The sequence below is a fragment of the Robertmurraya massiliosenegalensis JC6 genome (assembly GCF_000311725.1).
In the GTDB taxonomy this organism is placed as follows: Bacteria; Bacillota; Bacilli; order Bacillales; family Cytobacillaceae; genus Robertmurraya; species Robertmurraya massiliosenegalensis.
The window spans coordinates 490478-548148 of the sequence record NZ_HE978514.1 but is presented as its reverse complement, the minus strand read 5'-3'; the positions used below and the strand labels follow the sequence as shown (position 1 = coordinate 548148).

The 57671-nt window shown below is 37.8% G+C and carries 55 protein-coding genes and 1 pseudogene (1 of these 56 cut by a window edge); 49 read left to right on the top strand and 7 right to left on the bottom strand.

Translation table 11 applies throughout. The annotated features are described in order from the left end of the window. From BMSHG_RS16210 to pruA, 7 genes and pseudogenes are all read left to right on the top strand, one after another. A protein-coding gene (locus BMSHG_RS16210; RefSeq protein WP_019155508.1) for a CamS family sex pheromone protein crosses the window boundary here: on the top strand, nt 1-536 show its 3' portion. The gene continues 634 nt to the left of window position 1, outside the view; 536 of the gene's 1170 nt are visible here — the last part of the coding sequence; its start codon lies beyond the left edge, outside the window; its stop codon occupies nt 534-536. A gap of 119 nt (nt 537-655) precedes the next feature. Further along, a complete protein-coding gene (locus BMSHG_RS16205) occupies nt 656-868 on the top strand; it encodes a hypothetical protein (RefSeq protein ID WP_019155507.1) in 213 nt (70 codons plus the stop codon). Nucleotides 869-942: 74 nt separating this feature from the next. Next, complete coding sequence (locus BMSHG_RS16200) at nt 943-1410, top strand: 8-oxo-dGTP diphosphatase (RefSeq protein ID WP_019155506.1); 468 nt, start codon at nt 943-945, stop codon at nt 1408-1410. A 165-nt stretch (nt 1411-1575) separates the two neighbouring features. Then, a pseudogene (locus BMSHG_RS29135) lies at nt 1576-2109 on the top strand (GNAT family N-acetyltransferase); the annotation flags it as partial. Nucleotides 2110-2429: 320 nt separating this feature from the next. Continuing rightward, nucleotides 2430-2726, top strand: a complete 297-nt coding sequence (locus tag BMSHG_RS16190; protein WP_019155504.1) for a hypothetical protein — start codon at nt 2430-2432, stop codon at nt 2724-2726. Nucleotides 2727-2809: 83 nt separating this feature from the next. Next, a complete protein-coding gene (gene katX / locus BMSHG_RS16185) occupies nt 2810-4447 on the top strand; it encodes a catalase KatX (RefSeq protein WP_019155503.1) in 1638 nt (545 codons plus the stop codon). 218 nt (nt 4448-4665) lie between these two features. Beyond that, nucleotides 4666-6213 carry an L-glutamate gamma-semialdehyde dehydrogenase gene (pruA, locus tag BMSHG_RS16180; RefSeq protein WP_019155502.1) on the top strand — a complete coding sequence of 516 codons (1548 nt, stop codon included), beginning with the start codon at nt 4666-4668 and terminating at the stop codon, nt 6211-6213. A gap of 324 nt (nt 6214-6537) precedes the next feature. On the opposite strand, the gene putP is transcribed toward pruA, so the two are convergent. Next, complete coding sequence (putP, locus tag BMSHG_RS16170) at nt 6538-8007, bottom strand: sodium/proline symporter PutP (protein ID WP_019155500.1); 1470 nt, start codon at nt 8005-8007, stop codon at nt 6538-6540. Between the two features lie 404 nt (nt 8008-8411). After that, nucleotides 8412-9371 (bottom strand): calcium/sodium antiporter, encoded by a 960-nt coding sequence (locus BMSHG_RS16160; protein WP_019155498.1) that lies wholly within the window; start codon nt 9369-9371, stop codon nt 8412-8414. Nucleotides 9372-10021: 650 nt separating this feature from the next. On the opposite strand from BMSHG_RS16160, the gene aceA reads away from it, so the two are divergent. Further along, a complete protein-coding gene (aceA, locus tag BMSHG_RS16150) occupies nt 10022-11308 on the top strand; it encodes an isocitrate lyase (protein ID WP_019155496.1) in 1287 nt (428 codons plus the stop codon). Nucleotides 11309-12256: 948 nt separating this feature from the next. After that, on the top strand, nt 12257-12691 hold the full coding sequence (locus BMSHG_RS16140; protein WP_019155494.1) for a YueI family protein: 435 nt from the start codon (nt 12257-12259) through the stop codon (nt 12689-12691). Nucleotides 12692-12708: 17 nt separating this feature from the next. Here BMSHG_RS16140 and BMSHG_RS16135 read toward each other — a convergent pair whose 3' ends face one another. Further along, nucleotides 12709-13122 carry a MerR family transcriptional regulator gene (locus BMSHG_RS16135; protein WP_019155493.1) on the bottom strand — a complete coding sequence of 138 codons (414 nt, stop codon included), beginning with the start codon at nt 13120-13122 and terminating at the stop codon, nt 12709-12711. Nucleotides 13123-13312: 190 nt separating this feature from the next. Here BMSHG_RS16135 and BMSHG_RS16130 point away from each other — a divergent pair, with 190 nt between their 5' ends. The 10 genes from BMSHG_RS16130 (at nt 13313) to BMSHG_RS16085 (ending at nt 21471) form a co-directional block, all read left to right on the top strand. Continuing rightward, nucleotides 13313-14353 (top strand): NAD(P)-dependent alcohol dehydrogenase, encoded by a 1041-nt coding sequence (locus BMSHG_RS16130; RefSeq protein ID WP_019155492.1) that lies wholly within the window; start codon nt 13313-13315, stop codon nt 14351-14353. A gap of 198 nt (nt 14354-14551) precedes the next feature. Further along, nucleotides 14552-14842, top strand: a complete 291-nt coding sequence (gatC, locus tag BMSHG_RS16125) for an Asp-tRNA(Asn)/Glu-tRNA(Gln) amidotransferase subunit GatC (RefSeq protein WP_019155491.1) — start codon at nt 14552-14554, stop codon at nt 14840-14842. Between the two features lie 13 nt (nt 14843-14855). Continuing rightward, on the top strand, nt 14856-16313 hold the full coding sequence (gene gatA / locus BMSHG_RS16120) for an Asp-tRNA(Asn)/Glu-tRNA(Gln) amidotransferase subunit GatA (RefSeq protein ID WP_019155490.1): 1458 nt from the start codon (nt 14856-14858) through the stop codon (nt 16311-16313). Nucleotides 16314-16325: 12 nt separating this feature from the next. After that, the gene (gatB, locus tag BMSHG_RS16115; protein ID WP_019155489.1) at nt 16326-17753 is read left to right on the top strand and encodes an Asp-tRNA(Asn)/Glu-tRNA(Gln) amidotransferase subunit GatB; all 1428 of its coding nucleotides are present in this window, start codon (nt 16326-16328) and stop codon (nt 17751-17753) included. A 67-nt stretch (nt 17754-17820) separates the two neighbouring features. Continuing rightward, nucleotides 17821-18381 carry a thioredoxin family protein gene (locus BMSHG_RS16110; protein WP_019155488.1) on the top strand — a complete coding sequence of 187 codons (561 nt, stop codon included), beginning with the start codon at nt 17821-17823 and terminating at the stop codon, nt 18379-18381. A gap of 244 nt (nt 18382-18625) precedes the next feature. Next, on the top strand, nt 18626-18946 hold the full coding sequence (locus BMSHG_RS16105) for a PadR family transcriptional regulator (RefSeq protein ID WP_019155487.1): 321 nt from the start codon (nt 18626-18628) through the stop codon (nt 18944-18946). A 38-nt stretch (nt 18947-18984) separates the two neighbouring features. Further along, nucleotides 18985-19332 carry a DUF1048 domain-containing protein gene (locus BMSHG_RS16100; RefSeq protein WP_019155486.1) on the top strand — a complete coding sequence of 116 codons (348 nt, stop codon included), beginning with the start codon at nt 18985-18987 and terminating at the stop codon, nt 19330-19332. Between the two features lie 11 nt (nt 19333-19343). After that, nucleotides 19344-19694, top strand: a complete 351-nt coding sequence (locus tag BMSHG_RS16095; protein ID WP_019155485.1) for a DUF1048 domain-containing protein — start codon at nt 19344-19346, stop codon at nt 19692-19694. A gap of 265 nt (nt 19695-19959) precedes the next feature. Then, nucleotides 19960-20721, top strand: coding sequence for an ABC transporter ATP-binding protein (locus BMSHG_RS16090; RefSeq protein WP_019155484.1), 762 nt, complete (start codon nt 19960-19962; stop codon nt 20719-20721). After that, entirely contained in the window at nt 20722-21471 is a 750-nt protein-coding gene (locus BMSHG_RS16085) for an ABC transporter permease (protein ID WP_019155483.1), read from the top strand. It abuts the gene before it with no gap. A 91-nt stretch (nt 21472-21562) separates the two neighbouring features. On the opposite strand, the gene plsY is transcribed toward BMSHG_RS16085, so the two are convergent. Continuing rightward, complete coding sequence (gene plsY / locus BMSHG_RS16080; RefSeq protein WP_019155482.1) at nt 21563-22168, bottom strand: glycerol-3-phosphate 1-O-acyltransferase PlsY; 606 nt, start codon at nt 22166-22168, stop codon at nt 21563-21565. A 298-nt stretch (nt 22169-22466) separates the two neighbouring features. Here plsY and BMSHG_RS16075 point away from each other — a divergent pair, with 298 nt between their 5' ends. From BMSHG_RS16075 to BMSHG_RS26390, 20 genes are all read left to right on the top strand, one after another. Then, nucleotides 22467-23057, top strand: coding sequence for an RNA polymerase sigma factor (locus tag BMSHG_RS16075; protein WP_019155481.1), 591 nt, complete (start codon nt 22467-22469; stop codon nt 23055-23057). Further along, nucleotides 23054-23503, top strand: coding sequence for a hypothetical protein (locus BMSHG_RS16070; RefSeq protein ID WP_019155480.1), 450 nt, complete (start codon nt 23054-23056; stop codon nt 23501-23503). Before BMSHG_RS16075 ends, BMSHG_RS16070 begins: the two co-directional genes overlap by 4 nt. Next, entirely contained in the window at nt 23503-24582 is a 1080-nt protein-coding gene (locus BMSHG_RS16065; RefSeq protein WP_019155479.1) for a hypothetical protein, read from the top strand. Before BMSHG_RS16070 ends, BMSHG_RS16065 begins: the two co-directional genes overlap by 1 nt. Then, nucleotides 24579-25508 (top strand): LiaF transmembrane domain-containing protein, encoded by a 930-nt coding sequence (locus BMSHG_RS16060; RefSeq protein WP_019155478.1) that lies wholly within the window; start codon nt 24579-24581, stop codon nt 25506-25508. Before BMSHG_RS16065 ends, BMSHG_RS16060 begins: the two co-directional genes overlap by 4 nt. Nucleotides 25509-25646: 138 nt before the next feature. Then, the gene (locus tag BMSHG_RS16055) at nt 25647-26573 is read left to right on the top strand and encodes a diacylglycerol kinase (protein WP_019155477.1); all 927 of its coding nucleotides are present in this window, start codon (nt 25647-25649) and stop codon (nt 26571-26573) included. A gap of 84 nt (nt 26574-26657) precedes the next feature. Then, entirely contained in the window at nt 26658-28028 is a 1371-nt protein-coding gene (rlmD, locus tag BMSHG_RS16050; RefSeq protein WP_019155476.1) for a 23S rRNA (uracil(1939)-C(5))-methyltransferase RlmD, read from the top strand. Between the two features lie 311 nt (nt 28029-28339). Then, the gene (locus BMSHG_RS16045) at nt 28340-28546 is read left to right on the top strand and encodes a helix-turn-helix domain-containing protein (protein WP_019155475.1); all 207 of its coding nucleotides are present in this window, start codon (nt 28340-28342) and stop codon (nt 28544-28546) included. A 65-nt stretch (nt 28547-28611) separates the two neighbouring features. Further along, nucleotides 28612-31032, top strand: coding sequence for an N-6 DNA methylase (locus BMSHG_RS27160; RefSeq protein WP_019155474.1), 2421 nt, complete (start codon nt 28612-28614; stop codon nt 31030-31032). Then, complete coding sequence (locus tag BMSHG_RS16035) at nt 31025-32524, top strand: type I restriction-modification system subunit M (RefSeq protein WP_019155473.1); 1500 nt, start codon at nt 31025-31027, stop codon at nt 32522-32524. Before BMSHG_RS27160 ends, BMSHG_RS16035 begins: the two co-directional genes overlap by 8 nt. Continuing rightward, nucleotides 32521-33657: a restriction endonuclease subunit S gene (locus tag BMSHG_RS26395; RefSeq protein ID WP_019155472.1), complete on the top strand. Its 1137-nt coding sequence runs from the start codon at nt 32521-32523 to the stop codon at nt 33655-33657. The genes BMSHG_RS16035 and BMSHG_RS26395 overlap by 4 nt, the downstream gene beginning before the upstream one ends. A 49-nt stretch (nt 33658-33706) precedes the next feature. Continuing rightward, a complete protein-coding gene (locus BMSHG_RS16025) occupies nt 33707-36613 on the top strand; it encodes a type I restriction endonuclease subunit R (protein ID WP_019155471.1) in 2907 nt (968 codons plus the stop codon). 221 nt (nt 36614-36834) lie between these two features. After that, entirely contained in the window at nt 36835-38250 is a 1416-nt protein-coding gene (locus BMSHG_RS16020) for a Wadjet anti-phage system protein JetA family protein (protein WP_019155470.1), read from the top strand. A gap of 5 nt (nt 38251-38255) precedes the next feature. Beyond that, on the top strand, nt 38256-38879 hold the full coding sequence (locus BMSHG_RS16015) for a DUF4194 domain-containing protein (RefSeq protein WP_019155469.1): 624 nt from the start codon (nt 38256-38258) through the stop codon (nt 38877-38879). Then, a complete protein-coding gene (locus BMSHG_RS16010; RefSeq protein WP_019155468.1) occupies nt 38851-42057 on the top strand; it encodes an ATP-binding protein in 3207 nt (1068 codons plus the stop codon). The genes BMSHG_RS16015 and BMSHG_RS16010 overlap by 29 nt, the downstream gene beginning before the upstream one ends. Then, nucleotides 42054-43229, top strand: coding sequence for a Wadjet anti-phage system protein JetD domain-containing protein (locus BMSHG_RS16005; RefSeq protein ID WP_019155467.1), 1176 nt, complete (start codon nt 42054-42056; stop codon nt 43227-43229). Before BMSHG_RS16010 ends, BMSHG_RS16005 begins: the two co-directional genes overlap by 4 nt. A gap of 284 nt (nt 43230-43513) precedes the next feature. Next, complete coding sequence (locus BMSHG_RS16000) at nt 43514-44161, top strand: AlbA family DNA-binding domain-containing protein (RefSeq protein WP_019155466.1); 648 nt, start codon at nt 43514-43516, stop codon at nt 44159-44161. A 54-nt stretch (nt 44162-44215) separates the two neighbouring features. Next, entirely contained in the window at nt 44216-44548 is a 333-nt protein-coding gene (gene tnpA / locus BMSHG_RS28475) for an IS66 family insertion sequence element accessory protein TnpA (protein WP_019155465.1), read from the top strand. After that, nucleotides 44538-44894 carry an IS66 family insertion sequence element accessory protein TnpB gene (tnpB, locus tag BMSHG_RS15990; RefSeq protein WP_019155464.1) on the top strand — a complete coding sequence of 119 codons (357 nt, stop codon included), beginning with the start codon at nt 44538-44540 and terminating at the stop codon, nt 44892-44894. The genes tnpA and tnpB overlap by 11 nt, the downstream gene beginning before the upstream one ends. Nucleotides 44895-44931: 37 nt before the next feature. After that, nucleotides 44932-46524, top strand: coding sequence for an IS66 family transposase (gene tnpC / locus BMSHG_RS15985; protein ID WP_034658980.1), 1593 nt, complete (start codon nt 44932-44934; stop codon nt 46522-46524). 41 nt (nt 46525-46565) lie between these two features. Next, nucleotides 46566-47609, top strand: coding sequence for an ATP-binding protein (locus BMSHG_RS26390; protein WP_019155462.1), 1044 nt, complete (start codon nt 46566-46568; stop codon nt 47607-47609). Between the two features lie 311 nt (nt 47610-47920). On the opposite strand, the gene BMSHG_RS27155 is transcribed toward BMSHG_RS26390, so the two are convergent. Then, a complete protein-coding gene (locus BMSHG_RS27155) occupies nt 47921-48349 on the bottom strand; it encodes a helix-turn-helix domain-containing protein (RefSeq protein ID WP_019155461.1) in 429 nt (142 codons plus the stop codon). Nucleotides 48350-48512: 163 nt separating this feature from the next. Between BMSHG_RS27155 and BMSHG_RS26380 the strand changes: the two genes are divergently transcribed. The 8 genes from BMSHG_RS26380 to BMSHG_RS15940 all read left to right on the top strand — a co-directional run bounded on the left by BMSHG_RS26380 (nt 48513) and on the right by BMSHG_RS15940 (nt 54828). After that, on the top strand, nt 48513-48767 hold the full coding sequence (locus tag BMSHG_RS26380) for a helix-turn-helix domain-containing protein (RefSeq protein WP_019155460.1): 255 nt from the start codon (nt 48513-48515) through the stop codon (nt 48765-48767). Nucleotides 48768-48838: 71 nt separating this feature from the next. Further along, nucleotides 48839-49093, top strand: coding sequence for a hypothetical protein (locus tag BMSHG_RS15965; RefSeq protein WP_019155459.1), 255 nt, complete (start codon nt 48839-48841; stop codon nt 49091-49093). Between the two features lie 89 nt (nt 49094-49182). Beyond that, nucleotides 49183-49830 (top strand): hypothetical protein, encoded by a 648-nt coding sequence (locus BMSHG_RS29130; RefSeq protein WP_235776387.1) that lies wholly within the window; start codon nt 49183-49185, stop codon nt 49828-49830. Nucleotides 49831-49862: 32 nt separating this feature from the next. After that, nucleotides 49863-51566: a virulence-associated E family protein gene (locus BMSHG_RS26375; RefSeq protein WP_235776386.1), complete on the top strand. Its 1704-nt coding sequence runs from the start codon at nt 49863-49865 to the stop codon at nt 51564-51566. A gap of 302 nt (nt 51567-51868) precedes the next feature. Then, complete coding sequence (locus BMSHG_RS15955) at nt 51869-52222, top strand: hypothetical protein (protein WP_019155458.1); 354 nt, start codon at nt 51869-51871, stop codon at nt 52220-52222. 46 nt (nt 52223-52268) lie between these two features. Then, entirely contained in the window at nt 52269-52697 is a 429-nt protein-coding gene (locus BMSHG_RS15950) for a DUF1492 domain-containing protein (protein WP_019155457.1), read from the top strand. A 224-nt stretch (nt 52698-52921) separates the two neighbouring features. Continuing rightward, the gene (locus BMSHG_RS15945; protein WP_019155456.1) at nt 52922-53275 is read left to right on the top strand and encodes an HNH endonuclease; all 354 of its coding nucleotides are present in this window, start codon (nt 52922-52924) and stop codon (nt 53273-53275) included. Between the two features lie 281 nt (nt 53276-53556). Beyond that, the gene (locus BMSHG_RS15940; protein WP_019155455.1) at nt 53557-54828 is read left to right on the top strand and encodes an IS4 family transposase; all 1272 of its coding nucleotides are present in this window, start codon (nt 53557-53559) and stop codon (nt 54826-54828) included. 251 nt (nt 54829-55079) lie between these two features. Here the strand turns inward: BMSHG_RS15940 and BMSHG_RS15935 are convergent, their stop codons facing one another. Together BMSHG_RS15935 and BMSHG_RS15925 are read right to left on the bottom strand one after the other, a co-directional pair. Further along, nucleotides 55080-55511: a cell wall hydrolase gene (locus BMSHG_RS15935; protein ID WP_019155454.1), complete on the bottom strand. Its 432-nt coding sequence runs from the start codon at nt 55509-55511 to the stop codon at nt 55080-55082. Between the two features lie 251 nt (nt 55512-55762). Beyond that, nucleotides 55763-56203, bottom strand: a complete 441-nt coding sequence (locus BMSHG_RS15925) for an Hsp20/alpha crystallin family protein (RefSeq protein WP_019155452.1) — start codon at nt 56201-56203, stop codon at nt 55763-55765. A 137-nt stretch (nt 56204-56340) separates the two neighbouring features. Between BMSHG_RS15925 and BMSHG_RS27150 the strand changes: the two genes are divergently transcribed. Continuing rightward, nucleotides 56341-56589, top strand: a complete 249-nt coding sequence (locus tag BMSHG_RS27150) for a spore germination protein (RefSeq protein WP_019155451.1) — start codon at nt 56341-56343, stop codon at nt 56587-56589. Nucleotides 56590-56610: 21 nt separating this feature from the next. Continuing rightward, on the top strand, nt 56611-57576 hold the full coding sequence (locus tag BMSHG_RS26370) for a spore germination protein (protein WP_083879370.1): 966 nt from the start codon (nt 56611-56613) through the stop codon (nt 57574-57576). Nucleotides 57577-57671: the final 95 nt, after the last annotated feature.

Here is a 57671-nt window from a genome sequence, read left to right as displayed (position 1 = left end):
GGAAGCGAATTGCCCAAGAGGTTGTGGGACGACTAAGACAGATAAAAGGGCTTGAAAAGGTACCGATTACGATTGCATTATTTGAGCAAGAAAGTAATTCCTCTGTTGTACCTGGTAATTTCTTTGCCTATGCTAATGTGTCAGAGGGCAGTTCCAAGCTTGGTAGTTGGGAAGCTGTTAAAGAAGACTATGTTCTGTTCCCTTCAACTGATGCGCAAAATAATTATCGTGATGATTTAACGACCTTTTTGAATTTCAAGCAGGATGTGGAAGAATATTTCCCAAATTTTAACGGTGTAATCGGAAAAGCATTTTATATTGATAATGAACTTCAAGATTTAAGTATCAATATACCGATTCAGTTTTACGGAAAGTCAGAAGCCGTAGGATTTACCCAATATGTAACAGGATTAATTATGGAGCATTTTCCAAACTATATTGCCGTTGAAGTGAATATTTCGTCTGTTAATGGACCGGAAGCGTTAATCGTACGAAAAGTGAATCAAGATGAACCGTTTGTGCATATTTATAATTAATCAAAAACCTGAATCGTGAAATCGATTCAGGTTTTTTGCATTGCTAACTGGGATTTTATGTTAGAATTGAAATATAGGAATAGTTTAATAATTACGTCATCGATACTTGGAGGACGGTTATGAAAAAAAGTAAATTTATCATATATATGGGGTCAGGGATATTATTCGGATTATTTATCCTTCCAACTATTCTACCATTTAACTTCGCTGATGTTTTTGTGCTCGTCTTTGGTGAACCGAATGTGGTTAATAGGATAATTGTATCTGTCATTAGTCTCGTCTTAATCATAAGTTTGTTTCGAGGACTATATAAAGGATTTGTTCAAAAGTAGAGATATGAGTAACAGACCAGTCGATTCGGTTTTGGTCTGTTTTTCATTACAAGACAAAAAGGAGAAATGCAGGAATGATCAAAGTCGATATGTACACAATGTGTCTAGTTCAGGATGGAGATAGGGTGTTATTAATTAATAGACCAAGTGAGCGTGGTTTTCCAGGGTATATTGCGGCTGGGGGAAAAGTTGATTTTCCAGAAAGTTTAACTGATGGAGCGATCCGTGAAGTATGGGAAGAAACAGGGTTAAAAGTAAAAGAGCTCGCATATAAAGGGTTAGCCGAATTCGTTGATCCAGAAGAAAATTATCGATATATGGTCTTTAATTATTTGGCCCAGTCATTTGAGGGGGAACTATTGGAAAATCCACCAGAAGGAGAACTACGTTGGGTCCCAATAAAAGAGGCCCTTGATTTACCAATGCAACCATGGTTTCGGAGAAGATTTCCTTTATTCTTTGAAAAAGGGACTTTCGAAATCTACGAAATTCGCAATCAAGCAGCAAAAGAACAGATTAAAGAGACCGTGAAAATGACGTAATGAAGTTCTATTTTATGAAAAAACCACCATCATTACGAAACCAGCGATTAATAAAGAAAATGTTCGTCAAGATTTAATCAAACGTTTGATTGAATGAAAAAACGACAGACAGGATTCTTAAATGGGCTAGTCGTTATGTTCAATTGAAATGAGGGGAAGCGAATCGTGTTTACATATGAAATCGATGAAGGGCTCACTTTGCGACAAATCGACTTAGCGGATGCTGAGCGAGTATTTGAATTAACGAATCGCTCAAGGGAATATTTGCAAGAATGGCTCCCGTGGTTAGATGGAACGACGAAATTAGAGGATACAATTGGATTTATTGATAGCTGTATGCAAGGTGCGGCTAATAAAACGAGTCTTACTACAGTCATTCTATACAGGGAAGAAATTGTTGGAGTTGCTGGTTACAACAATATTAGTATGGCGAATAAAACTGCTTATATTGGATATTGGCTTGATCAGGAGTATCAAGGAAAAGGAATGATGACTAGGGTGGCGCAAGCCTTAACAGACCATGCGTTTCAACAATTAGGTTTGAATAAAGTGGAAATTCGAGCAGCGGTTGAAAATGAAAAAAGTCGTTCCATACCAGAGAGATTAGGTTTTGTAAATGAAGGCATTATTCGTCAAGCAGAATGGTTATATGATCATTATGTCGATCATGTTGTGTATGGGATATTGGCTGAAGAATGGGGTAAAAGAAGTGAACTTGATTTCCAACGAATACCTGTCGACAAGCTTAGTAAAGTTGCCCAAAAGGAAGCCGGAAAAGTTAAAAACAAGAAATTGCGAATCCTCTGGATTGTTCCGAACGTACTCATATGGTGTATGTTTATTGGTTTGTCCATTTGGGTGGGTACGAAAGTGGAGGAATTACAGGAAATAGAGATGTTATCGTTTTGGATCATTCAGTTACTAGTAGTACTTTTATTGGCAATTATTGGAAGTTATCAAATCTGGAGCTGGATCAAACAAGGGAAGTTGTAGGCTGAAACAAATAGGAGGGGCTACTAATGAAGGCAAATTCAACAGAAACCTCTACATGGAATAAGAGAGGGAAAGTCTTTTTCATGGTTTCGATTATCCTTTTTATTATGATCGGGTACGTTACGCTCGAAAATGAGAACTCTTTTGATAGAGGAGGAATAATTTGGCTTCTTCTCATCATGATTTTTTCTAATATTGTCCTTGTCATACAAAACTATCGGAAGAGAGAATTATATTATACTTTAGGTTCCATCCTTATTTGTGTAGCAGGTATTCTCTTTTTGTTCATACCGGAAATCATGTGGTTAGTAAAGGTTCTCTGAAAAAATTTTCCTTTCTTTCATAAAATCACCTTTCATTGCGCATATTGATATTGTTAACTATCAATGAAAAGAGGGGTTAGGCCATGGATAAGAAGGATAATGAGTACTATGGAACAAATGTTGAAGGCTCTGAGGATTTATTGACGAACAAAACTGGGGAAAATGAGACTGAGGACACATTAACGAATCGTCAAGGTCATCCTGTTACCGACAATCAAAATGTCAGAACGGTCGGGAATCGTGGACCGACAACACTTGAGAACTACGATTTTCTAGAGAAAATTAGTCATTTTGATAGAGAGCGTATTCCGGAAAGGGTCGTTCACGCTCGTGGTGCAGGTGCCCATGGCTATTTTGAAGCGTACGGAACTGTTGGAGATGAACCGATATCGAAATATACAAGAGCGAAACTTTTTCAGGAAAAAGGGAAAAAGACGCCTGTGTTTATTCGCTTTTCAACAGTCAATCATGGCAAGCATTCCCCAGAGACATTAAGAGATCCACGTGGATTTGCTGTTAAGTTTTATACAGAGGACGGAAACTGGGATTTAGTCGGGAATAATTTAAAAATCTTCTTTATTCGCGATCCGTTAAAGTTCCCAGATTTGGTTCATGCATTTCAACCGGATCCTGTGACAAATATACAAGACGGGGAAAGAATCTTTGATTTTATCTCTCAATCGCCCGAAGCAATGCATATGATCACGTTTTTATTTTCTCCTTGGGGAATTCCGGCGAATTATCGGCAAATGCAAGGGTCAGGAGTTCACGCCTATCGCTGGGTCAATGATGAAGGAAAAGCCGTTCTTGTAAAATATCATTTTGAACCATTGCAAGGAATTAAAAATCTTACTCAAGCTGAAGCAGAAGAGATTCAAGGTAAAAACTTTAATCATGCCACCCAGGATCTGTATGAAGCAATTGAAAAGGGAGAGTATCCTGAGTGGGAGATGTATGTGCAAATCATTTCCGATGACGAGCATCCAGACTGGGATTTTGACCCATTAGATCCAACAAAGCTTTGGTATAAGGATGAGGTACCTTGGAAAAAGGTTGGGAAATTAGTCTTAAATAAAAACCCAGAGAACTTTCATGCAGAAGTGGAACAAGCTGCGTTTGGGACAGGGGTTTTAGTCGATGGGCTTGATTTCTCAGATGACAAGCTTCTCCAAGGGAGAACCTTTGCATACTCGGATACGCAACGCTATCGTGTAGGAGCGAACTACTTACAACTTCCAATTAATGCTCCGAAAAAGCATGTGGCGACGAATCAAAGAGGTGGTCAGATGGAATACCGCGTCGATCAGGGTGTCCATCAAAATCCGCATGTTAATTATGAGCCCTCAATAATCGGTGGTTTAAAAGAAGCAAAGCAAGTTGGCAAAGAACATACTCCCCATGTGGATGGGGACGTGAAAAGAGAAGCAATTGAGCGTCAAAATAATTATGGGCAAGCTGGAGAAACGTACCGTCGTTTTAATGAGTGGGAACGTACAGAATTGATTAATAATCTCGTTAATACGCTGCACACTTGTCGAACGGAAATTCAAGAGGCGATGGTCGAGAATTTAACGAAATGTGATCCGGACTATGGCAAACGTGTTGCAGAAGGCTTAAAAATGATGCATATGGATGCAGGACATGGTCCAATTGGTTCAACGAAGACAGAGGAAGCGGTGCAGCAGGCAGAACAAATGGGGCACCCTTCTGATCCTTATTAACGCATAGGGTCTCAAACGAGGCCCTTTTTTTGATCAGAAAGTTATCTTAAAATAAAGATTATTCTAAGATCATTGAACCACTTCCATAAAACTGATAGAATGTGAGTGAATACTAGGAAAATTCTATAAAGACTTATTTTTAAAAAACGAACGATTGTGTTTCTTTCATCAAAGTTCGGTTTTTTTAAGTCGTAATCAGTTCTAAGGAGGCGGTTTGATTGGTACAGGCATACAAGCATGAGCCATTTACAGATTTTTCAGTAGAAAAGGAACGTGAAGGCTATTTACAAGCTTTAAAGACAGTTGAAGGATATTTAGGGAAAGATTATGACCTTGTCATTGGTGGAGAACGCATTTCTACTGAAGAGAAGATCGTGTCTATTAATCCAGCGAAAAAGACTGAAGTAATCGGACGTGTTTCAAAGGCAAACAAGGAGCTTGCTGAACAAGCCATGCAGGCTGCAGTGAAGGCTTTTAAAACGTGGAAAAAAGCAAAGCCTGAACTACGTGCAGATGTGCTATTTAAAGCAGCTGCCATCATTCGTCGTCGCAAGCATGAGTTTTCGGCTCTTTTAACAAAAGAAGCTGGAAAGCCATGGAGAGAAGCTGATGCAGATACAGCAGAAGCGATTGATTTCTTAGAATTCTATGCTCGTCAAATGCTAAAGCTAAAAGACGGTGTACCTGTACAAAGCCGTCCGAATGAATATAACCGTTATGATTACATTCCACTTGGAGTGGGTGTCATTATTTCACCTTGGAATTTCCCATTGGCGATTATGGCTGGTACAACAGTAGCTGCGATTGTTTCTGGAAATACCGTTCTTCTAAAGCCAGCTTCGACCACGCCAATTGTAGCTGCAAAGTTTGTTGAAGTGATGGAAGAAGCAGGGTTACCTGCAGGTGTTCTAAACTTTGTTCCTGGAAGTGGCGCAGAGGTTGGAGATTATTTAGTAGACCATAAGGATACTCGTTTTATTAGTTTCACAGGTTCTCGTGATGTCGGCCTAAGAATCTATGAAAGAGCATCTAAGTTAAATGAAGGTCAAATTTGGCTGAAGCGTGTGATTGCAGAAATGGGTGGAAAAGATACGATTGTTGTGGATAAGGAAGCTGACTTAGAGCTTGCAGCACAATCGATTGTGGCTTCTGCATTCGGTTTCTCTGGACAAAAATGTTCTGCTTGTTCCCGTGCAGTAGTAGTTGAGGACGTGTACGATCAAGTATTGGACCGTGTCGTAGAATTAACGAATCAACTAACGCAAGGAAACCCAGTTGATCAAAACAACTATATGGGACCTGTGATCGATCAAGCAGCTTTTGATAAAATTATGAGCTATGTGGAAATCGGGAAGCAAGAGGGACGTCTTGTAGCAGGAGGAGAAGGAGACCACTCAACCGGTTTCTTCGTTAAGCCAACAGTGATTGCAGATCTTGCTCCAACTGCAAGGTTAATGCAGGAAGAAATCTTTGGACCAGTCGTTGGTTTCACAAAGGCAAAAGACTTTGCTGAAGCGTTAGAAATTGCCAATAACACTGAGTATGGTTTAACAGGTGCTGTGATCACAACAAACCGTGCCCATATGGAACAAGCGCGTGAAGACTTCCATGTTGGAAATCTTTACTTCAACCGTGGTTGTACAGGTGCGATTGTAGGATACCAACCGTTCGGTGGTTTCAATATGTCTGGTACAGACTCAAAAGCAGGTGGCCCAGACTACTTATTGCTTCATCTGCAAGCTAAGACTACATCTGAAATGTATTAATTCAGTTTGTTGAACCGCATTCCTTTTTTGGAATGCGGTTTTTTGGTGTTGGTGGAAGGCGGTAGATACACGATAGGAAAAGCTGTGCCATCATAGGCGCGAGCTCAGTTTGAATCTGGCGAGTACATGGCCATGATCCGCAATCATCCTTAAATCCCCCGCAATTATTACCGATTTACCCGCAATAAACCCAGAAAGACCCGCAATCATCGCCAAAACCCCCGCAATAAACTCGAAAACCCCCGCAATCCCACGATGCGAAGACTACGAAAGTTATCCATAATTTAGAAAACCCGCCAACTCACAAGAGTGGCAGGTTTCCTATTAATCTTCTAATTTCGTTTTATACACTTCGAACTGTTCTTGTACTTTCGCAACAGGTGCATTACCAAGCAGACTGACTACAACAATGGCAATCCAAGCAAATAAGAACCCTGGAGCTAGTTCGTATAAGTCGAAGATCCCACCGGAAATGCTTGCCCAGATTATGACGGTTAATGCGCCAACAATAATCCCTGCGAGAGCACCATTTCGTGTCATTCGCTTCCAATACAAGCTCAGTATAATGACGGGACCAAAGGCAGCACCAAAACCAGCCCAAGCATAACTGACTAATTCTAATACTTTACTATCGGGATCATACCCGAGGAGAATCGCCACGACGGCAATTCCTAAAACAGCAATTCTGCCAACAATCATTTCTTCCTTTTTGGAAGCATCTCTTCGGAAAATAGATTTATAGAAATCTTGTGCTAATGCACTTGAAGAAACGAGTAACTGGGAATCGACCGTACTCATGATTGCTGAGAGAATGGCTGCCAGCAAGAATCCTGATACAACAGGGTTAAATAAAACCTGTGAAAACATAATAAAGACCGTTTCAGAGTTTTCTAAAGGTGAGTCTGCAAAATAAGCAATCCCCGCAAGACCGACGAATAAGGCACCAAAGAGGGAAAGAATCATCCATACCATTCCGATTAAACGCGCTTTCGGAATTTCCTTTGTTGACTTAATTCCCATAAAGCGGACGATAATATGTGGCTGCCCAAAATACCCTAATCCCCATGCTAATAAGGAAATGACACCAATCGTCGAAGCCCCTGTATACACATTTAAATAAGAAGGGTCGATACTACTAATCTGTTCGACTGTTGCATTCCAACCACCAAGCTCATAAATCGCGGCTCCGGGAATGATAATAAGAGCTAAAAACATTAAGATCCCTTGAATGAAGTCCGTCCAGCTAGCTGCTAAAAATCCACCGAAAAACGTGTAAGATACAATGACGGCTGCCCCGACCCATAGTGCGACAATATAGTTCATACCAAATGAATTTTCTAAAAGAATCGCACCACCGACGAGACTGGAGGATGTGTAAAATGTGAAAAATACTAAAATGACAATTGCGGAAACCACGCGAAGTATTTTGGATGAATCATGGAAACGATTTTCAAAGTAATCAGGAACAGTAATCGAGTCATTCGCTACTTCCGTGTAAACTCTGAATCGTTTGGCGATGAACTGCCAATTTAAATAAGCTCCAATTGCTAGACCAATAGGTAACCAGATTTCACCAAGGCCACCAAGATACACAGCACCAGGTAAACCAAGCATGAGCCAACTACTCATATCAGAAGCTCCTGCGCTTAATGCAGCCACACCTGCTCCAAGCCTTCGTCCACCAAGAACATAATCGGTTAAATTACTTGTTTTGCGTGCAGCAATAAAACCAATTAACAGCATTCCTACTAAATAAATAATAATCGAGACTAACGTGGGTAAGTTAATATCCATATTGTTTTATCCTTCTCCTTTTTCTGTAAAAAATGTGATTGTTGATAGGACGATTAACAGTGGCATCGGAATGAGCATCCACAATGCAGTCGCTGTTGAAAGACCGAATATCACTTTGCTCCACCTCCCTTTCTATACAAGTGCATACAGTTTGTTTGTATGCTGAAATCTAAGGTGTTTCAGGTATGCGTTTTGAAACGCCTTATAGATCATAACATAGATATATTATCTAAGTATAAAAAATATTCGGATTAATATTCGTCGGTGAATAAAAATACATAAAAAGTGATGGAAAATTCACTATATCGCAATATAGATAATATCTATTCATGAAAATTCATAAAATTAATTTTGCTCAATTATTCACAAATAAAACCAAATGAGGAACCGAAATTCCTCAAAAATTAGTTCCTCATAATGATGAAAATCATGTAAACGACATAGGCTAGCGCCATAATTAGCCCCTCTATTTTACCAATTCGATAATTTGAGCGAGAAAAGATAAAGAGAACAATCGTTAAACCGATCATTAAGATTGTATCTGTAAACAGTTTGCCATCAACAGGAAGTGGAGATATAGCTGAGGATGACCCGAGTACGAATAGAATGTTAAAAATATTGCTCCCGACAATATTGCCTAGAGCGATCTCACTGAGCTTTTTATAGGCAGCTGTAACGGATGTAATAAGTTCAGGCAAAGACGTACCAACTGCCACAATTGTTAACCCAACTAACGTTTCGCTCATGCCAAGAGAGTAGGCGATGGTTGTGGCATTATCTACAACTAGATCACCGCCCCAAATAATTCCCGCAAGCCCCCCGATGGTAAACAGAATATTTTTACCCCAAGAGCCTTTCTTTTTACCAGGTTCCTCGACGACTAACTCTTTATCTCTGCTATTTAATGCTAGTTCAAAAATGTAATACATGAAAATTGCAAAAAACAATAAAAGAATAAATCCATCTCCGCGGGTCACAGAATTTGCCCCAACAAACTGGAGAGAGATGTCACTTATTAAAATGAGCAATGCGACACTCGCTAATAGGGTGAATGGAATTTCCTTTCTGATTGTAGCATTTTCCACCTTTAATGGATTAAGAAAGGCTGTTACACCAATCACAAAAGTAATATTGAAAATGTTGCTCCCAATCACGTTCCCAAGGGTTACTCCTGCATTTCCGTTCATTGCTGCTGTAATACTGACAGCCGCTTCCGGAGAGCTTGTTCCAAAGGATACAATTGTTAAACCGATAATAATGGGTGGGATTTTAAGGAGGGCGGCAATATTAGAAGAACCTTCAACGAAAAAATCCGCTCCTTTTATTAACAGGGCAAATCCGATAATAAGCAAAATATAAGCCATGTACATCATCCTTCTATTTGGTTATGTTGTTTATTTTTTCCTATCTTACAAATTATACTCGGTCAGCAGGAACATATAAATCCTATTCTACTATCTTGTCATCTTAGAACTCGAAGTGAATCCTTTTTTTGTTATCTAACTAGACGAACTTCGTAAGCAAAGCATGTGGTTGCTCTCCTAAAATGCCGGGAAATGCTCATATCACGTTAGGCGACGAACCGTCGAAAGCTCATGGGTGGTCTATGAATGAACGTATGTGTCATACGGCTCAAGAGCTTCGCTTTAGAAAGATAACAGGAAAAATTCCGCTTAATGAGCAAGCATCATGAAAAAGAGCCGAAATAACAGGAAATATTCCTGCTATTCCCTCAAAAAATGTCAAAATAAACGATTTTGCCCTTCATAAGCGGAAAATTTTCCGTTATATGCTCTAACAGGGACTCCATTGCGGAGATAACAGGAAAAATTCCGCTTATGGGTGGGGGCTAGTGGGTCGAATTAGGCAAACCCGGAAGCTACTACATTTTGCAGGTTCTTTTTTAAAAATTTTCAAAAAATAGGTTCCGTTTTCAAATAGTGTGTTATATAATACGAAATATAAAACTTAATACTGTATTATAACAATAGATAATTTGAGAGGAGAATGGGAAATGACAAACGAAAGAGCGAAAAAATTACAAGAGAAATGGGATCAAGATGAACGATGGTTAGGGATTGAGAGGCCGTATTCAGCCGAAGATGTGATCAAGCTAAGAGGATCTATCGATATTGAACATACTCTTGCGCGCCGTGGAGCAGAGAAACTGTGGAAGCTTGTAAATACAGAGGATTTTGTTAATGCACTTGGAGCGTTAACAGGAAATCAAGCGGTCCAGCAGGTAAAGGCAGGACTAAAGGCGATCTATTTAAGCGGATGGCAAGTGGCTGCTGATGCGAATCTATCCGGTCACATGTATCCTGATCAAAGCTTGTATCCGGCAAACAGTGTACCAAGTGTGGTAAAACGCATTAACCAAGCGTTGCAGCGTGCTGACCAAATTCATCATTTAGAAGGAGACGACTCAATCGATTGGTTTGCTCCGATTGTCGCTGATGCAGAAGCTGGATTTGGTGGGCAGTTAAATGTGTTTGAACTGATGAAAGGAATGATTGAAGCGGGAGCAGCGGGAGTGCACTTTGAGGACCAACTTTCTTCTGAAAAAAAGTGCGGTCATTTAGGCGGGAAAGTTTTGCTGCCAACACAAACTGCGGTCCGCAATCTTATTTCTGCACGGCTAGCTGCAGATGTCATGGGTGTTCCAACTGTGCTTGTCGCTCGAACGGATGCAAATGCTGCCGATTTAATTACAAGTGATATTGATTCCTATGATGCACCATTTATTACGGGAGAGCGTACGGCTGAAGGTTTCTTCCGCACAAAAGCTGGAATTGATCAAGCGATCGCTCGCGGTCTGGCTTATGCTCCATATGCTGATTTAATTTGGTGTGAAACATCTGAACCAAATATTGAAGAGGCTAGGAAGTTTGCGGACGCAATTCATCAGGAATATCCAGGCAAATTACTCGCTTACAACTGCTCACCTTCATTTAACTGGAAGGCAAAGCTAAGCGATGAAGAAATTGCTCAATTCCAAATTGAATTAGGGAAGATGGGATATAAATTTCAATTCGTTACGCTCGCTGGTTTCCATGCCTTAAATCATAGCATGTTCAAACTTGCTTTAGGCTATAAGGATCGTGGCATGGCAGCCTATTCGGAACTGCAGCAAGCGGAGTTTGCAAGTGAAAAGGATGGCTATACCGCGACTCGCCACCAACGAGAAGTGGGGACAGGATACTTTGATCAAGTATCAATGGTTGTGACAGGCGGGACTTCATCTACGACGGCATTAAAGGGATCTACAGAGGAAGAACAATTTACAGCAAGTACAAAATAAAAGCATATTTTTTAAAGGCTGCTCTGAAAAAGTTCTTATATGAACTTTTTGGTGCAGCTTTTTTGGTGGGGTACAACCATTGGAATCTTTCCTCATGAACTTATTATGGTTAGCCTAAAATTATGCTGTGTAATATCCGAATTACACATTCTTTGTCATCGATTTTGTACATAATTAAAATAGCATTTTTAGATTCGGACAGAAGAGGTAGTAGAGAGGGTGAAGGAGTCCGAATAAGAGGTGTATTCGGACAGAAGAGCAGACGGAAGAGGAACGGGAGTCCGAATAAGAGGTGCATTCGGACAGAAAAGGTAGTAGAGAGGGTGAAGGAGTCCGAATAAGAGGTGCATTCGGACAGAGAAGCAGTCGTGAGGGGAACGGGAGTCCGAATAAGAGGTGTATTCGGACAGAAAAGCAGTCGGGAGGAGAACAGGAGTCCGAATAAGAGGTGCATTCGGACAGAAGAGGTAGTAGAGTGGGTGAAGGAGTCCGAATAAGAGGTGCATTCGGACAGAGAAGCAGTCGTGAGGGAAACAGGAGTCCGAATAAGAGGTGCATTCGGACAGAAGAGCAGACGGAAGGGGAACAGAAGTCCGAATAAGCGGTGTATTCGGACAGAGAAGGTAGTAGAGTGGGTGAAGGAGTCCGAATAAGAGGTGCATTCGGACAGAAAAGGTAGTAGAGTGGGTGAAGGAGTCCGAATAAGAGGTGTATTCGGACAGAAAAGGTAGTAGAGTGGGTGAAGGAGTCCGAATAAGAGGTGCATTCGGACAGAAGCTCCCAAGTAACATATTTTTTTGATATCATAAAAGCTGGGTACACTATATAGGATTCAATTAAACGTTTGATCAAATAGAACGAACAACATTCAAACAATCGATTGATCAAATGAACATTACGCCTTATTTATACATAGATCATAGTAGCTTTAAAGTTAGGAGGATTTACATGTCAGGTCCTAATTTGGATGATTATCTACAGCAGGGAATTCATGGTCAAAAGGAAATAAATCCAGATGAAAGAAGAAAATTTTTAGGGACACTTAGAGAAAGAATTGTTCTCGCTCTTACGCAAGCCCAAGTGCGAGAAGACATCATTTTTCCAGAAGTTGAACAGGCATTAGAGGAAAATCAAAAGGCAACCTTACTGTTAAATGGAAACATCGATTACAGCCACTTATCCAAATACATGAAGCTTTGCAACGACCAAAACATAAAATACTCGATTGTAACCAACAAAGAACATAACTCGGAGATCGGATTAGTCCTTGCCCATGATTATGCCGTCGACAAAGAGGACATTTATGTAACCAAACCACAAGTCTCATATGAAGAAACGAGCACTGAAAAAAAGGGGTTCTTTTCTAAGTTGTTTAAAAGGTGATACATTCAATCACCTTTTTATTTTGTAATCGAAGCAGCAATATTATGTTTATGGATATCTTCCGTTCCGGCTTCTAATGCTTGTTTATAGTATGAACATTTATGCTCGATCACTGCCATCGTTTTTTGGAGTTCTTTCATCTGTGCTTCGACACAGGCTTGTCTTTCCAGAAACATGTCATAACGTTTTTGCAGTGTAGAATCGCCCTCTCCACACCAATCAATAAAATGTTTAATTTCTTTAATGGGCATCCCCGTTGATTTCAAACACTCAACGATTTTTAAAGCATCGATGTCAGATTCCTTAAATAATCGTGTCCCGTTCGCTGTCCGTCCAACAAAAGGGAGAAGACCTTCTTTGTCATAGTAACGCAACGTATACGCAGTTAGATTCAATTCCTTTGCCGCCTCGCTAATCGAATAAGTTTTCAATCGGAATCCCTCTCTTTATCTAAATTAACTTTGAGTTAACTCTAACTCGCTACAAGCATTTGCTCAAATCATTTGCTCGAAAAAAATTCACAACTCTTCGCTTGACCTAGAGTTAACTATAAGGATTAACATGATGGGTGAAGAGTACCTGAATGTGCCAACTCTAGTACATGATTAGGAGGGTTTATTAATGGTAACTGCAAAAGCAAGGGCTGTCGACGGGCCAGACAAACCGTTTCGAGTAGCTGAGATTAAACGACGTGATTTGGATTTACATGATGTTCTAATTGAAATTAAATATGCAGGAATATGTCATTCTGATATCCATACTGCACATGGGGAATGGGGTCCAGTAAATTACCCACTCGTACCAGGACATGAAATTGCAGGTATTGTTACAGATGTAGGAACAGAAGTGAGCAAATACAAGGTCGGTGACCGTGTTGGGGTCGGATGTATGGTTGATTCCTGCGGCGAATGTGAAAACTGTCGCAAAGGGGAAGAGCAGTATTGCCTCAAAGGGAATATCCAAACTTACGGCGGTGTTGACAAATATGGTGAACCTACACAAGGGGGCTATTCTACTCATATTGTTGTGCAGGAAAATTTTGTCCTCAAAATTCCTGATAACATTGAGCTTGATAAGGCAGCACCATTACTTTGTGCCGGGATCACAACATACTCTCCATTAAACCATTGGGGAGCAGCATCCGGAAAAAAGGTGGCTGTGGTAGGAATGGGTGGCCTTGGTCATATGGCAGTACAAATTGCTCATGCGATGGGGGCTGAAGTGACCGTTTTATCCCAAACTTTAAAGAAAAAGGAAGACGGACTGCAATTGGGTGCAGACCACTACTACGCAACAAGTGAACCGCAAACATTTGAGAAACTAGCTGGATGTTTTGACTTAATCATTAACACAGTAAGTGCGAAAATTAATTTAAATGCTTATTTAGGGTTGCTAAATCTTGACGGTACTTTGGTCAACGTCGGTGCACCAGCAGAACCGTTGTCTCTAAACGTTTTTAATTTAATTGGCCATCGTCGCTCGTTTGCTGGATCGATGATTGGTGGCATTCGTGAGACACAGGAAATGTTAAACTTCTGCGCTCAACATGGAATTGTTCCAAAAATTGAAGTGATTTCAGCGGAACAAATTGACGAAGCGTACGAACGAGTACTAGCATCAGATGTTAAGTATCGATTTGTGATTGATACTAACACGATATAAATTTTTTTAAGGATGTCCTCACTACAGGGGACATCCTTTTACTTATATGGTTGTAAAATCCTGCTCTCTGTTGCTTTATAGCGGTAAATTTTGTTATTATCAAGTTATTGTTGACTTACGAAAAATGAATAAAATATCGACTGTTTTCATAATGAAAATAGGAGTTTCGCTCTAAAAAAAATTCTGGAGGTGACGTCAATGTCAAGGATATCAGAGGAAGAAGTTCGCCACGTCGCTCATTTAGCGAGATTGGCTGTAACAGAGGATGAAGTAAAACAATTTCAAAAAAGTCTTGATGAGATCATTACATATGCAGAACTTTTAAATGAAGTTGATACGGAAAATGTGGAACCAACTTCACACGTATTAGATATGAAGAATGTGATGCGAGAGGACATTCCATCTAAAGGACTTCCGCAAGAAGAGGTACTGAAAAATGCACCTGAACATGAGAATGGACAAATAAAAGTGCCATCGATTATTGAGTAAGGAGGGGAAAAGATTGAGTTTATTTGATCAGAAGTTAAGTGTGCTCCATGAGCAATTACATAAAAAAGAAATATCTGTTACGGACCTAGTGGATGAGTCTTACCAAAGAATCCAACAGGTTGATGATAAGGTAGAAGCATTTTTGACATTAGATGAAGAGCGGGCTCGCTCAAAAGCAAAAGAGTTTGATCAAAAGCTCGGAACAGACGAAGCAAAAGGTCTTCTCTTTGGAATGCCCATTGGGATTAAGGATAATATTGTGACACGCGATTTGCGGACAACCAGTGCCAGTAAAATCCTCGACAATTTTAATCCGATCTATGATGCAACAGTGATTCAAAAACTTCAAGCGGCAGACTCCATTACAATTGGAAAATTAAATATGGATGAGTTCGCAATGGGTTCCTCAACAGAGAATTCAGGCTACCAAAAAACGAAAAATCCATGGGATCTTGAAACGGTCCCAGGTGGTTCTTCAGGTGGTTCAGCAGCAGCTGTAGCAGCAGGGGAAGTACCATTTTCACTAGGATCTGATACAGGAGGGTCGATTCGTCAGCCAGCATCTTTTTGTGGTGTCGTGGGCCTGAAACCGACATATGGGAGAGTGTCCCGATTTGGCCTAGTTGCGTTCGCTTCATCGCTCGATCAAATTGGACCTTTAACAAGAACGGTAGAGGATAACGCTTATTTACTGCAAGCAATCTCAGGACTTGATCCGATGGATTCCACTTCAGCTAATGTTGATGTGCCTAATTTTGTGCAATCCTTAACAGGTGATGTAAAGGGGCTCAAAATCGCTGTGCCAAAGGAATACATTGGCGAAGGAGTAAAGGAAGAGGTTAAACAATCGGTTCTTGATGCGCTGAAAATCCTTGAAAAATTAGGAGCAACATGGGAAGAAGTATCGCTTCCACACTCGAAATATGCTTTAGCTACCTATTATCTATTATCTTCATCTGAAGCATCAGCGAATCTTGCACGCTTTGATGGTGTGAGATACGGATATCGCACGCCAAATGCTGAGACATTGATGAATTTATATAAAAATACAAGAGCGGAAGGCTTTGGTGATGAGGTTAAGAGACGGATTATGCTTGGAACCTTTGCGCTAAGCTCTGGCTATTATGATGCTTATTATAAAAAAGCACAAAAAGTTCGTACACTTATTAAGCAAGACTTTGAAAATATTTTTGAAAAATATGATGTGATTATCGGACCAACAACACCAACTCCAGCCTTTAAAGTGGGTGAAAATACATCTGATCCCATGACGATGTATCGAAATGATATTTTAACGATCCCTGTAAACCTTGCAGGAGTACCTGGAATCTCGGTTCCATGTGGTTTTAGCAACGGATTACCACTGGGCTTACAAATTATCGGAAAGCATTTTGATGAGAGTACGGTATACCGCGTGGCTCATGCATTTGAACAAGCAACCAATTTCCACAAACAAAAACCACAATTGTAAGGGGTGAGATAAGTGAAATTTGAAACGGTGATCGGACTTGAAGTCCATGTTGAATTAAAGACAGACTCAAAAATATTTTCCTCTAGCCCCAATCATTTTGGAGCAGAACCAAACACGAATACAACGGTGATCGATTTAGGTTATCCTGGCGTACTGCCTGTTTTAAATAAAAAGGTCGTTGATTATGGGATGAAAGCAGCGATGGCACTCAACTGTGAAGTGGCGACCGAAACAAAATTCGATCGAAAAAACTATTTTTACCCAGATAATCCGAAAGCATACCAAATCTCGCAATTTGATAAGCCGATTGGTGAGCATGGCTGGATTGAAATTGAAGTGGACGGCTACAAAAAGAAAATCGGAATTACCCGAATTCATTTGGAAGAGGATGCAGGGAAGCTAAATCATGAGCAAGGCTATTCTCTTTGTGATTACAACCGTCAAGGGACACCATTAATCGAAATCGTATCTGAGCCAGATATCCGAACACCAAATGAAGCATACGCATACTTGGAAAAATTGAAATCGATTATTCAATATACAGGTGTGTCTGATTGTAAAATGGAAGAGGGTTCCTTACGTTGTGACGCGAATATTTCCATTCGTCCTGTTGGACAAGAAGAGTTCGGGACAAAAACCGAGTTGAAAAACCTAAACTCTTTTAACTTTGTTCGTAAAGGCTTGGAATACGAAGAAAAGCGTCAAGAGGAAGTTATTTTGGCTGGTGGAAAAATCGAGCAAGAAACACGCCGCTTTGACGAATCAACAGGAAAAACGTTGCTTATGCGTGTCAAAGAAGGCTCTGATGATTATCGCTACTTCCCAGAACCAGATTTATTAGATCTGTATATTGATGAAGAATGGAAGGAAAGAGTTCGTGCTGAAATTCCGGAGCTTCCAGATGCACGGAAAAAACGCTATGTCGAAGAATTAGGATTACCGCCATATGATGCAGGAGTTCTCACGATGACGAAGGAAATGGCGGATTTGTTTGAGGCAACAGTTGGAGCTGGTGCCGATGCAAAGCAAGCTTCAAACTGGCTGATGGGTGAACTTTCCGCTTACTTAAACGCCGAGCAAAAAGAATTAGCGGATGTGGCCTTAACACCAGAAGGTTTGGCTGGCATGATCAAGCTAATTGAGGACGGCACGATCTCCTCAAAAATTGCTAAAACCGTCTTTAAAGAATTAGTCGAAAATGGGGGCGACCCTGATCAAATCGTCAAGGAAAAAGGACTTGTCCAAATCTCTGACGAAGGCGAGTTGCTTAAAGTTGTAGCCGAAGTGTTGGATAATAACCCACAATCGATTGAGGACTTTAAGAATGGAAAGAACAAAGCAATTGGATTTCTTGTCGGTCAACTGATGAAGGCGACAAAAGGACAAGCCAATCCACAAATCGTCAATAAACTTTTACAACAAGAGATTCAGAAGCGTTAAATTTTCCGAAAAAAGTGCTGGTAGGCTATAATAGGCTTACCAGCTTTTTTAATAGGGAGGAAATCTGATGAATTTACTAGATTGGTTTGCTAAAGGGTTAACGTATGACCAATACAAAGGGCAAATGAAGGTTAATTTGGATGAAATGAGTACAGTTTACGAGCAATTTGAGTTACAGGCAGAGGCAAAAACGGAACTGCAATCGTTAAAAGGAGTCGCTTCTAAAGTCATTGTCCTAACGGAGGATTGGTGCGGAGATGCTCTTATGAACAATCCAATTTTGATGAAAATGGCAGAAGAATTAGGCTTAGATGTACGCTTTGTGTTAAGAGATAGCAATCTCGAACTCATGGATCAATATTTAACAAATGGAACAGCACGCTCGATTCCAATTTTTATTTTTATCGACGATGAGGGCAATGAAAAAGCAGTTTGGGGTCCAAGAGCACCAGAAGCACAAAGTATGGTAGATGGCTTCCGTGCTGAGCTTCCAGCCAAGGACGCTGAAGATTTTGAGGGAAAACAAAAAGCGATGTATAAGAAAATCAAGCAAACATACGTAGAAAACAGAGCATTGTGGGACGCAGTTGCGAGCAGCATACTCAACAAATTGGATAAAGTGAAGTAGGAGCACCCTTAAAATTAAGCAAGAGGAGAAAGACGGACTGTTTTTCTCCTCTTACATCTATTGGGCATTAGCGGATTTTCAAAAAAAGCAGAAGAACCAGTTGACGAATCCTCTACTTAGCGTTACGATATACCTGTAGTAAGCAATACTGAATAGCCCTGTGTTTTACGCTGTTCAGTATATAATTTTCCTTCGGTACTAAGTGACACTAAATATAAGTCAGACAAAATAGAGGAGGCAATATATGGAGAACTTAACAGAAATGCTGAAGGGTTCGCTCGAAGGCTGTGTATTAGAAATCATCAGCCGTCATGAAACCTATGGTTATGAGATTACCCGCCGGCTGAACGATCTTGGATTCACCGAGGTTGTGGAAGGGACTGTCTACACAATTCTTGTACGATTAGAAAAGAAGAAACTAGTAAACATTGAAAAGAAACCATCAGATATGGGACCACCCAGAAAATTCTATACACTTAATGAGGCTGGGCGCCAAGAGCTCAAACTATTCTGGGAAAAATGGGATTTTGTATCATCGAAAATTAATACTTTGAAATCAATTTAGATTCATATAACAGTCATATAAAAGAGGGAGGAAAAATAATGAATTTTTGGGAAAAAGTAACGGGTAGTGACATGACAAAAGAAATGAAAAATTTTGAGTCACGTGTAAAAAAACTGCCATCTGATTATCAAGCTGCATGGGAAAAAATTCAATCCAATCTTTGGTCATATTCAGATTTTACAGGTCGCAACCTCATGCCAATTCTTGACGGTGTGCTTGGCCTGCTTGAAGAAACGGCATCCGAAGGGCAGAGTGTCCAAGAGGCTTTGGGCGATGATATTAAAGGTTTTTGTTCGGCAATAGTTGGAGCAGAAGGGGCAAAATCTTATCGGGACAAATGGCGTGAGCAACTCAACCGTAATATTGCAAAAAAATTAGGCGAATAAGGAGGATAAAAATGAGCATAAAGGATATCATCGAAGGCAAAAAAGAGTGGCGAGCTCATATGGCACGTGTCAAAGCACTACCACAAGATTATTGTATTGTTTACAAAGAAATTCAAACATATCTCTTTAAGGTTGGCCCTGTTGAGCTAACCGAGGGGACTGGTTTGCTTTCGGGGATTATAGATCTTTTTGAAGAAGGCGCAGGCATGGGGAAAGGCGTGCTCGAAGTGACAGGAAGTGACGTAGCGGCATTCTGTGACGATTTAATTAAAGATTCAAAAACATACGCTGATATCTATCAAGAATCCGTAGAGCAAGAAGTTCATAAGGCCATGAAAAAGGTTACGGATAAAAAGAAGTAAAGGTAAGGGTTTAAAAAGCATCGTCAACATCATAGAAGTCTTGGAACCATTCTTTTTGTGATGCAGTGAAACGAGTATTGTAATCAAAGACTTAGGAAGCAAGTATGCAAGAAGCAGACTAACCAAACTAGACTGAATAGTTGGTAACAAATTTGAATTGCCACCTTAACTATTCAGTTATTTTTAGGTTTGGTACTAAGTAATACAGATTATAAGTAAGACGTAATAGTGGAGTGAAGAAAGTTTTTATAAGGAGGAAAAAAGGATGAGTAATGTAGCCATATCTGTAAAGGGGTTAAAAAAGTCATTTAAAGACAAAGAAGTCTTAAAAGGAGTGGATTTTGAAGTGAGGCGTGGCGAAATTTTTGCACTTCTAGGTTCAAATGGAGCAGGCAAGACGACGACTGTTAACATACTTTCGACACTTATGAAGCCTGATGGTGGGGAAGCAAGTATTTGCGGACATGGCGTCCTTCTTCAGCCTGAACATGTCCGTCAGAGCATCAGTCTAACCGGGCAGTTCTCTAGCATAGACGGGATGCACACAGGAAGAGAAAACTTACTCATGATTTCAAAGTTGAGGGGAGTTTCCGATCCTGCTCAAGTCGCCGACAATCTCCTTGCAAAATTTAGCCTAATTGATGCAGCCAACCGCCGGGCGGAACAGTATTCTGGAGGGATGAAGCGAAGGCTTGATATCGCGATGAGCCTGATCGGGAATCCTGAGGTGATTTTTCTCGACGAACCAACGACAGGACTTGACCCTGAGGCGCGGATTGAAGTCTGGAATACCGTCAAGGAGCTTGCAGGAAGCGGTACAACGATCTTGCTTACGACTCAGTACCTAGAGGAAGCGGAACAACTGGCAGATCGTATCGCCATCCTACATGGCGGAAAAATCATTACAACAGGTACCCTTGAAGAGCTAAAAGTGATGTTCCCTCCGGCGAAAGTGGAGTATATAGAGAAGCAGCCGACATTGGAAGAAATCTTCCTCGCGATCATTGGCAAAAAGGAGGAGATGTAAATGAAAAGCAAAACAGGTGTATTGTTAGGACGTTTAATGCGCAACATCATGCGCAGCCCGGATACGATTATTACGGTGGCGATTACGCCGATTGCCATGATGCTGCTATTTGTCTATGTATTTGGTGGTGCCATAGAGACAGGAACGGATAACTATGTTAATTATTTATTGCCGGGAATCTTGCTGATGGCGATCGCATCTGGGGTTTCTTACACTGCCTTCCGGCTGTTTGGGGATATAAAGAGCGGGTTGATGGCGCGATTCATTACGATGCCAATTAAGCGCTCGTCCATATTGTGGGCTCATGTCTTGACATCGCTTGTGTCTAATGCGATTTCAGTCCTAGTGGTGATATTCGTTGCGTTCATAATGGGTTTCCTCTCAAGTGCTGGTATCTTCGAATGGCTTGCAACAGCAGGGATACTTGGCTTGTTTACACTAGCGCTGACATGGTTAGCCATTATTCCCGGATTGACCGCAAAGTCTATGGAAGGAGCGACTGCCTTTTCGTACCCTTTGATATTCTTGCCGTTTATTAGTTCGGCTTTTGTCCCGACTGAAACGATGCCAAAAATAGTCCGGGTGTTTGCTGAGAACCAGCCGGTGACTTCTATTGTGAACGCCATTCGTGCCCTCTTGTATGAAGGGGTTGTTGGCAACGATATTTGGACTGCACTTGCTTGGTGCTTCGGCATCATGGCCATTACGTACTTCATGGCTATGAACGTATTTAAAAAACAGTTAGGGTAAGCATACTATTATAAGGTGATAAAGAGAAAAACCAACGAAAGACGATTATTGTCTTTCTGTTGGTTTTTTTCGTTAAGGCTTTAAAAAGGAATTATTTTTTGAGTCGATCATTCTTAACGGTTTGATCATTTACTTTAGGTTCTTTATGAGCTAAGAAGTTACGGATATTCGAGCGGTGCAGGAAAAGCAAAAATAAGATAAATAGGAAAAAGATGAGTTCGTATCCTGTACCCGGTAAGAAAAAAGAATAAATTAGTAGGGAAACTCCTACAGAGATGGAACCAAGAAAAACATATTTCGTGATAAAAATAACCGCAAAAAACGTAACGTAGGCAATCAATAGCATCCATGGATTGGCAACAAGTAGAGCACCGGCAGTCGTGGCAATTGCCTTTCCACCTCGAAAATGAGCGAAAATCGGAAAGCAGTGTCCGACTACGGCAATTAATCCAAGAGTGAGAGGTAACATGTCTAGTTGGAATAGAATTGGTAGTGACGCAGCAAGGGCTCCTTTTCCCACATCGACAATGAGGACGATTAAGCCAGCACGTTTTCCTAATACTCGAATCGTATTCGTCGCTCCAGGATTATTACTTCCGTGCTCACGGATATCTATTCTGAAAAACAGCTTTCCAACGATTAATGCAGTTGGAATCGAGCCGATCAAATAGGCTGCGATCAAAAAGATAATGTTCATAACACACCCCCTTAATAGATCCTACTATGATAAATATTCCTCATGTAAATAAATCTTACCATAATTTGAGAGTCTTTTATGCGATAATTATTTCATGCTATAGTAATCAATATTGTTGGGGAGAACGATTTTTGACTCATTTCGTGTGAAACTAAGGTTTCACACGCCTTTCAGCTATGCTGAAAGGTACTCTGATTTAATGAAACGGTAGGAGCAAACGAGTTTTCTCCTACCGTTTCATTAAATTAGAGATAAAATGAGTCAAAAATCAATTTCTGCTGTAGGGGTTCACCAAAAGATGTCGTCTATTAGTTTAGAAGCTGCTCGAAAGGGGGAGAGAGAGATTGAAGATCAGGTTCTGATTAAGAAAATATTAAGTGGCAATGATCATGCATTCCGACTGCTGGTTGAAAAGTATCGGACGGAGCTGTTCAAAACGGTTTATGCGGTGCTTCGAAATCAAAAGGATGCTGAAGATGCTACACAAGAAGTGTTTATAAAGATCTATCATTCTCTCCCCCAATATGAGAATCAAGGCTTTAAAACATGGATGAAACGAATTGCGGTCAATCATTCGATTGATCTAAAACGAAAAAAAGCGAGAAAGCCAGAAGAAATGGTCGAAGCGCTTGTCTATGACTCTCTCGTTACGACTCGGGATCGAGTGGAGGAAGAGATTATAAACAAAGAAAGACGAAAGTTAGTGAGAGAGAGGCTAGAGGAACTTCCAGAAAATTATCGGGGAGTTATCTACGATTTCTATATCGCTGAAAAAAGCTATCAGCAAATGGCAGAGGAACAGCAGGTTCAGGTAAAAACGATTGAAACAAAGCTATATCGAGCCCGTCTCTGGATGAAAAAGCATTGGAAGGAGGACGATTTTTCATGACCCATATTTCATATGACGAGTGGAAACGATACGTGAAAAATGAATTAAATGAAACAGACCTAGAAAGGTATGATGATCATTTATATACTTGCGACCAATGTTTGGAGCTTTATCTTGAGGCAGTGAATGAGGTCGAAACGGAGCTCCCTGTTTTATCGAATGAAGATGAGTTCACCAATTTGATCATGGCACAAGTATCTGAATCAAAGGGGAAAATTCCTGTAACAAAGATTCCTTTTTATCAAAAAACACTTTTCCATTATGCGATCGCAGTTGCCATGACGCTGCTTTTCACGATGTCAGGAGTATTTCAATCGATCACTACTTATGTCGATGCTGTAGAAGGTCCAGAGCTAAAGGAAAGTACGCCTTCTGTCACAGAAGAGCTTGTTAATAAAACATTTGCATGGATGGATCATATGAAAAATAAGGGGGCGGGCAATTAATGAAAAACCCAATTGTAGCGTTTTTACTATCTTTTTTCCCGGGGGGAGGCTTGCTCTACTTAAAGCAAACTCTTCGTGGATTAGCTTATCTATTTGGCGAATTTGCTTTAATTATTTTGTTCTTTATCTTGATGTCAGCTTGGCAAGAAGAAATGGCTATCGTCATTTTTGTTTTGGGGGTTATCCTTTATATTGTCAATATTATAGACACAACGATAACGGCACCAAAAGCAGTTTATAAAACAGGTCTTGTGCAATCGGAAGGCCAAGCAACGAAGGTGCAAACGAATGAACAGGAGCGATTCTTTACGATTGTCCTTTCTTTCATCCCTGGAGTAGGGCACTTTCAATTAGGGTTAATGAATCGTGGAATGACCCTTTTAACCGGATTTCTAGGAACAATCATTATGGTGTTTTTTGTAACCGTATTGACTTCAAGAAGTGAATTCCTCATTTTCTTAGCGATTCTTCCAGTTGTTTGGGTATACGGATTCTTTGATACGATGCAACTTTTAAGCAAAAAGCAACGAGGAGAAGAGCTTGTTGATCGCTCAATATTAGAAGATTTAGAAATGAAACGAGAAGATGGGAAAAAGAGCAAGTCCATCGCTACATTTCTATCGATTTTTCCAGGGGCAGGTCATCTTTACCTTGGCTTGCAAAAACGCGGGATTCAACTTATGGCTGCGTTCCTCTTCTCTATCTATATTTTAGATATTTTACGATTAGGGATCTTTCTATTTCTGATTCCAATTATCTGGTTTTATAGCTTTTTTGATGGTTTGCAAAAAGCTTCGAGATATGGCAAGGAAGAGATGGAAGATGTGCCGATTATCTCCTACTTTATTAATCATCAAAAATGGGTTGGAATCGGGCTTATTTTACTTGGATTATACTATTTGACAAGCAATATCGTCTTGCCAGCCTTTTCACCAATGCTCGCACAATTGATTGATATCGATATCCGTTACTGGTTTGATCGTTATTTCCAAACAGCCATTGTTTGTATTCTAATGATTGGTGGCGGTATTAAGCTGCTAATGGGAAGTAAAAGGAAGAAAGCGGGTGTGGTCAAATGACGGCGGTGAAAACGGTGCGAACGTGGCGTGTTGGGACGATTTCGATGGGAGCTTCTCTTCTTTTTTTAGGAGTCTTTCTGCTTCTATCGCAATTTCTCGATTTGAGTCTCATGAGTATATTGATTTCATGGTGGCCGGTGATTCTGATTGTGCTAGGGATTGAAATCCTGCTCTATCTTTTTGTCTCAAGAAACGAAAAGCCGTTTCTAAAATATGATTTCTTAAGCATTTTCTTTGTTGGAATCATTGGAACAGTGGGAATCATTTTTGCCGTTGTGAGTTCACTAGGACTAACAGATATTGCGAAAGATGTGATTTCCAGTGAGGAACAGACAGTGGAGCTTCCGCCATTAAATCAAACGATTGATCAAAATATAAAAAGAATTGTATTGAAGACGGATCATGAGAATTTAGTTGTCGAAGGAACAAAAAGTCAAGAAGTATCGATGTTTGGTACCTATAGGGCAACTCTTCCAAATGGACAAGATAAACGAATCTCGAATGTGGAAGATTATATGTCTGTTCAAATAAAGGGAGATACGATGTACCTTCAAGTAAAAAGTTTACCTAGAGGGAATGGACCAATTTTTCAATACTACAGTCAAATGGAGGCTACATTGTTGATTCCTGATCATGTGAAATTTGAATTAATTGGACAAGGTAATGATCTTACGTTAAAGCCGCGAGAACTTAACAGCAATTGGGTCGTTGAAAGTGTAGGATCCGTATCTCTCCAAGTTCAAGAAAATAGCGATATTGAAATTTCTGCTTCACAAGTAGAAAGCTTGCAAAGTGAAGATGTAGAGTGGACACAAGAAGATAAATCCAATGAAAATAAAAATGGTCGGATGAAAATTGGCGAAGGTACGCATAGTATAGATATTATGAATGCGCATTATGTTAATGTATCACTGGTGACCCCTTAAGGAAGAAATTCTCGGCCTAGGCTGGGAATCTCTTTTTTATGTACAATTGTAAAAGTGGCAGTCAGACTTCTTTTGCGTTATGATAAGGATGGAATTATTTACTAATGTAAAAAAGATTATTTTTTAGGATGGATAGATATGAAAAGAGCACGCATTATTTATAATCCAACTTCAGGACGTGAATTATTTAAAAAGCATTTGCCTGAGGTGTTACAAAAACTTGAAAAAGCAGGTTATGAGACCTCGTGCCATGCGACAACAGGTGCTGGTGATGCCACAGTTGCAGCAAGAGTTGCAGTAGAACGGAAGTATGATCTCGTTGTGGCAGTCGGGGGAGACGGAACGATTAATGAGGTCGTTAATGGCTTAGCAGAGCAAGAGTATATTCCGAAGCTTGGAATTCTTCCTGCTGGTACGACGAACGATTTTGCCAGAGCATTGCATATTCCACGAGATATTGAGGCTGCTACTGACATTATCGTTAAAGGGGACACAATTCCAGTCGATGTCGGTCGAATAAATGATAAATATTTTATCAATATTAGTGGTGGCGGTCGTATTACAGAACTTACTTATGAGGTTCCGAGTAAGCTGAAAACCATGCTGGGACAACTTGCTTACTATTTAAAGGGCATTGAAATGCTTCCTTCTTTCAAAGCGACGGAAGTAAGTATTGAGTATGATGGGAAGTTGTTCGAAGGGGAAGTCATGTTATTCTTAGTCGGCCTCACCAACTCAGTGGGTGGCTTTGAAAAGCTTGCACCGAATTCTTCGATTAACGACGGGCTGTTTTCATTGCTCATTTTGAAGAAAACAAATTTGGCCGATTTTGTCAGAGTAGCAACTCTAGCATTACGCGGTGAACATATCCACGATCCAGCAGTCATTTACACACAGGCTAATCGCATTAAGGTCCAGTCTAATGAAAAGGTTCAACTCAATCTAGATGGAGAATTCGGTGGACTACTTCCAGCGGAATTCGTCAACTTATATCGTCATTTAGAGGTGTTTGTTCCGATTGATCAGATTCGGGATGAGGATCGCCCGAAAGATATGTTAAGCTAGCATCATTTTGCTGGCTTTTTCTTTTGCCATAAAGGTATGATACAATCTCATTTATATTAGGAAGCATGAAAGAGGAATCAATTGATGAAACGTACATTACCCGTTCAAAAAAATGAATACATAGATGTCATATTTGAAGATTTAACTCATGATGGAGCAGGGGTAGCGAAGGTTGAAGGCTATCCAATTTTTGTTCCGAATGGTTTGCCTGGAGAAAAGGCACAGATTAAGGTCATTAAAGCGAACAAAGGGTATGGCTTTGGTCGTTTGATCGAGCTGTATGAGAAGAGTCCTTACCGTGTGGAGATCCCTCGAGAGGAACTGCACAAATACGGCGGTTGCCAGTTGGAGCATATTAGCTATGAAGGTCAGTTGAAGTATAAGGAAAATCAGGTTCGTCAGGTCTTGACTCGCATCGGAAAGCTTGAAGATGTTGTCGTTCATCCCATCCTTGGAATGGACAACCCATGGCATTATCGCAATAAAGCGCAGGTCCCAGTCGGTGACAAGGATGGAAAGTTAATCGCTGGCTTTTTCAAACCAAGAACTCATGAAATCGTTAATACAGACGAAAGCTTGATTCAGATTCCAGAAATTAATGAGGCTGTTCAAGTGGTAAAAGAGATTTGTACAAGATTTCATATCCCTGCATATAACGAGGAGACGCATAAAGGTGTATTACGCCATATCATGGCACGCTTCGGTCAGCAAACAGGCGAGCTAATGGTCGTCCTTGTAACAAGGTCATTGGAGATTCCAAATCGGGAGCAATTAGTTGAGGAGATTGTAGCCCGACTACCTCAAGTGAAATCAATTATTCATAACGTCAATTCAAAACGTACCAATGTGATCCTTGGCGATAAAACGAAAGTGCTTTGGGGTTCAGAAGTGATATACGACTATATTGGTGACGTTCGATTTGCAATCTCAGCATTGTCATTCTATCAGGTGAACCCAGTGCAGACGAAGGTATTGTATGATAAGGCATTGGAGTATGCTTCGTTGTCTGGCTCGGAATCGGTCATTGATGCTTATTGTGGAATTGGGACGATTTCACTTTTTTTAGCTCAAAAGGCTAGAAAGGTATTTGGAGTTGAGATAGTTCCAGAAGCGATTGAGGATGCGAGGAAGAATGCTGCGTTGAACGGAATTGAGAATGCAGAATTTGAAGCTGGTGAAGCAGAGGTTGTCATTCCAAAGTGGTACGAAGAAGGAAATAAGGCCGATGTGTTAGTCGTGGATCCACCCCGTAAAGGATGCGATGAGGCATTATTGCATACTATAATTGACATGAAGCCAAAGAAAGTTGTATACGTTTCATGTAATCCAGCAACACTGGCCCGTGATTTACGCATTCTAGAAGATGGGGGCTATAAGACGGTAGAAGTGCAGCCGGTGGATATGTTCCCGCATACTACGCATGTAGAGTGCGTCGCGTTGATAGAGTTAAAATAGCTTGGTATCAATAGGTTTAGTGGTTTTTAACGGAAAATTGAAGTGTGTTTATGTTCCCTCGGACTAATGGTTCGGGGGATTTTTTGACCCCCGGGGTCTTACCTTAACGCGGAATTAAGGGGGGATTTGGGAAATGTATATTTTTGCGGAAAAGTTTGATGGTGAACAATGACTAGAGTACTTTCATGAAAAATTTGCATTTGGATTTGAGAATAAAATATTCCCATTTGCGAAGAATTATTTCGGTATATCGAATTATAAGTTATAATAATTAGTATTAATGTGAATGCTTGATTTCGCGAGGTGATACCATGTCTGTAAGCTATAATAAGTTGTGGAAACTGTTAATTGATAAAAATATGAATAAAACCATGCTGCGTGAAGAAGCAAAGCTTAGCTCAGGTACGATTGCAAAACTTGGTAAAAATGAAAATGTAACTACCGATGTACTTGTGAAAATTTGTAAAACGTTGCACTGTGATATTTGCGATATTATAGAAATAAAAGATGATAAATAAGTAGCCTGTTTATAGGATGGAAATGATATAAACATGTGAATTGGTTTAAATAGAGGGGTGCAAAAATGTTAGGAGCTATAATTGGCGATATTGTTGGGTCGCGGTTTGAATGGAACAATATTAAAACAAAAGAGTTTGATTTTTTAACATATAAATGCTTTGTCACTGACGATAGTATTATGTCATTAGCGATTGCTAAAGCTATTCTTGACTGTAAAGGTGATTATCAGAACTTAAACGAACTTGCTGTGTCTTATATGCAAGAAATTGGACGTCCATATCCCGATTCGGGGTATGGTGGAATGTTTAATGAATGGATGTATTCTGATAATCCTCAACCATATAATAGCTTTGGTAATGGAGCAGCCATGCGTGTGAGCGCATGTGGTTTTGCTGCCTCGACGTTAGAAGAAGCAAAACAACTATCTAAGAAGGTAACTGAAGTCACTCACAATCACCCAGAAGGAATGAAAGGGGCAGAGGCTACTGCTATTGCGACCTTTCTTGCAAAAACTGGGAAAAACATACTCGAGATCAGAGACTATATTAATGATCATTACTATCCAATGAATTTTACTCTAGATAGTATTCGTGATTCATATGAGTTTAATGAAACTTGTCAAGACACTGTACCTCAGGCAATAATGGCATTTCTTGAGTCTACTAGTTTTGAGGATGCTATTCGCAATGCTATTTCTATCGGTGGCGACAGTGATACACTAGCAGCCATAACAGGAGGGATAGCAGAGGCTTACTATGGCATTCCTACAAATATTAGGAAACATGCACTCACTTTCCTTGACGAACGGTTAATGAAAATTCTAATAGATTTTGAAAATGTATTTGCTCCAAAGATAGAAACAATAAATGGAGACAAATCAGTCGCTATCAAGAAACCCCAAAATGGGAAGAAAATAAAAACTGGAAGGCGAAAAGAAATGATCGCATCAGCTGTAGATGTTGCTGATGATGATCTGAACATGAGTTTTGCTAAGAATGAGAAAACATCAAGTCAAGCACTATTCTCTCACCTTTTTGAGTGCTGTAATATCCTTCGTGGCCCTATTAATCAAGATGAATATAAAAGTTATGTAACACCCATTTTGTTCTTTAAACGGTTATCAGATGTTTATGACGAAGAAACAGCAAAAGCACTTGAAGAATCTGGTGGAGATGAAGAATATGCTTCTTTCCCCGAAAACCATAGTTTTATTATCCCAGATGGTTGCCATTGGAATGATGTTCGTGAACAATCTGAAAATGTTGGAAAAGCAATTGTAGATGCAATGGTTGGCATTGAACGTGCTAATCCAGACACGCTTTTTGGTGTGTTTTCTAGTTTTGACGATGCGAATTGGACCGATAAAAACAAATTAACGGATGAACGGCTAAAAGACCTTATTGAGCATATGTCTAAAATCAAAGTTGGCAATAACAATTATTCATCCGATGTGATGGGTGATAGCTATGAATACTTAATTAAGAAGTTTGCTGACCTTTCCAAGAAAAATGCAGGTGAATTCTATACACCTCGTTCCGTTGTCAAATTAATGGTCAAAATTCTCAATCCAAAACCAGGAGAAACCGTATATGACCCAGCCTGTGGGACGGGTGGTATGTTAATCGAAGCCATTCGCAATATGAATAATGATCGAAGAGCCTATGGTAAAATCTATGGCCAGGAAAAGAATCTTGCCACATCCGCAATTGCAAGAATGAACTTGTTTTTGCATGGAGCTCGTGATTTTAAAATAAAACAAGGGGATACTCTTCGCTCCCCAGTATTCCTACATCGAGGCGAATTACAAACCTTTGATTGTGTAATCGCCAATCCGCCTTTTTCATTGAAAAAGTGGGGAGCCGATCAATTTGCATCAGATGTATATGGCCGGAATCTCTGGGGAAGTCCAACGGATTCTAGTGCTGACTTCGCATGGCTGCAGCACATGGTTACATCTATGGATAAAAACAATGGTCGATGTGCAGTTGTATTACCACAAGGTGTACTGTTCCATGGAGGAAGAGAAAGGGAAATACGGAAGCAACTGATTGAATCAGACAAATTAGAGTGCGTCATTACTCTTGTGAGCGGAGTGTTTTATAGTACAGGTGTGTCAGCTTGTATTTTAATACTAAATAACAACAAGCCTTCAGAACATAAAGCTAAGGTTTGTTTTATCGATGCTTCGAATATCTATACAGCACAGCGGGCACAAAACATAATGACGGAAAGAAATGTTGAGGAAGTATTTGAACTTTATCAAAATTATGAAGATGTAATGGAAAAGGCAAAAGTAGCTACTATTGATGATATTAGGAAGAAGGATTATTCACTTTCAGTTAATAGTTTTATCGAAAAAGCTCCACAGGAAACCATCTCTCCTAAAGAAGTAAAAAGGGCCTTCTTTTTAGCAGTAAATGAAGCAATCGAGGCAGAAGAGAAATATAAAAGATTGTTGGTGGAAGGAGGATATATCAGTGAGTAATCGAATTACACTTGATGAATTGAAATCCTATCTATGGAATTCTGCAGTCCTTCTTCGTACACATATTGATGCAGGATCATATAAACAATACATTTTTCCTCTTATGTTTTTTAAGCGAATTTGTGATGTTTATGATGAAGAATGTACGGAGATTTTGAAAGAATATGATGGAGATGAAGAAGCCCTAGAATGGGAAGAAAACCATCGATTCATTGTTCCAAAAGGATCCCACTGGAAAGATGTCCGCTCAGTATCTGAAAACGTGGGTGTTGCCATCATTAATGCCTTTCGTGCAATTGAAAAAGCAAATGTTGAAAAGTTACATGGCGTCTTTGGCGATGGTGCTTGGACGAACAAAAATCGACTGCCTGATGAATTGCTGAAAGATTTAATTGAACACTTCTCCACAAAAACTCTATCAATGGAGAACTGTCCTGAAGATGAACTAGGTCAAGGCTATGAATATTTGATTAAGAAATTTGCGGATGATAGCGGGCATACAGCTCAAGAATTTTATACGAATCGAACAGTAGTGCATCTCATGACTGAAATGCTCAAACCACAATCTGGTGAAAGCATTTATGATCCGACATGTGGTAGTGCAGGTATGCTAATATCCTCCATAGCTTATTTGAAGCAGCAGGATCTGGAATGGAGAAATGTAAAGATTTATGGGCAGGAAATTAATGCACTAACATCGGCTATTGGTCGTATGAACCTATTCCTTCATGGCGTAAAAGACTTTCAAATAATCAACGACGACACTTTGAAAAATCCTGCCTTTATCGAAAATGGTCAACTTATGCAATTTGATTTAGTACTTGCTAATCCACCATATTCTATTAAACAGTGGGACCGTGAAGCCTTTTCGGCAGATAAGTATGGACGCAATTTCCTTGGAACGCCGCCACAAGGCCGTGCAGATTATGCGTTTTTTCAACACATATTAAAAAGTTTAGATCCTAAAACAGGCAGATGTGCCATTCTATTTCCGCATGGCGTTTTGTTTCGTGATGAGGAAAAGGAAATGCGTGAAAAGCTTGTGAGAAGTGATCTGGTCGAATGTGTGATTGGGATTGGAAAGAACTTGTTCTTTAACTCACCAATGGAGGCATGTATTGTTATTTGCCGGACTAATAAGGAAGTTTCTCGCAGAGGACAAGTGTTATTCATTAATGCAAAGAATGAAGTAACTCGGAAGAATGCAGAAAGCTATCTTGAAGAAGAGCATATCCATAGAATTGCTCAAACATATAGTGAGTTTAAGATAGAAGAAGGCTTTTCTGCTATTGCAAGTCTTGACCAGATTGTTGAATATGGTAGCAAACTGAGCATTCCACTGTATGTTAAGACAACTGGTGAAAAGGATAGTGAAGAATCGTATTCTCTTGACGAGGCCCTCGATAGTTGGTTAAGTAGCAGTGATGAGTTTAAGAAATCATATGAAACATTAAAATATATGCTTTATGAGAATAGTGGTGAGAAACAATGATCAAGTATAGATTAGGGGATATCGTCGATGTCATTTCGGATCGTGAAGATAATCCCTCAAATTGTAAATATGATAAATTTGTCGGACTTGAACATTATATTTCAGGTGAAGTTGAAATAAAAAACTATGGAAATACGGACTTGTTAAAATCCGCCATGAAAGTCTTTCGTGCAGGTGATATCTTGATAGCTCGACGTAATGTGTATTTGAGGCGGGCATCTATAGTTAATTTTGATGGAATCACTTCTGGTGATTCTATCGTACTGCGTGCCGAGGATAGACTAATAAAGAAACTACTTCCTTTTGTATTAAATACGGATACCTTTTGGGAATTTGCCGAAAAATTTTCTGACGGAACAATGTCTAAGAGGCTTTCACCAAAGGTATTGCTTGAATACAAATTCAATTTACCTGATATTAAAGAACAGGAGAAGCTTGCAGAGTTATTGTGGGCTGCAAATGAAACTAAACAAGCTTATAAAAAGCTACTTTCTTTAACCAATGATCTTGTTAAATCGCGATTTATTGAGATGTTCGGAAATCCTGTTGCAAATCAGATGGGATGGCCTGTTGCTCCTTTAGGAAAAGTTTCGAACACTCGTCTTGGGAAGATGCTTGATGCAAAGAAGCAGACAGGAGAATGTCAATATCCATATCTTGCAAATTTCAATGTTCAATGGTTTCATTTTGATCTTAGTAATCTCAAAAAGATGGACTTTATTGAAAAAGATAGAGTTGAGTTTTCTCTCCAAAAGGGTGACTTGCTAGTATGCGAAGGTGGTGAAGTTGGCAGAACTGCCATATGGAATGAGGAGATAGAAGACTGCTACTTTCAAAAGGCTCTTCATCGTGTGCGCTGTAATCCGGAAATACTTGTACCAGAGTATTTAGCATATGTATTTTTTATGCGTGCAAGTCTTAATGGCTTTGAGGATATTGTTGGAAAATCAACAATCCCACATTTGACGGGCGAAAAATTGAAGAAGTTGCTAGTTATTCTGCCACCGTTGGACCTTCAGAATCAATTTGCTGCTTTCGTCCAACAAATTGATAAATCAAAATATGAATTACAACAAACAATCTCAAACCTTGAAAACACGGTCAAATCCCTTATGAAGCAATATGTAGGTTAAAGGATTCTTTATGGAATTATTATTATAAATCTATCTCGGAGGTGAAAATATGTTTACTGAGCACGATTTTGAAAAAATGCTAGTGGAAAAAATATGCAAGAATGGTTGGAGATATATTCCTGCTGAAGATCTTCCACGCCAACATTCTGATGTAATGGTTGAGCCTATGGTCCGGGAGGCACTTATTCGGCTCAATCCTGAAATTGCTGAGGATCCAACGCGTGCAGATGAGGTGATCTATAAGCTACGAACGGTCATTCTATCTGTGCAACCACATAACTTGGTTACCCAAAATGAGCTATTCAAAAAGTTAGTTTTTGAAGAAAATTCATATCCATTTGGTAAAGATGGAAGAATGGTCCCAATCCGTTTCTTTGGTACGCTAACAAAAGAAAATATGGCTCTTAATGAATATGTTGTCACCAATCAATGGGTCTTCCCTAAGGAAGATGGCGGGAAGAGATTGGATATTGTATTGCTTATTAACGGGTTTCCAATTGCTATCGGTGAGCTGAAAACACCAACTAGAGGTGCTATCACTTGGATGGACGGTGCAGGGGATATTTCTGCCTATGAGAAAAGTATTCCTCAAATGTTTGTGACAAATGTATTTAATTTTGCCTCCGAAGGAAAGCATTTTCGTTACGGTTCTGTTTGCATGCCAATCAATCTATGGGGACCTTGGCATACAGCTGAAAACAAGGCTGAAGGGACGCTTGCAGATGTTGAGCGCAGTGTTCTATCCATGATAAAACCTGAAATCATCATGGATATCTTCCAATTCTTCACCATATTTGCTACGGACAAGAAATATCGGAAATATAAAATCATTTGTCGCTATCAGCAATTTGAAGGGGCAAATCTTATTGTCGAACGTGTGAAAGCGGGCTATCCGAAAAAGGGTCTTATTTGGCACTTCCAAGGGAGTGGAAAATCACTTCTTATGGTATTTGCGGCACAAAAACTTCGGATGATTCCAGAACTGAAAAATCCTACTGTTGTTATTGTGGATGATCGAATTGACCTTGAAACTCAAATTACTGCTACCTTCAATGCGTCTGATATCCCCAATTTAGCGAGTGCAAGTAGCAAAGAAGATCTAGTTAGCTTTTTCAAAGGGGATATGAGAAAAATCCTCATCACCACTATATTTAAGTTTGGTGAAGTGGATGGTGTACTTAATCAGAGAGATAACATTATTTTAATGGTAGACGAGGCTCACCGAACACAAGAAGGTGACTTGGGAGAAAAAATGCGTATGGCATTACCAAATGCATTTTTCTTCGGCTTAACTGGTACTCCTATTAATCGTATCGACAAGAATACATTCTATACATTTGGAGCAGAAGAAGATAAATCTGGCTATATGAGTCGTTACTCATTTTCTGATTCTATAAGGGATAATGCAACCTTACCATTGCATTTTGAAGCGGTGCCAGTTGATTTACACATTAATCAAGAGGCGGTTGATTTAGCTTTTGATGAATTGACAAAAAACCTGACTGAACAGGAAAAAAGTGAACTCGCTCGTCGTGTTAAGATTGAAGCAGTCATGAAATCGCCAGACAGAATTAAGAAAGTCTGTGAACATATTGCCAAACATTTTAAAGAAAAAATCGAACCTAGCGGATTTAAAGGACAGGTTGTTTGTTACGACCGTGAATGCTGTTTGCTGTATAAGCAAGAGCTTGATAAATTACTAGGTGAAGAAGCAACAACAATTATCATGGATACTAATAATGACAAAGAAGATAAATACAAAGCATTTCGCCGAGATCGTGATGCAGAAGCGAAACTTCTGGATTATTTTCGTGAGAAGGATAGCCCTCTCAAACTGGTGATCGTTACATCGAAATTATTAACAGGGTTTGACGCACCAATTCTTCAAGCGATGTATCTGGACAAACCTATGAAAGATCATACGCTATTACAGGCAATATGTCGTACAAATCGTGTATATGGTCAGGAAAAAACACACGGACTTATTGTTGACTATATCGGAATATTTGACAATGTTGCAAATGCTCTTGATTTTGATGAAAAAAGTGTTCAGAAGGTTATTACAAACATTGATGACGTTAAAAATGAATTACCGAAACTGATGAAAAAGTGTTTGCAATATTTTTATGGAGTTGATCGAACGGTTGAAGGATGGGAGGGGCTGGTTGCGGCGCAAGAATGCCTACCTACAAACAAAGAAAAAGACCAGTTCGGAGCCGATTATCGGGTACTCAATCGGGCATGGGATGCACTTTCCCCAGATCAGTTTTTAGTTCCATTCAAATACGATTATTTATGGCTCACCAAAGTTTATGAATCGGTAAAACCAACAAATGGTTCAGGTGCACTCATTTGGGCCGCTCTTGGTTCAAAAACAATCGAATTGGTACATGAAAATGTAAGTGTATATGAGGTCCATGATGACTTAGACATTTTGCGTCTAGATGCGGATATTATTGATGAATATCTTGAAGGGCGCAAGGATCCAAACAAAGCAGCTAAGAGAATAGAAATTAATCTTGTTGCCAGAATCCAAGAACACGGAAAAGACCCGAAATTCATTAAATTAGGTGAAAGACTCGAAGAATTAAGAGAAAGACATGAGCAAGGCTTAATAACTAGCGTTGAGTTCTTAAAAAGGCTTCTTGAACTTGCGAAGGATGCGGCAGAAGCAGAAAAAGAAACTGTGCCCGAAGAAGAAATTGATAAAGGGAAAGCAGCCCTTACAGAACTATTTAATGGTGTGAAGAATAGGAATACCCCTATTATCGTTGAAAGAATCGTAAATGACATTGATGATATTGTGAAAATTGTACGTTTCCCAGATTGGCAAAGTACAACAACCGGTAAGCAAGAAGTCAAGAAAGCTTTGCGTAGCGTGATATGGGTGAAATACAAGATTAAGGATAAGGAATTGTTCGATAAATCATATAGCTATGTAGAGATGTATTATTAATTTCATTAAAAATCAGAAACAAGTACAAGTTGAAAGAAAAGAAGCTAATAAGCTATTTAAGGAAAATGCAACGAAACGATAAGTTAGAGATAGAAGTCCTAGATTTGGCCAGGTGAATTTCTAGGACTTTTACTTTTATTGTATCCAATTAGGTACTAAAATCAATATTATTAAAACATCAAGTAAGTACTGTATTTTCTCACCAGATAGTTACAAACGAGGTGATTATCATAAATTTATTCAACATAATTTCAGAAGATTTTTTCAAACCATTAACGAGCAAATATAAAACTACCTATATTGATTGTATCAGGCTCATATACAATACATATAAAACTGAATTGTCGTTTGGCGTTGATAAAGAAGTTATCCTTGCAGAGCTTGAAAGTTATTTTGAAGATCAATCAAGTGAAGATATGATATTTGATGATAATGAAGAGATTGCAAAGGACTCCAGGGCAAAGGCAAACGCAATTTTACGTAATTTAAAGGACAGTGGTTGGTTAGAATATGAGGTTTCCAATGACTATAGGGTAAAGATAAATTTGTTTGATTATGCTGCTACTATGATTGAATCTTTCAACAAGATATTAAAGAATGAAGAAATGGAATATCAGAGCCTAGTATCTCAAATACATGCCACCCTTTTGAATAAAGAAGCCTATGTGAAGCCCTATGAATACATTATAAAACGTGTAGTAGAAAATACAGAAGAATTAATAACGGGTCTAAAGAAACTAAACACCAATATTAAGAAATATATTGATGCTATTACAAATGAAAAGACGGCTGGGGAAATTGTACAGGATTTCTTTGTTTACCATAAAGATATCGGATCTAAAGCCTATCATCGTATTAAAACAAGTGATAATATATCACATTTTAGAACGTCAATAATTGAGAATCTTTACAACATATTAAATGATAAAAATATTTTTGAGCGTGCAGTACTGGGCTATATGGAAATAGAGCAAGTAGAAGAAAAAGTAGAAGCAGAAGATTTATTGAGAGGAAAGATACTAAATGTTATCTCGGCCTTTAGAAATTATGATGATATTATTTCCGAAATAGACAACAAAAATGCTAAATACATTGGAAGTGCTGTTGCTAGAGCGAAGTTCCTTTTGACTAATACTAATAATACAGAAGGTAAGATTTCAAAGATACTAGCGTATTTATCTGATGAATTTAATCGTGATGAAACCATAAACCTATATGATGAGGTGGATGACACACTCCTTAATGTGTTTAATATATTCCCACAAGGATTTATCGATAGTGACTCGCTATATGTAGTTCCTATTTCAAGGAAAATGTCTATGCCACAAGAACTTAGCTCTACGCTTGGGATTTCGGAAGATGAGCGAGAACGCCGGAAACTTGCTTTACATGAAAAAAATAAGAATAGATTTTCTAGAAAAAATATTAATACATATATTGAAGAATTATTAAGGGATAAACAAGCTGTCCTGGCTTCTACGCTTCCTTTAGATACTAAGAGAGATTTAATAAGGATAATTTTTATAAATCTCTATGGAAAAGACAAAAAATCTATGTATAAAACAACCCAAACTAATGAGGTTATTACGGTTAATGATTTTCGATTCTCAGATTTTGTGATTGAGAGGTGTGAATAGTAAGAATGGAAATATTAAAAGAAAGTGTCATACAAAAAGAAAAATTTAGAACGACTGCTAATAAACTTCTCAATCATTGCTTTATCCTTAAGAAAAAAGACGATACACGGAATGATTATATTTTTATTGTCCAGAATAGAGAGCTTTTCATAGAATACTTCGATTTACTAGGTTATAGAATTGAAATTAATGAGATGCAAGGCGTTGTTGCCCTTACTAATGTTGCTGGCACTGGGAGGATAAGGCTAAGGAAAATTGAAAGCATTATTTTACTAATCTTGAGGCTATTGTATATCGAAAAACGGAAGGAATTAACTCTGAATGAGGAAGTAATCGTTTTATCAGATGAAATACACGAAAAGTATAATATGCTCAAAATTGAAGCCAAAACAAACATAGATAAAACAGTGTTTAGAGATACAATTAGATTGTTTAAGAGATTTAATATCGTTTCAAATCTTGACAGTGATGTTACGATGTCGGATGCAAGAATAAAGATTTATCCATCCGTGTTATTTGCTGTGCCCAATGATAATTTAACTCTTCTTTACGATGCTATAAATGAAAAACTAAATAAATATATGAATGGAGGTGAGCAGAATGATGATGAAGAAACTATGCAGGATTAGGTTAATTAACTGGCATTACTTTGTTAATGAAACCATTAGTGTCAATGGCTCATTTTTAGTCAGTGGTGAAAATACGGCAGGAAAATCAACAATTTTAGATGCAATTCAATTAGTTTTAACTACGAATACACGTAAGTTCAATACAGCTGCAAATGAGAAAAGCAGTCGTGATTTAAAGGGCTATGTCCGTTGTAAAACAGGAATTGAAGGTAGTAACTATGTCAGAAGTGGCAGCGTAATTACATATGTTGCACTGGAATTCTATGAGGAAAAAACAAGTAAATATTTTACTCTTGGAGTTAAAATAGATTCACCAGATGAAGAAAGTAAACTTACAACAAAATGGTTTAGAGAAGAAAGTAAACTTGAGGAATTATCTTTCTTGACCGGCGGAAGGCCATCTACGACAGAGGAATTTAGAAAAAATGATAAAAAGGTGCAGCTCATTTCACAGATTTCTGAAGCTAAAGCAAGGTTTGGGCAAAGGCTAGGTAATTTGGAGCCTCGATTCTTTGATATGATACCTAAATCCTTAGCATTTAAACCTATGGATAATGTTAAAGATTTTATTAATAAATTCATACTCCCAGAAAAAACAATAGAAGTTGAAACTTTGAGAAATAATATAGCTGCTTTAAAAGAGCTAGAAGATTTGATGGATTCAACTAAGGAAAAGATATCAGAGCTTGAGACGATTTTATCAAAAAATGAAGACATTGTTTCAAAAGATCGAGAGATAAAGACCAATGAAATTTTAATAAAAAAAGCTGAGATTGAAGCAAAAAAGCAAGAATGTGAAGAACTGATACAAAACAATTACGTCTTAGGGCAAAAGCTTATTAATCAGCAGAATATAGAAAAAACTCAAAAAGTAAGTCTTGAAAATGAGAGAGATAGACTTGCTAGTCTACAAGGTGCACTCTCAAACAATGAAACAACACTACTTATTAAAGATATAAAACATAGAATTGAAATACTGAAGAAGGATAAGGAAAAAGAGGTAATAGAAGTTAATAAACTTAAAGCCATGTTAAACAAAGTCGTTGATGCATTGAGCTTATTGCATCAACATGAAGTGTTTATCATGACAAAAGAAGAACTATTAAGTTTAGAGACGGTAAATACAGAAACTGAAAAGAAAGCGGAAATGATCTATAAATTAGAAAAAGAACTTAAAAAATTATTTGAAGAGTATAGCTCTGAACACTATAGAATCAAGGATTTACTTGAAAGATATAAACTTCAAAGGCTTGATTTAGAAAATGAAATTAGAAATCTTAAAAATAAGAAATTAACATACCCACCGAATACAATGAAATTGAAAACAGCGATTGAAAAGGAATTTTTAAATCAGGGAATACGAAGTGAAGTGAGAATCTTCTCAGACTTGCTCGAGATTACAGATAGTAAGTGGCAAAATGCAGTAGAGGGGTACCTTAATAGTCAGAGATTTTACATTATTGTTGAGCCACAACATTATCGAGTGGCGTTAACGGTTTACAATAATATTAAAAAGGAAGTCCATACAGTGGGACTTGTTAATACTGGAAAGCTTGATACTAATGCAGTGGCTGACAAAGATTCACTTGCATATGTTCTAAAAAGTGATAATCGTTATGCAAAAGCATACGCTACCTACTTACTTAATCGTGTTTTCCGTTGTGACTATATAGAAAACCTAAAAAACTATAAAGTTGCAATAACATCTGATTGTATGCTTTATCAAAATTTTGCAGTTCGTAAAATCGCTGAGAGTGTCTATCATACTCCTTATATAGGAGCACACGCATATGAAATTCAGCTTAAAAATAAAGAAGCTGAGCTAGAAATTTTAAAAGAGGATATAAAAAAAGCAGAAAGTAAACTCGTTGATGATAAAGAAATAATAGAAAAAATAAACCTATGTAAAATGGATGTCCTAAAAGAAAACATGGATGCCCCTAAACGTTTGGCAGATAATATTGACTTGATCAACGGGGAGTTATTCGAGCTAAAAAAAGCACAAGCTAATCCAGGGTATATTGAGATACAAATGCAGATTGACGAATGTAAACAAGCGGTAGATAAAAAACAAATTCAATATAATACCCTTTTTGAAACAATTGGTAAGCTTAAAAATACCATAGAATCAAATGAGGAAAATATAGAAAGCAAGGGAAGCCTAATTTCTGCATTAGAAAATAATTTCAATGACCTATGTAATATTGACACAGAAATTACTATACAAGGGATTAATAAGTTTAATGAGCAAGTAAAAATCAAATCTCCAGCAACTATTGTTCATAATTTTTCACCACTTAAAGTTGGATTGGAAAATAAAAAAGAGGAGTATTGTACCGAGCTGATTAAGCTCCAAAGCAGCTACTGTAGTAAATATGACTGTGATCTCGGTACTGGGTATGACCAAATCAATGAATATATTCAGGAACATCATAAGTTGGTAGCATCAGATATTATAAAATACGAAGAGGATTTAAAAAGAGCTAAAGAGAATTGTGAGTTAGAATTCAGGGAATCATTTTTGGCGAGATTGAAAGAAAACATCGAGAATGCAAGATTAGAATTTAAAAACCTCAATTCAGCACTTAAAGATATATATTATGGTGAGGATCGTTATAAATTTGAAATAACCTACAATAAAAAGAAGGAAAGCATTTATCATATGATTACTTCAAAAGATAATAATGAAGGATATACTATATGGTCCAATTCCTTTGAAGAAGAATATAAGGAAGAAATGGAAGATTTATTTGCTAAATTAACTGCATATGACGATAAGGGAGAGAAAGTTCTAGCAGAGTACACGGATTATCGTAGTTATTTAGACTATGATATTGTAATTGAGAAAAAAGATGGAACGGTTCAACGTTTTTCTAAAATCTATGGAGAAAAGAGCGGTGGGGAAACCCAAACCCCATACTATGTTGCAATAGCGGCATCTTTTGTTCAGCTATATAAGCTTGGCGATACGATTAGAATTATCATGTTGGATGAAGCCTTTGACAAGATGGATGACAACCGAATCAGTGCTATGATGGACTTTTTTAACAGTCAAAATTTCCAAATTATATTAGCGACTCCACCTGCAAAGTTAGAAGTAATTGGTGAAAAGGTAGATACTATTTTAATGGCAATGAGAGAAGGGAGTACATCTATAATTGAGGAGTATGACCTATGATAAGCAAGTATGAAAAGGAAATTATTAATAAGTTATTGGATAAGTATGAGAAAAGCAAAAGTTTTGTCGGGGAAAATAAAGTGAATCAAAGATTTAATGTGAAAATTTCTTCGGTATTTCCCAGATACACTGATCACTCAAATTATGAGATATTTCAGGCTGTAAATGAAGCCGTTGATACTTTGGTGAGAGCATCTTTTATCATTGCAAAGGCAAATTCTGCCCATGTGTACAGTAATGTCATTTTGAATGTTGCTAAACTAGAAGATATATATAAATATATTGGTCGAAAACCTAAGAAGGACATCAATAGTTCAGTATTGAATCTAATGGAAATCTACAAAAACAAAAATCAAATACTAAATAAATATTGTGAAACACAATATGAGAGAATCCATTCTAATAAAACGATACAGTTTTTTAATAATGATTTAGAGGAATTAGAGAATATTTTAATAGCCGTTGATGAGTTATTGAAAGTTGACACTGAAACCTTTGCCAGAGATTTTTCAGTAAAAGTTTTTAAAGATTCAAAGGTCTTTGAGCGAATTGCAGGTAAAGTAGTAAATCTTATATACGAATTCGGTGTTTTTCCGGAAAAGGATCGAATTTTAGGTGATCTAAATATTGTAAAAAACCCCACTCATGTAAATTTTAAAGGCCCCGGGAGTATAACTATAAATGACCAGAAGATTGACTTAACAAGCCTGAGTAGCGACATTGCTATCTCATCAAAAATGCTTTCTGATATTGAATGCATTGAAGTGACAGGAAAAGCTGTCATAACCATTGAAAACTTAACCAGCTTTCATACATTCAGCGATAAAGATATGCTTGCTATTTATCTTGGTGGCTACCATAACAGAGTGAGACGAGAAATTATTAAAAAAATACATCAACAAAATTCTCAGATAGCTTTTTATCATTTTGGCGATATTGATGCTGGTGGATTCTATATATTGGAGCATTTAAAGAGGCAAACAGGCGTAGATTTCATACCATTTAAAATGGATATAGAAACCTTAGAAGCACACAAAAAGTATACCAAAAGATTAACAGAAAATGATAAAAAAAGACTTACGAAGCTAGTTGATAGCCAATATCATAAGGTAATTAACTATATGCTTGAAAACAATTGCAAGTTAGAACAAGAAGCTGTAAATGTTGAATGATTTTTTGTTATTGCTAATAAAAATTTATGACCACCTATGACCACCCTAGTGTAGAGACCCATGTATATTTGATGTCCAGAAAAAGAAGAATGAGAAGCGTTGATGATGAATTATTTGACTTTTTTCTAATAACTTTTCCTTATATAAACTTCTTTTATCCACACACTTATTCACATAATGTGCAAATGCAAAGGAGCTATTGTTATTCAAAGCTGTAATACATATAATTTCCTGTATAATATAACATATAATTAATATCCGATATTAGTGCAGGGGGAAAATTAATGGATATCAAGGACGTAATAGCAAGAGGTGAAAATAAAGTAGTTGAGTTTAAAAGTTGGGTAAAGATTCCGAATAAGAAAGAGCTTATGGAAATCTTAACGAACGAGACTGTAGGCTTTTCTAATGCTGAGGGTGGCATAATTCTAGTAGGTGTGGAAGATAACGGTGAAATAACTGGCTGCCAAGATTATGATGAACAGAGCATCATAGAGAGTATATATGACCGTACAGTGCCAAAAGTTTTTACAGATATAGAGAACATTACTATTGATGGAAAAGAAATATTAAAAATTATAGTTCCTAAAGCCCCTGAAACTGTAGCGACATCTCGAGGAACAGTGTATAAGCGATTAGGAAAAAATACAAAACCTTTTTATCCTGGAGAGTATCAATCCAATATAATTCAGGGGTTTAAAGGAGATTTCTCTGCTAAGATTTTAAAAGATACTTCTGAATTTGATATAGATTTTCATGAAGTAGAAAGTTTAAAATTGAAAATAAAATCTCGAGATAAAGATTCAACTCTGTATCAAGAGGATGATTTATCTTTTTTAAGGGATTTAAGGCTAATTGAAGATAATAGCGACGGTGTGAGGTTAACTATTGCAGGATTGCTATGTAAGCGCCAAATAACCCACACCTTCTAATAATTTCCTGGTTTTGTGATAATCACAGTACACGATTTGTTAGGAGGTTTTTTAGTGTCAAAAGATGAACGAAAACAAATGTGGCGACAACGCATTGAAGCCTACAAAATTAGTGGTGAGCCAAGTGTGAAAACTTGGTGTAACCAAAATCAAATAGGTTTACAAAGTATGTACAAATGGATGAGGAAATTGGAGCTGGAAGCAACTGACGTTGCGCCTCCTTCAACACAATGGGTTTCCGTCGAGCCCTCCAATTCCATCATTTTCGAAGGACTTACATCACATCTGACTGTAAAAATCGGGGATGCTTCCATCGAAATTAATGAAGGTTTCAATCCGACACTTTTTACTGAAGTGTTTCAAATTCTTCAAAACCATGTTAAGTAAGACTCCTATTGATCGCGTTTACTTAGCTACAGGTTCAACGGACCTTCGTAAATCGATTGATGGATTGGCAGCAATTGTTCAAATGAGTTTTCAATTAGATCCATTCTCTTCAAACTTATTTGTGTTTTGTAATCGCAATCGTGATAAGTTAAAAATTCTACATTGGGATCATAATGGGTTTTGGCTTTATTATCGTCGCCTCGAAAAAGGAATTTTTCAATGGCCTGACGAACAAACATCCTCGCCCTTATGCATAAGTCCTCGTCAGTTAAACTGGCTCCTTGATGGGCTACCTTTAGAACAAAGACAAGCACATCAAAAAGTTTCTGCACAAATCATCATTTGAAAAAGGAATTTGGCACCTCTTGTCGAATTCCTTAAACATGGAAAAAAGCGCACTTAACTCATCTACAATTGAAGAACTAACAGCGAGGAATGCGGAACTGGAAAAACAAAACGAAGTCTTACAGGCTAAAATCAATTGGTTGGAAGAACAATTCCGACTGAGCCAACAACACAAATTCGGGACTTCAAGTGAAAAAACAAATCCGGATCAACTCAAACTCTCTCTCTTTAATGAAGCGGAAATAACAGCGGATTTAAAAGTAGAAGAACCTACACTTGAAACAATTTCTTACAATAGAAAGAAGTATGTAGGTCAGCGAGATACAAAGCTTGAAAATCTGCCTACGGAGACTATCCACTATCGTTTATCCGAAGAAGAGCAGGTTTGTTTGTGCTGCGGTGGAAATGTTCATGAAATAAGTAGCGAAACTCGTCGAGAAATAAAAGTAATCCCTGCACAAGTAACAGTGGTAGAGCATGTTCAACATATCTATGGCTGTCGACAGTGTGAACGGGAAGCGATTGAAACACCAATTGTGAAAGCTAAAATGCCAGCACCTGTCTATCCAAAAAGTTTGGCATCCGCTTCTTCAATGGCCTATATTATGAATCAAAAATATGTGGAAGGCATGCCCCTTTACCGACAAGAAAAACAGTTGGAGCGTCTAGGCGTGTATTTATCACGTCAAACCCTAGCCAACTGGATGATCTATGGTGCAACAAAGTGGCTTTCCACTTTATACAATCGTATGCATGAGCTGTTAATCCTGAATGATCGCCTTCATGCGGACGAAACCACGCTTCAAGTCCTAGCAGAACCTGGACGTAAGGCGGATTCTAAGTCCTATATGTGGATGTATCGATCAGGCCGCGATGTTCCGCCAATCATCCTATATGATTATCAATCTACTCGTCATAGTAAACATCCGAAAGCCTTTTTACGAGGGTTTAAAGGATACCTTCATGTCGATGGATATGCGGGATATAATGACATAAAGGACGTTCGGTTGGTGGGCTGTTGGGCGCATTCGCGGAGAAAATTCGATGAGGCTCTCAAATCATTACCAGTCAATATCGATAAAAAAGAAACAACCGCTGCAGAGGGTCTTCAATTCTGTAATCAATTATTTAGAATTGAAAAACAGGTCAATGAAAAATTTGAAAATTGTACCCCTGAACAGCGTAAAGAATACCGTCTTGAGCACAGTAAACCCGTGTTAGACGCTTTTTTGACATGGCTTAAAACAAAGCGCCCGCAAGTTCCCCCAAAAAGTAAATTGGGAGAAGCGATTACCTATACAATCAATCAATGGTCCAAACTCGTTGTATTCCTTGAAGATGGACGACTTGAATTGGATAATAATCGAGGAGAGCGTTCAATAAAACCTTTCGTAATGGGCCGCAAGGCATGGTTATTTGCCCAATCAATGAAAGGTGCAACATCTAGCGCCATCATCTACAGCATTGTCGAAACCGCTAAGGAGAATCAATTAAATCCACTAAACTACCTAACGTATCTATTCGAACAATTACCATTAATAGATATAAATGATGTAGAAGCAATTGATCAACTCCTACCATGGGCGCAGACAATTCCTACAGACTGTCGCATCCCGAATAAATCTAAATAAAGCATACTACAAGCGCCCACGTAAAAATACGTGGGCGCTATTTGACGCTTACATTGCTATTTGTTGGTAAAAAGGAATCGATAGTGAGGCATCTACCACAAGCTGAGATAATATTACTTACATATAATAATGATGGCCAAACCGAATATAACAAGCGGTTAGAGCTAAAAGTTCCATTAATTTCAGCAGTTGACAGAATACAGCAAATATTTGAAGATAGAAATTCAATACAGAATATTCAAATGGGACTGTTTAAATTAGAAGTATATGATTATCCCACAAATGTATTTCAAGAAGCTTTGTTAAATGCCATTGCACACAGGGATTACGAGAGTACATCGTCAATAATTATTAAGTATTATCCAAGTGAAATAATAATTGAAAATCCTGGTTCGTTTCCACTAGGAATTGACAGTAATAATATTATAACTCATCCATCTGCACCTAGAAATAAATTAATTGCCGAAACGCTTCAAAGATTAAAATATGTTCAAAGATCTGGACAAGGCGTAGATATTATATTTAAGGATATGCTGTCATTGGGAAAATCCGCTCCAGAATATAAACTTTATACAGAAGCCGTTAGTTTGACTTTAAGAAGCAGTTTAGAGGATATAGAATTTCTAAGATTTATTAATAAAGAAACAGAAGAAAATGGTGATTTTTCCGTTTCTGAAATTTGTATACTTAAGTATGTAAAAATGAATAAAATAATTAGTTTAAGTAAAGCTGCTGAGGTAGCTCAAATAACAACACAGTCTGCCACCAACGTACTAAATGTCCTTTGTAAAAAGAAAAATATTCTTCAAAGGGAAAATAGAAATAGGTATATGTTTACACACAGGGTTTATGAATCATTCGATGATAACATTGAATATACTAAAGATAAAGATTTTGATGAAATTCAAGCTAAGACAATGATTATTGATTATTTGTCTAAGAATACATTTATGACTAGGGCGGATGTTGAGAGGCTATGTGGCTTTTCTTCTACAAGTAGTAAACGTATTTTAAAAAAATTAAGGGAAGACGGGACGTTAATTTTAGAAGGGAAATCTAGATCCAGTATATATAAGTTAAAATAAAGATAAGAACATCTTATTCATAGACGTGTGACCGGTCCGAAAGAAGATTTTTATATCCAATTAGTGGACCGAAAAGCGGACTGTAAATTCGGTATTTGGTCCGAAAGTGGACCGCAAAATCGGTATTTGGTCCGAAAAGTGATCTGAAAAGTTGATATTTGGGCCAAAAAGCGGACCATAAAGTCAATGAGTGGACCGCAAAATTGACGTGTGGCCCGAAAGTGGACCAAAATATTAATTTATGAATCGCAAATCATATCTAGAAAAAAGCATCAGCACATTAGTATGAAATGATGCTTTTTTTCGTTTTGTTACTTATCGATTTTCCTAGAGTTTTGCATTAAATCGTATATTTTAAAGTTAAGGAATGATTTCAAATTATTACTAAGGTCTTCTACATCTGATTCAGATATTTCAAAAGTCCCTTCTTTTCCTACTAAGACAACATAGCCATTTTCTTCGTCATAAACTATTTCATAGCCTAATAAACGTAGTTGCATTTCTAGAAAATAATCAAAGCTTTGTTTGGCTTCTGCAGTTTCTTCCCAATCCATTAAGAAGGAAGGAGTAACTCTTAAGGCGTCAGATAAAGCTTTAATTTTGTCTTTTCTAATGTTTTTAATTTCTCCACTTTCATATCTCTGTATCGTAGGTGCACTTACTCCCACCGCTTTAGCAACATCTTCAAGTGTTAAACCCAGTTCCAGTCTCCTGTTTCTAACTTTATCTTTAAACTCCATTTTTTCACCTTCTTATAAGATTGATTTAAATATACTAGAAATTTTGCGTATATGCAATTAGATCGTCTGTTTTGACATAAAATATTGCGTTTAAGTATTGACAGCTACAAAAAGACATATTAGGATAAAATTACGTAAACGCAAAAAAAGGAGGTGAAAAGGAATGTTTGATAAGAAAAAATTCAAGGCACAAGTGATTATGTCAGGAAAAACTATGCAACAAGTAGCTGATTTGTTAGAGATCAATCAAGCTACTCTATATCGTAAAGTCAATGGGAGTAGTGATTTTTACAGAGGAGAAATACAATTGCTTTGTGACTATTTAAATATAGAGGATCCTAGTGAAATTTTTTTTACTCCAAAAATTACGCAAACGCAAAACAGGTGGCTAGTTTTAAACGAAAACGTAATTTACTGAACGAATTGGAAATGTCAATTTACTGCGAAAATGAAAGAGCTAATACACTAAAAAATACTGGAGGATTTGAAATGAATGAAACATTAATATCACTAACCGAGAAATATGGGACAGAAGTTATTATCGCAAGAATTCTAGAGCAATTGAAATTGCTAGCACATAGTGAAGATAAAGAGGTAGTACAAGCTGTGAAAGAGCTTATCACAAGTGCTGGTTGTGATACAGAGTATATCTATACACTTTGTGAGTATACGAATTTAGCAACTTTTGTTTCAGATAATATTCAGGTTACCGATTCATCTTGGAAGAACAAAAACGTTATTTAACAAAACTGAGGATGGGACTAACAAAATGGGTTTCATACTGTTTTTCCCTACGGTTAGTCCAATCTTAACTACTAAAAAAGGAGGACGTCATGAACTTCATCATTTCAACGGGCAATAGCCGTAAAGATAAGTTTTGGAAACAAAAGCTAGTGTCATGGGAAGAGTTTACAGAAAAACTTTCCCGAACTATCGTTACGAATGAGACACAGGCAGAGTACCGCAAGATGAAAAAGTACCAACAGGATAATGTGAAAGACGTCGGGGGTTTTGTTGCTGGAGAGATTAAAGATGGTAGGCGTAGAAAAGAAAATGTCTTGTCTCGCTCTATGCTCACATTGGATATGGATTACGCAGATCATACGGAGTCGATAGCCACCAATATTGAAATGCTCTATGACTATGCATGCTGTATTTATTCTACTCATAAGCATTGTCCAGAAAAACCTAAACTCAGGCTTATCATCCCATTGTCACGAACTGTTTCACCAGATGAGTACCAAGCCCTTAGCAGAATGATTGCAAAGGAAATAGGTATGGAACTGTTTGATGATACTACCTATGAACCGAATCGCCTTATGTATTGGCCGAGCACTTCATCAGATGGGGAGTACTTTTTTAAAAAGATTGATGGTTCGTTTCTAGACCCAAACCCTATTTTACAACTTTATAAGGATTGGAAGGATACTTCTACTTGGCCTGTTTCTTCAAGACAAACGACGATTATTGAAAAGAAATAAAAAAACAAGAAGATCCAATATCTAAGAGTGGAATGGTTGGAGCTTTTTGTAGGAGTTACAGTATTACAGAGTCAATTGAAACCTTTCTATCAGACGTTTATGCACCAAGTGTAATGGAGGGGCGATTTGATTATATACCAGCAGATTCGTCAGCGGGTGTCATGATCTATGATGATAAATATGCTTATTCACATCATGCGACAGACCCTGCTTGTGGGAAATTGCTAAACGCTTTCGACTTGGTGCGAATCCATAAGTTTTCTGAGCTAGATGAAATGACAAAAGAAGGGGCGCCGCCTATCAGTCTTCCTTCCTATAAAGCAATGTTGCAAATTTGTTCAGAAGATGAGCAAGTACGAAAGCAACTAGCATTTGAACGGATAGAACAGGCAAAGGAAGAGTTTGATGATGAAAATTGGGAGTTAAAGCTTGATGTTAATAAGAATGGTAGTGTCAAAGATACACTGAGTAATATAACGGAAATCCTTCGTCATGATGAGCTTTTTACACCAATTGCTTATAATCAGTTGTCTCATCGATTGGATATTAACGGTGAACCACCTTGGAAACAGGTAAAGCCTGGCTGGAATGACGCAGATTTATCGAATGCGAAGGTGCTGTTGGATAAGAAGTATGGGATCTATTCACCATCAAAGTTTAAGGATGCCCTTTTAACAACTGCATCTGAAAGAGCTTTTCATCCAATAAAGGACTATTTTAATGGACTACCTGTTTGGGACGGAATTAAAAGAATTGATCGTTTGCTGATCGACTATTTTGGTTCTGAAGAGAACAGCTATACAAAGGAGGTCATGCGAAAAACGTTATGTGCAGCAGTAGCAAGAGTCTACGAACCGGGTATCAAGTACGACAATGTGTTAATTCTTATCGGTGACCAAGGATTAGGCAAATCGACCTTCTTCTCCAAACTTGCGATGGATTGGTTTTCAGATAGTTTGACTTTGTCGGATATGAGGGACAAGGCTTCGGCTGAAAAATTACAAGGCTATTGGATTTTAGAACTTGGCGAACTTGCGGGACTTCGAAAGGTCGATTTGGAATTGGTAAAGGCATTTATCACGAGGTTGGATGATAAGTTTAGACATAGCTATGGTGTTTATGTGGAAAGTCACCCAAGGCAGTGCATCATTGTGGGGACGACGAATTCAGAAAAAGGTATTTTAAGAGATGTGACTGGAAATAGGAGATATTGGCCTGTTCACGTTGGGAAAGGAAAAAAGAATATATGGGCAGATTTGAACCAGTCAGAGGTGAATCAGATATGGGCCGAGGCGATTGTTTATTATAAGCAGGGCGAGGAACTGATGCTAAAAGGAGAATCAGCAGAGTTAGCCTATCGATATCAGCAGGAAGCAATGGAAGAAGACGATCGAGAGGGTCTTGTGAAAGAGTATCTAGAAACCTTATTGCCAGAAAACTGGGATGCCATGAAGTTATTTGAAAGACGTAATTACTTGGCTGGGGAAACAGCTTTTGATTCTGAACTACCGGTAGGAACCAAGAAAAGGACAAAAGTATGTTTTCAAGAGATATGGTGTGAATGTTTTGGCAAAGATAAATCGGATTTAAAGCGTAGCGTTTCATTTGAACTCCAAGGGATTTTAGTGAAACTTGGTGGTTGGAAACGATACGATGGAAACAAATCAGGCAAGATGAAGCATCCTATTTATGGTGTGCAGATCACGTATGTGAGAGAAGACCACAAAGAAACTTAGGCAACCAGAAGTCAACTTTTCTAATTCTTAGGCAACCTAGAACGGTTAATCAAGGTTTCCTAAAAAAACTAAGGGCAACCGTAAAGGAAACCACTAAAAACCCCCTATTTACAGGGTTTATAAAGATTGAGTTTCCTAAAGTCTTATCTTTTATAAAGAATAGTAAATGATATTTAGAGTATAAGTACTAGCTTAGTAGTATAGGAGAATCTCCTGTAGAGATAGTTTGCCCCTTTTTAAACGGACTTAGGCAACTGGCAGAAATGGAAAGAATCATATTTAAAATGAAAGGAGCTGCTGAAATGGTAGAACAATTCGAAACGATAAAACAATCCATCATTGCAAAAGTTTTAAACGAAGATCATGTCAGCTTTATTGAAGTGGAGAGGATTTTTGAAGAGCACTGTTTTGCGTATCAAGGAGATAAGGTGATTCATCATAGCAAGTATCCACATGTTCTGTTTTGGGGTGGTTGGAATAAACAAGCTATCGATATTCTAGCAATTATTCTGGAAGAAAATAAGATATGCCTCCAACCATCTAACTATTTAAACTATTTGATAGATGGTGATATGCCAGAGATTCCTGTAGCAAATATTGCGAAGGATTATAAAACCGATCATTGGATGCCCATGCTTTTAAAATCAGAGAGTTAAGAAAATGAAATGAAAGAACAAAAAATAACTAGAAAGGATGACATTAATGAATTCAAAGGCTTATTTGTCAAAAGCTATTTGGTTAGATCAGATGATTGAGAACAAACTGGAGCAGCTACAATCTTTAAAGAGCTTGTCCATGAAAGTAACCACCAACTTTACGATGGATAATGTGGGTGGTGGGGGCATTGAGAAAAGTAGAATGGAAAGTACGATTATTAAAGTGTTGGAATTAGAAGATGAAATCAAAGATGATATTGAATGCATGGTTGAAATAAAGATAGACATTATGAAAATGATTAAAAAAATAAGTAGATTAAATGATCAGTTTTTACTGGAGTTGAGGTACCTTTCGGGGAAAAGCTGGGAAGATGTTGCGGCAACTATGGGATATGATAAAAGGACAGTAATAAGAATTCATGGAAAAGCAATTAAAGAAATGGATAATCTTAAAGAGGCCACTAAATGTCATTGAATGCCACTCTAAAAGTATAGTAGTATTAAGTTGCAAAGGTATAGAAGTTTCAAGAATACCATATGTTGTAGCATATGCCTAAGTTATATCGAGTCGATCTTAGGAAACGCAACATTCTTGATAACCCAGCTCCTATTAATCATAGGGGCTTTTTCTATGCATTTTTTCTATTGAGTGCCCTTTGTTATTTACATAATGATGACGGTTAAACGGAGTTGAGAGCCATGCCAATGAAACCAAAGAAGCCATGCAAACACAACGGTTGTCCTTTGTTAACGGACGACAAGTACTGTGAGTTTCATGCAAAGCTTCATGTAGATGATAGAGCGAACGCAACTGAGCGTGGTTACGATAACCGCTGGAGGAAGGCGAGCAAGCGTTTCTTAAACGCCCACCCTCTTTGTAAACACTGTGAGCAGAAAGGGAAGCTGACTCAAGCAACGGTTGTTGACCACATCAAACCACACCGAGGAGACCAGAGACTGTTCTGGGATGAAAAGAACTGGCAGTCTTTGTGTAAGAGATGTCATGACCGTAAGACAAGAACAGAAGATCAGTATCCAATCTACACTTTTTAATGGACGGGTAGGGGAGGTCAAATCTCTACAACCTTTTATATGGCGACCGCGCGCCCCCTTCACGTGAATTTTCGCGGAATTAAATAAGGGGGGTATCACTAGATGGAAGGTAGAAGTGGAAAACCAATGTCATCAACCTAAGATTACAAAATATGTAAATGAATAAAATTGTTATAAAAATGTGCTAAAATCCATTGAAATACACTTGACTTTTCAAAATCACCACAAAAATCGATTTGGATACCATTTTTTGGTATATCAACGATGAAGTGGTGATTTTTTTGAGAAAAAGTATGTTTTTAGAAGCTGTAGAGGTGACTCGGAATGTTCTGCATGACTTTATTTTTATGTGTGAATCACGTTCTAAAGAAACCTATTTTACTCGGGAAGGAAGAAACAAATTTACTTTTGTTAGTACCATTCTTTTTATGCTTAATTTTGTGAAAAAAAGCTTTCAGATTGAGCTAGATGATTATTTTAAGCTTATTGGAAAAGAGACAGAAAGTGTGAGTAAACAGGCATTTTGTGAGGCTAGAAAGAAGATTAAACCAGAAGCTTTTATTAAATTATTTGATACCATTGTGGATTGGTACTACAAGGAAAATCCTTGGAAAACATTTATGGGATTTCGTTTATTTGCGGTCGACGCTTCTATTCTGGAAATAAATAATTCGATAAGATTAAGGGATGCCTTTGACGTTTCGAAAGGCAGTTCATTAGAACTTGCACGTGCAATGGCATCCTGTATCTATGATATCGAAAATAATCTAATTGTAAAAGCATTAATTACAAAATGTACAGAAGGAGAGCGTTCCGTAGCTAGCAAGCTTATTAACAGCTTTAAAGCGCAGCTCTCAAGCAACGACCTTTTCCTATTTGATCGAGGATATCCATCGTTGAATTTTTTCTCTTTTCTAATAGAATCAAAGGTCAAATTCATTATTAGAACACAGGTCAGTTATTATAAATCTAGCATTAAAGCATCGGTGCCTGATCAAATGATTGAGCTAAAAAAAAGCGGGAAGTTAATGCGCTTAAGGGCTATACGATTTATACTGCCATCTGGGGAAGAAGAGTTGCTCATCACGAATATAGAAGACGAAAAATTCGGGATACAGGATTTTAAAATACTCTATTTTAAGCGTTGGGGAATTGAAACAAAATATGATGAATTAAAAAATAAACTTCAACTTCAAAAGTTTACTGGCGATACCCCTCTTTCAGTGGAACAGGATTTTTATGCAACGATGTTTCTGGCGAACATGGCTTCTTTCGTTAAACGAGAGGCTGATGAAATGATTGCCATAGAACAAGAAGGCAAGGATTTAACGTATGAATACAAAACGAATACCAATGTTTTAATCGGCAAGCTAAAGACTAATCTAATACGACTCATTTTAGAAAAAAGTCCAAGGCGACGTAAAAGGATATATAAGCAAATACTTGATGAAATAACGAGGAGTCGAACCCCTATAAGGCCGGGTAGAAGTTTTATACGTAACAAAAGATTACGAGCGAATAGAAACGGGTTAGTTCAGAAGTCTGCTATTTAACACTGTAAAAAATGAATAGGATGCTTAGGGGGATGTAAAAAAATGTAAGTGCATCGCCCGGGCATCCTATTGTCTTTTTTTGGTTGGTATTGTCTGAAGATTGGACAACATTTAATTATTTATATTAAGTAGTTATCCAAAATCTATAATTGGAAAATTACTGGAAACTTGTTTTGGTGACATTGGGGGCTACCCCCATACATAACTTGTTCATTTGTAAGTGTAAATTTATTTAAAGATTATATATTAACCTAGTATGTTCGATAAACATCGGGGCAGGATGATTCTGTAGGAGAGTAAAAACAGTGTGATTTATAGCGCCCAGCATTCCATTGATTATACCATTGTGCAGGGCAACTACCTTCTGGTTTAAAGAACCATAATGAGTATGTCGCTGGATGAAATCGTTCTCCTTTAATTAGTCTCCTTGCTAACCTAATTTCTGTTTCTCTAGCTGCTTGGTAAAAATATCCTCTTATAGTTGCTTCAAATCCTCCAGGTCGTTGAAAAACCATTCTTCTAATTGAGTTAATATCTTCAAAGTCAAGGCATCTAGAGCGCACTCGGTTTACAGCTACATTTCCAACCATTAACATACCTAACTTTCCTTCTCCTTCAGCTTCTGCACGAATTAAACGTGCTAATAGTTTAACGTCTTCTTCAGTAGCTTTTATGACTGCCAAGGTGAATTTCCCTCCCTTTTATAAACATAAAAGCATTACTCCAATTTATGAAGTAATGCAAATGTAATACATTATTGTATGAGAAAAGATTTCTTAATATCATTGTTTAACTGCTTTAATATAAATTTTTTCTTATGAGAGGGTAAATGTACAGTTAAAATAAGTAAATCAACTAAATCTGGTTGTTCATTAGCTATTTCTTGCAAGTAATCTTTGCCGAACTCTTTCATAACAGGTAATAGTTTACTCATTTAGTGAAAGTCTACATCAATTTTCTTTTTGTTATCATTTGTTTTCTTTGGCATTCTGACTTCAAGAACACCGTTCTTATAGGTTGCTTTTACTCCCTCATTAGATACAGGGCTTGGCAAGGATACAGTCCTATGAAAGCTACCTGTATAGCGTTCTTTTCTATACATACTTTCTTCTTTAATCTCATTTGTTTTATTGATGGTACCGTTGATGCTTAACATATTATTTTCAATATCAATATTTACATCTTCCTTTTTCTCAAGACCTGGAATATCACATGAAGCAATTACTTCATTTTCAGTTTCATGCACATCAACTCTGATATTACCAAAATTATAGTTTTCCATCCCAAGATCTAGAGGGAAGTCAGAGAAAAAACGGTCAAAATTTCTTCTCATATTTGCTAGTTGTCTAAATGGATCATACGGTGTTAATGACATACAAATCACTCCTTGTTTTTTTATCACATGTATTTTCTTCTTAGAATTAAAAAATATACAAGGAAAGTTATGTGTATAAGAAATTTTATATTGTGAAAAATATTAAAGGTTAAATTTGGAGTATAAGGGAGATTTATGTGAATTTTTTTAAAAAACAGGCTAAGCAAATTGATGTTGAAAGTATTAAAAAACAATTATCTAACTCTCCTGATTTAGTTAATAGAACCGTAACAGTCGGAAATAAAACAATTGAATTGTACTTTTTAAAGATTCTTGTTAACCGTATATCAATAGAAAAAAATATTATTTCTTTCTTAAATAATTCTACATCTGAAGAAATTAATCTAAATTACTTGTTTGAACATTTACCAATTACCGAAGTTTAAGAACTAGTTGAAACAAATGATATTTCAAAGTATATATTGGATGGTTTCACTTTTATTTATTTACCTTTTGAAAAAAAAGGACTATTCGCTGGTGTTGGTGATCCTGTTGAAAGGTCACTTGGAAAAGCGGAAACTGAATCTCTTGTTTATGGTCCTAAAATATCTTTTACGGAATCATTATCCACAAATATTAAAGTATTAAGACATAATATTTCTAATCCTAATTTAGTAAGTGATGAAATAGAACTAGGTGAACGTGTAAAGCAGAAAGTAAGAATTGTTTATTTAAATGACATTGTTGACCCTGAGCTTGTTACCTCGATTAAGGATAGGCTAAATAATATAGATAGAGACGATATAATGGATAGTTCAGTTTTGGCACAGTTTTTAGATGATAATCCTTACTCATTTTTTCCTCAGTATTTAATGTCTGAATTACCTGATAGAGTAATCTATTCCATAAATAATGGGAAAGTTGCTATTTTTGTTGATCGAAGTCCAACTGCAGTTATTTGTCCATCAACATTCTTTAGCTTTTTTGAAACTACCGAAGACGTTTATTTAAGGTGGATATTAAGTTCAGTTCTTCGATGGCTACGTATGATTTCTATGGTGCTATCTATATTATTTACTGCAATTTATGTGGCTGCCGTTAAGTTTCATTATGAGGTAATTCCATCAAAGTTACTAGTTAAATTTTGTCAGTCAAGGGAACAAATTCCTTTCCCGCCTATTTTAGAAGCCTTATTATTGGAAATTATGATTGATTTATTAAGAGAAGCTGGTGCGCGTCTTCCATCTAAAGTTGCGCAATCGATGGGGATTGTTGGTGGTATTGTTTTAGGACAAGCTATGGTAGAAGCAGGGCTTACAAGTAATATTTTAATTATTGTTGTAGCATTAAGTGCATTAAGCGGAAGTTTTGTAGTAACGATTGCTACGTTAGAAACAGGTTCTTTAAAGAAGAAGATGCAGCTGAGATTTTAGGGAAAATCATGAAGAGAAAACAGGTGGATTATGTACCTAAAAGGTTAGAAGATTTACTGCTTTCATATATAAAGAATGAATGAGTCCTATGGGTT

Bases quoted from the DNA above. Each gene is read 5' to 3' on its own strand.
- BMSHG_RS16205 (WP_019155507.1), top strand. From the start codon at position 656: ATGAAAAAAAGTAAATTTATCATATATATGGGGTCAGGGATATTATTC.
- BMSHG_RS16200 (WP_019155506.1), top strand. From the start codon at position 943: ATGATCAAAGTCGATATGTACACAATGTGTCTAGTTCAGGATGGAGAT.
- BMSHG_RS16190 (WP_019155504.1), top strand. From the start codon at position 2,430: ATGAAGGCAAATTCAACAGAAACCTCTACATGGAATAAGAGAGGGAAA.
- katX (WP_019155503.1), top strand. From the start codon at position 2,810: ATGGATAAGAAGGATAATGAGTACTATGGAACAAATGTTGAAGGCTCT.
- putP (WP_019155500.1), bottom strand. From the start codon at position 8,007: ATGGATATTAACTTACCCACGTTAGTCTCGATTATTATTTATTTAGTA.
- BMSHG_RS16160 (WP_019155498.1), bottom strand. From the start codon at position 9,371: ATGGCTTATATTTTGCTTATTATCGGATTTGCCCTGTTAATAAAAGGA.
- aceA (WP_019155496.1), top strand. From the start codon at position 10,022: ATGACAAACGAAAGAGCGAAAAAATTACAAGAGAAATGGGATCAAGAT.
- BMSHG_RS16140 (WP_019155494.1), top strand. From the start codon at position 12,257: ATGTCAGGTCCTAATTTGGATGATTATCTACAGCAGGGAATTCATGGT.
- BMSHG_RS16130 (WP_019155492.1), top strand. From the start codon at position 13,313: ATGGTAACTGCAAAAGCAAGGGCTGTCGACGGGCCAGACAAACCGTTT.
- gatC (WP_019155491.1), top strand. From the start codon at position 14,552: ATGTCAAGGATATCAGAGGAAGAAGTTCGCCACGTCGCTCATTTAGCG.
- BMSHG_RS16110 (WP_019155488.1), top strand. From the start codon at position 17,821: ATGAATTTACTAGATTGGTTTGCTAAAGGGTTAACGTATGACCAATAC.
- BMSHG_RS16105 (WP_019155487.1), top strand. From the start codon at position 18,626: ATGGAGAACTTAACAGAAATGCTGAAGGGTTCGCTCGAAGGCTGTGTA.
- BMSHG_RS16100 (WP_019155486.1), top strand. From the start codon at position 18,985: ATGAATTTTTGGGAAAAAGTAACGGGTAGTGACATGACAAAAGAAATG.
- BMSHG_RS16095 (WP_019155485.1), top strand. From the start codon at position 19,344: ATGAGCATAAAGGATATCATCGAAGGCAAAAAAGAGTGGCGAGCTCAT.
- BMSHG_RS16090 (WP_019155484.1), top strand. From the start codon at position 19,960: ATGAGTAATGTAGCCATATCTGTAAAGGGGTTAAAAAAGTCATTTAAA.
- BMSHG_RS16085 (WP_019155483.1), top strand. From the start codon at position 20,722: ATGAAAAGCAAAACAGGTGTATTGTTAGGACGTTTAATGCGCAACATC.
- plsY (WP_019155482.1), bottom strand. From the start codon at position 22,168: ATGAACATTATCTTTTTGATCGCAGCCTATTTGATCGGCTCGATTCCA.
- BMSHG_RS16075 (WP_019155481.1), top strand. From the start codon at position 22,467: ATGTCGTCTATTAGTTTAGAAGCTGCTCGAAAGGGGGAGAGAGAGATT.
- BMSHG_RS16070 (WP_019155480.1), top strand. From the start codon at position 23,054: ATGACCCATATTTCATATGACGAGTGGAAACGATACGTGAAAAATGAA.
- BMSHG_RS16065 (WP_019155479.1), top strand. From the start codon at position 23,503: ATGAAAAACCCAATTGTAGCGTTTTTACTATCTTTTTTCCCGGGGGGA.
- BMSHG_RS16060 (WP_019155478.1), top strand. From the start codon at position 24,579: ATGACGGCGGTGAAAACGGTGCGAACGTGGCGTGTTGGGACGATTTCG.
- BMSHG_RS16055 (WP_019155477.1), top strand. From the start codon at position 25,647: ATGAAAAGAGCACGCATTATTTATAATCCAACTTCAGGACGTGAATTA.
- rlmD (WP_019155476.1), top strand. From the start codon at position 26,658: ATGAAACGTACATTACCCGTTCAAAAAAATGAATACATAGATGTCATA.
- BMSHG_RS16045 (WP_019155475.1), top strand. From the start codon at position 28,340: ATGTCTGTAAGCTATAATAAGTTGTGGAAACTGTTAATTGATAAAAAT.
- BMSHG_RS27160 (WP_019155474.1), top strand. From the start codon at position 28,612: ATGTTAGGAGCTATAATTGGCGATATTGTTGGGTCGCGGTTTGAATGG.
- BMSHG_RS26395 (WP_019155472.1), top strand. From the start codon at position 32,521: ATGATCAAGTATAGATTAGGGGATATCGTCGATGTCATTTCGGATCGT.
- BMSHG_RS16025 (WP_019155471.1), top strand. From the start codon at position 33,707: ATGTTTACTGAGCACGATTTTGAAAAAATGCTAGTGGAAAAAATATGC.
- BMSHG_RS16015 (WP_019155469.1), top strand. From the start codon at position 38,256: ATGGAAATATTAAAAGAAAGTGTCATACAAAAAGAAAAATTTAGAACG.
- BMSHG_RS16010 (WP_019155468.1), top strand. From the start codon at position 38,851: ATGATGATGAAGAAACTATGCAGGATTAGGTTAATTAACTGGCATTAC.
- BMSHG_RS16005 (WP_019155467.1), top strand. From the start codon at position 42,054: ATGATAAGCAAGTATGAAAAGGAAATTATTAATAAGTTATTGGATAAG.
- BMSHG_RS16000 (WP_019155466.1), top strand. From the start codon at position 43,514: ATGGATATCAAGGACGTAATAGCAAGAGGTGAAAATAAAGTAGTTGAG.
- tnpB (WP_019155464.1), top strand. From the start codon at position 44,538: ATGTTAAGTAAGACTCCTATTGATCGCGTTTACTTAGCTACAGGTTCA.
- tnpC (WP_034658980.1), top strand. From the start codon at position 44,932: ATGGAAAAAAGCGCACTTAACTCATCTACAATTGAAGAACTAACAGCG.
- BMSHG_RS27155 (WP_019155461.1), bottom strand. From the start codon at position 48,349: ATGGAGTTTAAAGATAAAGTTAGAAACAGGAGACTGGAACTGGGTTTA.
- BMSHG_RS26380 (WP_019155460.1), top strand. From the start codon at position 48,513: ATGTTTGATAAGAAAAAATTCAAGGCACAAGTGATTATGTCAGGAAAA.
- BMSHG_RS15965 (WP_019155459.1), top strand. From the start codon at position 48,839: ATGAATGAAACATTAATATCACTAACCGAGAAATATGGGACAGAAGTT.
- BMSHG_RS29130 (WP_235776387.1), top strand. From the start codon at position 49,183: ATGAACTTCATCATTTCAACGGGCAATAGCCGTAAAGATAAGTTTTGG.
- BMSHG_RS26375 (WP_235776386.1), top strand. From the start codon at position 49,863: ATGGTTGGAGCTTTTTGTAGGAGTTACAGTATTACAGAGTCAATTGAA.
- BMSHG_RS15955 (WP_019155458.1), top strand. From the start codon at position 51,869: ATGGTAGAACAATTCGAAACGATAAAACAATCCATCATTGCAAAAGTT.
- BMSHG_RS15950 (WP_019155457.1), top strand. From the start codon at position 52,269: ATGAATTCAAAGGCTTATTTGTCAAAAGCTATTTGGTTAGATCAGATG.
- BMSHG_RS15945 (WP_019155456.1), top strand. From the start codon at position 52,922: ATGCCAATGAAACCAAAGAAGCCATGCAAACACAACGGTTGTCCTTTG.
- BMSHG_RS15925 (WP_019155452.1), bottom strand. From the start codon at position 56,203: ATGTCATTAACACCGTATGATCCATTTAGACAACTAGCAAATATGAGA.